The organism is Streptomyces spiralis (assembly GCF_014654675.1).
Taxonomy (GTDB): Bacteria; Actinomycetota; Actinomycetes; order Streptomycetales; family Streptomycetaceae; genus Streptomyces; species Streptomyces spiralis.
This window is the reverse complement of sequence record NZ_BNBC01000029.1, coordinates 54,547-112,217: the sequence shown is the minus strand read 5'-3', so window position 1 is coordinate 112,217 and position 57,671 is coordinate 54,547. Positions and strand designations below refer to the sequence as shown.

The window sequence follows — 57,671 nt, the reverse complement described above, 5'->3', positions numbered from 1 at the left end:
CGTTCCTCAGGAGCTGGCTGCCGCCCTGGCCGGCTCGCCCGGTCCCGTCCTGCTCGTGGACGACTACACCGACTCCGGCTGGACCCTCGCCGTCACCGCTCGTCTCCTTCGTCGGGCGGGCAGTGAAGGCGTTCTTCCGTTGGTGCTTGCCGCGACTGCCTGAGCTTGCCCCGTTGGATGGGTTTCCTGGCGTGATGGGCCGAGTCGTTTGATGTGTCCCTGATGGGAGTTATCCACAGGCTCAAGCGGAGATCGGAGTTCCGCGAGATCGTCGACGCATGACGAATCACAGCGAAACGACCGGACCCTTCGGCAACGGCGACGTCTCCTACGGTGGACCCGGCTCCTACGAAGGACCCGGCCCCGAACACCAGGTCACCCTGCGCACCCCGGCCGAACTCGCGGACGCCCTGCCGTATCTGCTCGGGTACCGACCCGAGGACAGCATCGTGCTGGTCGCGCTGCACGACCAGGGCGGACGCGGCCGGTTCGGCGGCCGTGCCAGGCTGGGCATCCCTCCCCACACCGACGACTGGCCGTCGGCGGCCCGCCAGCTGGCACAGGGCCTGATCACGGGAGGCGAGCGCCGGGGCGTCAAGCCCGAACAGATGGTCGTGTTTCTGTGCCAGGAGCCCTCGGCGGGGGAGTCGGGGCGAGAGGTCATGGAGCGGCTGCGGCCGCTGGCCCAGAAGCTGCGCACGGAGTGCGGCCGCCTCGACGTTCCGGTGATCGAGGCGCTGTGCATCTCCGGCGGCCGCTTCTGGTCCTACTGCTGCCCGAACGACAGGTGCTGTCCCGACGAGGGACTGCCCATGGGGCTGCCCGGCACCTCCGTGCTGGCCGCCGCGGCGGCCTACGCCGGAATCCAGGTGCGGGGCAGCCTGCGGGAGTTGCGTGCCAGGCTGCTCCCCTGGGAGACCTCCGCCGCCCGGAGCCAGGAGATCGCGCTGGACGCCGCCGGCATGGCCCTGGTGCCCAAGATCCTCGACGAGGCCAGCCGCACTGCCGTGGCCGAGAAGACCCTGGGGCTCGCCGAGCGCGTGATGCGGCGGTTCGCCGAGGCACCCGCCGCCTCCGGGGCCGATGCCGCCGACCTCCGTGACGACCGACTGCTCCAGGACGAGGAAGCCGCCACGCTGATCCTCGGCCTGCAGGACCGCACCACGCGCGACCGTGCGGCCGAGTGGATGGAAGGTGACGAGGCGGGCCCGGCACTGCGGCTGTGGCGAGCCCTGGCCCGCCGCTGCGTCGGCCCGTACGGCGAGCACGCCGCTGCGCCGCTGACCCTCGCGGGTTGGGTGGCCTGGTCCGTCGGTGACGGCATCGAGGCCAGGGAGGCCCTGGCCATGGCGCTGGGCGCGGACCCCGACTACCTCTTCGCCCGCCTTCTGCACCAGGCCTGCAACGAGGGCCTGGACCCGGAATCGGTCCGCCGCTGCCTGCGCGCGGAGCGCGAGGCGCGGGCGCGGTCCGCTTCCGGAGACGCTGGCACCGGGAGCCCGCGGCAGAACACGGGACAGACGGACGACGGGGGAGACCGCGACCTGGGAGACAGTACGGAAAGGGCCGTCGCGCGAGGTCTCGACGGCAGGAACGGTGCAGCGACGGAAGACCCGGCGGACGCCGGCAACGGTGCAGCGACGGAAGACCTGGCGGAGGTCGGCGCGGGGGAGCACGGGCGCAGTACCGAAGCCGTCGCCGAGCCCGTGGCCCGGCCTACCGCGACCGGCGCCGGAGGCAGTTGTCCCTCGATGCCGGACGCGTCGTCCTCCCGGCCGCCTCGGTCCCGCGCCGAGGGATCGGGCCCAGCCTGCGCGGGTTCTGATGCGACGCGCCCGGCGACGGCCCGGACCGGCAGCGCACACCCCGGCTCGTCCAGGGAGCCGGGCCGCGTCCGCCCGCGCGGCACGGCGAGGAGCGGCACCCGCCGCCGAGGCGTCTGCCGCACGGTTGCGGACCCACGGTGCGAGATCCGTCGGCACGACACATGAGCAGGGCCGGGCGAGCGGCCCACGGCATCCGACCAGCCGCCGTTCGGTCGTCTTCCCCGGCCATGGGCGTGACCCGGACGAGGCGTGGTCCGTTCACCTGAGTGGCGGAGCGCTTGATCAGCACACTCCGCCGTCTCGTCCCTCGCCCCTCCGGAGCCCAAGCCCGGCACGGAACACGTCCCACGCCCACAGAGCGCAACAGGAAGCCGCCCATGCACCAGCCGACTCCGCACCGCACCGCCGGCGACGCCGCGGTTCTCGGCGACCCCGTACCGACCGCCAGGGAGGGGGACGGCCCTCCGTGGCCCCGGACCGACAGCGGCGAACGGCGTCCGCCGCCGACGTACCGACGGACCGGGTCGGCGTCGCCGTCGGCTCGGCGCCGTTCCATGGACCTGCCCTCCACCCACGACGCCATGATCTGCGTAGCCCTGCCCGGGCTGGTGATCTCCACCGCGCGGGGGCAGCTGAGCGGCCGCGGCCTGGAGGGGTTCTACCGTGCGGGCCGACGCCTGCTCTCCCGCTGCCAGGTGCGGGTCGCCGGGCGCGAGCCGCTGATCGTCCAGGCCCAGATGACCGCGGCCGATCGTGCCCGCTTCGTCGGCACCCTGCGTGCGTCCCCCGGCACCGGCCCGGACCCGGACGTGGTCGTGGAACGCACGCGTGACGCGGAGGGCGCGGAACGGATCACGCTGCGCAGCGCCTCTCCCCGGCCGCTGCGTCTGCCCCTCGAGGTGGCCCTCGGCACGGACCTGGCGGAACTGGGCGAGATCGCCTCCGGCCACGCGGGCGGTGAACTCCCCGCGAGCGTCCGCGGCTCGGGCCTGCGCTGGTCCCGCGCCGGCGCGAGCGCCTCCGTCACCGCCGACCCGCCCCCCGCGGATGCGCTGGCGGCCGCGGGGCTGCTGCGCTGGGAGCTCGAACTGGCCCCCGGCGCCACGGTGAGCGTGGAACTGCGCGTACGTCAGGACGGTGCGGGACCCGTCCGTGCGGCCGGCCGCACGGCGACGAGCCCCCTCGCCACCGCACGGGCCACCGGCGACGCCCCGGGAGTGGCGGAACTGCTGCACACCAGCATCGACGACCTCCAGGCCCTGCTGCTGCGCGATACGATGCACCCCTCCGACCTGCACCTGGCGGCGGGGGCGCCCTGGCGGTGCGGCCTCGCGCCGGCCGAGGCGCTCGTGGCAGCCCGCATGGTGCTGCCCCTCGGCACCCGGCTGGCGGCCGGCACGCTCCGTACCCTCGCCCGTACCCAACGCACGGACGCCGGCCCGCAGTACGGCATGATTCCCGGGCCCCGGCGGGACGCCGGCCCACACCTTCCACCCGGCTGCACCGGGACGGAGGCCACCCTGCTCTTCCCGGCCCTCCTCGCCGAAGCCCGCCGCTGGGGACTCGCCGAGCGGGAGACGGAGGGCCTGCTGCCCGCGGCTGAGCGCTGCTTGACCTGGCTGAGCACGGCCGTGGGCGACGGCACGTACCTGTGCGACCCGCTGCCCGGCCGACCGGTCCGCTGCGAGACCCAGGCGCACGCTCACCGCGCGGCCGTGCTCGGGGCCGATCTGCTCGACGCCTTCGGCCGGCCCGGCGCCACGGAGCTGCGGCAGTGGGCGCAGCAGTTGCGGACCGCGTTCAGGGAGGACTTCTGGATCGAGGACCGCGGCGGTGGCAGACCGGCCGCCGGCCGCGCACCCGACGGCCGCCTGCTGCCGCACCTCGACGCGGCCGCCGTCCACCTCTTGGACACGGGCCTGGTGGGCGGGGGCGAGCCGGCGCCCGGGCTGCTCGACAAGGTGCAGACCGAACAGCTCGCCCGCCTGCTCGGCTCACCGGCCATGGATTCGGGCTGGGGCCTGCGCGGGCTCGCCGTGAAGGAGCCGGGATACAACCCCTTCGGTCACCGCTCCGGAGCGGTACGGGTGGCGGAGACGGCCGTCGCCGTCGCCGGACTGGCCGCCGCGGGCTACGAGAAGGAGGCCGGTTCGCTGCTGCGCGGCGTCCTGGCCGCGGCCGAGGCCTTCGGTCACCGGCTGCCCGAGATGTTCGCCGGGGAGCAGCGCATCGACGGCAGCGGCCCCGTGCTCCACCCCGCCGCCTGTCGCCCCTCGGCCACGGCAGCGGCCGCCGTCGTTCTGCTGCTGACCACGCTCGCGGGCATCCGCCCCGACGCCCCGGCCCGGACGGTCACGCTCCGCCCGGTGCGCACCGCACCCCTCGGCGAGATCGGATTCACGGGACTGCGGGTCGCCGGGGCCCCCTTCTCCGTACGGGTCAGCAGACTCGGACTCGCCCTGGTCGAGGAGGCGGCCGACGGGCTGCAACTGGGAGTGTGACCTCGTACGACGCGGCAGCGGACGGAGTCGGGAGGCGGACCGTGAGTCGTACGGCGGAGCACAGGGGACCAGTCATCGATGCGGCCGACGAAGGGAGTGTTTATCGTCAGGCAGACGACTATGATCGCCGCATGCCCTACGACCCGTCAGCCTTTCCGCCCTTCGCCGTCACCGTGGACCTGGTCGTGCTGACCGTGCGCCGCCATGCCCTGTGCGCGCTGGCGGTGCGCAGGGGAGAGCCCCCGTTCCAGGGAAGCTGGGCACTCCCCGGCGGCTTCGTGCGGGCGGACGAGGACCTGGCGCAGGCAGCGGCGCGTGAGCTGGCCGAGGAGGCCGGACTGCAGGTGCACGACCCGTCCGCTCCCGTCCAGGACCATGGCGCTCACCTGGAGCAGCTCGCGACCTACGGTGACCCGAAGCGCGATCCGCGCATGCGCGTCGTCAGCGTCGCCCATCTCGCCCTTGCCCCCGACCTGCCCGCGCCCCGGGCGGGGGGCGACGCCAGCAACGCCCGGTGGGCGCCCGTGGAAGAGCTGCTGCAGCCGAGTGCCTACGACCGCGACGGCGAGGCGTTGGCCCCGCTCGCGTTCGATCACGCCCAGATCCTCGCCGACGGAGTGGAGCGCGCCCGCTCCAAGATCGAGTACTCGTCGCTGGCGACCGCGTTCTGCCCACCCGAGTTCACCGTCGGGGAACTGCGCCGTGTCTACGAGGCGGTGTGGGGTGTGGCGCTCGACCCGCGGAACTTCCACCGCAAGGTCACCGGAACCCCGGGCTTCCTGGTGCCCACCGGGGGCACGACCACCCGCCAGGGCGGCCGGCCGGCCCAGCTCTTCCGGGCGGGCGGGGCCACCCTGCTCAACCCGCCGATGCTGCGCCCCGAGGTCTGACCTTCCGCGCACCCGTGTGCCGCTCCATCGACCGGTTCTTCTTGCGAAGGGCGAACACCAGGTCGGGTGAGGGTGGCGACGATGTCGAACGCGCCCCGCGATACCCGAAAAAACGGACATAACGCGCTATCTTGCTGCGGGTGATCCAGGCCTTCGGACTGACCAGCGACTCCCGTAAGGACCTTCCGCCCGCCGTCGACGACGTGACCTTCGAAGCGCACGCGGGGCGAGTCACCGCGCTCCTCGGAACGCCCGGCGCGGGCAAGACGACGACGCTCAGACTCATGCTCGAACTCCAACAGGGCCGAGGCATCACCTACTTCAGGGGCCGTCCCCTGCACCGCATCTCCCACCCGTCGCGCGAGGTCGGTGTCCTCCTGGGCGACGTCCCCGGACACCCGTCCCGCACGGTCCGCGGTCATCTGCGCATGCTGTGCGCGGCCTCGGGCCTTCCGGCCCGGCGCGCCGACGAAGTCCTCGAGGTCGTCGGGCTGGTCAGCTTCCGGGAGGAGCGCCTGGGCACTCTGTCCCGCGGTATGGACCGCCGCCTGGGCCTGGCCTGCGTCCTGCTGTCCGATCCGCACACGCTGGTCCTCGACAACCCGGCCGACGGACTCTCCCCCCGGGAAAGCCGCTGGCTGCACGGCATGCTGCGGGCTCACGCGACCCAGGGTGGCACCGTCCTCTTCACCACCGCAGACTCCAAGGAGGCGGCCCGGACGGCCGACCGCGTCGTCACGCTCGATCGCGGCACCGTCGTCGCCGACCAGGAGGTCGCGGACTTCGCCCGCAACCGGCTCCGCCCCCGTGTCGCGGTCCGCAGCCCGCACGCCACCCGCCTCGCGGCCCTTCTGGCGAAGGAGGCCCGCACCGCCCACCGCTCCGTCGAGGTCGTGCGCGAGGAGGGCAACCGTCTGTGCGTCTACGGCAGCACGTGTGCCGATGTCGGCGAGATCGCGTTCCGCCACGGCATCCCCGTTCACCAACTCGCCGACGAAGTGGGCGACATGGGCCCGGGGGCCGGAGCCGGAGCGGGAGCGGGAGCAGGGCCGGGTACCGGTGTCGGCATCAGTGGCGCGCAGTCCGTCGTGGTGCGGGCCGCCAAGGGGGTACGGGCGGCGGCCGCCGCCCCCGCCGCAGGCGTCTCATCCGGCCCCGACGCCGGATCCTCCACCACAGGTGATGAGGAGACGTTCGCCGCCGGGCTCTCGGAGGGTGGGACGGTGCCCGAGCGGCGGGAAGCGGGATCGGCCGACCGAGCGGCCGAGAAGGCGTTCGTCACCACCTCCGAGGCGGCCTCGGTCACCACGCGCAGCGGCGCAGCCTCCGGTACGGCACACACCGACCACGCAGCCCACGACCACGCACCCTCCGACCAGACGCCCTCCGCCCAGGCGCCCCCGGCGGCGCGGGCCGGCAGTACCCCCGGGCAGACCCCCCTCGACGACCGGGGCCGGGGTGTGGGCACTGACGCCCGGGCCCCGGCGGCCGGGACACACCCCGATGCCTTCGCCGCCGGCATTCACCCCGAGGCAGCCTCCGCCGCAGCCCGTCCAGAGGCGTCGGCCACCACGAGCACGGACATCCCGGCCACGACGAACAGCCACGACACCAACTCCGCCGCCACCCGCCGCGACCCTCCGCTCCAGGTCCCGCACTCTCCGGAGGTGCCCGTCCCCGCCGAGGCCGAGGACGCACTCGCTCCCGCGGCGGCCTCGGCCGCCCCCGCGCGCGCGGAGTCCCCCGAGGCGCTCCCCTCCGCCGCATCAGATTCCTCAGCCGCGTCACACTCCTCTTCGTCGAAGTCCTCGAAGTCCCCGAATCCACGGTCCTCACCCCCGCAGCGCTCCACCCCCGGCCGCACGGGTCCCCACCCTGCGGGCTCTCGGCGCGGCACCACGCGCGCCACCACCGCCGGCCGGTCCTCGAGTGCCCAGTCGACGGTCGGCCACCAGTCGGCCGCGCAGCCCTCGATCCCCACCCCACGTCCACGTCCGGCGGAGGCCGTCACGCTCGGTACCTCCTCCCCGCTCCCTCCGCCGATCTCCGTCCGACTCGGGCCCAGCCCTCTGCGCCCCCTGCGCTATGAGCTGCGCCGTGCCTCGGGCGTCGGCACGGGGTTCGTCACCGTCGGCGCCGTCCTCGTCGTCTCCGTCCTCACGGCCCTGATCATGGGACGGCTCGGCCACACCCCTCAGCCACGGCTGCTGGCGGCGTGGCCGCAGCAGTTCCCCCTGCCGCCCGCGGCGCTGGGCGCCGGGCTGCTCGGCGCGTTCTCCTTCGGTGACGAGTTCCGCCACCCGGCGCTGGCCGCGGACCGCGGCACCGTGCCCCGCCGTCTCGGGCTGCTCGCCGCCAAGCTCCTCGTGGCCGGCGCCACCGCGCTTCTGCTCGCCTTCCTCACGATCGGCTGCGACGCCGAGGTGCTCTACATCGTCTACGGACGGGAGCTCACCCAGGTTCCCGGCGACTGGCTCTGGCTCGGCGCGAGTTGGATCGGCCTCATGGTGGGCTGCGCCTGGGCCGGCGTACTGGCCGCGGGACTGTTCCGCTCCACCACCGCCGGGCTCGCGGCGGTCCTCGCCGTACCGGTCGTCGTCGTACCCGTCGTGCAGAAGGTCCTGGGCGGGGCGGCCGGGGACGCGGCGGGTCTGCCCACGAGGCTGCACCGGACGTTCCTGCTGGAGTGGCCCTTCGGGGGAGACCGCTATCTGGCCGCCGCGGCTCGCGTGATCGCGCAACCTGTGGGCAGTGCGCTCGCGTTGTCCCTGGCCGCGCTGCTGGGCGGGTATCTGGTGCTGACCCTGCGAAGCAGGGTCAGATGACAACCGTTCGCGCTCTTTCGGTCGCGCATTGTGTGCAACTCCCCACGGAAAGCACATTTCTTTCCGATAAGGCGTCAATTGCGACGGAGTGAGCGATCACCCTTTCGTGTGCTTTTCACCAAAGACCTCAAGGGAGTTGGAAGCGACGCCGACAAAGGATCCGTGAGTACCCTTGCGCACACCATGATGACCGCCGCCCGCAACTCAGACTCCGGTCTGGCCGGCCCGGGCGGACTCGACCGCTACCCGTACGCGGAGGCACCTGTCCCCGACCGCGTCGCAAGCCCCGCCTGGGAGGGGGCGGACCCGGAGCTGGGGCGCGTGGGCCGGCGCGCCGCGGGCAGCCGAGGCCGCGGACTGCACGGCCAACTCGTTCAGCAGCTGGGTCAGATGATCGTCTCCGGAGACCTCGGCGCCGACCGCCCGCTGGTGCCCGAGGAGATCGGCCAGCGCTTCGAGGTGTCCCGCACCGTCGTCCGCGAGTCGCTCCGTGTCCTGGAGGCAAAGGGCCTGGTCAGCGCCCGGCCGAACGTCGGCACACGCGTGCGCCCGGTCAGCGACTGGAATCTCCTCGACCCGGACATCATCGAGTGGCGGGCCTTCGGGCCACAGCGCGACGACCAGCGCCGTGAGCTGAGCGAGCTGCGGTGGACGATCGAACCGCTCGCCGCGCGGCTCGCCGCCGGGCACGGGCGCGAGGACGTCCAGCAGCGCCTCTCCGACATGGTCGAGATCATGGGGCACGCCCTGGGGCAGGGCGACGCGCTCACCTTCTCCCGCGCGGACGCCGAGTTCCACAACTTGCTGATCCAGATCGCAGGCAACCGGATGCTGGAGCACCTCTCCGGGATCGTCTCGGCCGCTCTTCAGGTCTCCGGCGGCCCCGTCACGGGCTGTGATCGGCCGAACGAGACATCCCTGGCACAGCACAGCCGGATCGTGGACGCGCTGGCGGCCGGCGACGGGGCGGCGGCCGAGGCCGCCATGCGCCAGTTGCTCACGGTGCATCCCGAGATCGAGCGGGTGGTACCCGCTCCGCGCGAGCACTGAGCGACCAGCGCTGCCCCGGGCGCGGACGGCATGGCAGGCTCTGCCGTCCTCCCGCGGTCTCACCCGGCCGGTGAGTGAGCGGCCTCTCGCAGGACCCCGCCGGATCCTCCGCGCACTCGGCGGGGTCCGCGCATGAGGAGCGGGCGAGGCCCTGAGAGGTCCGGCGGGCGGGGCCTGGGCCCGGAGGGGGCCTGAGAGGGCCCGCCGGAGCGGCCTGTCGGTGACGACTGGTGAACTTTTATGCCCGGTTATGACAACTTTTGAGCGCTTACGGGGTGTGACTCGGGCCACGCGGAATGGGCGTAACGCTCATGGGAACAACGCGATGACCTAAGAGGTGACAGCCGCGGAGGGAATACGGACGCCGTTCACGGCGCTGTGCATCTTCCCCGGCCCCCGCCCGCGCCGTCGGCCCAATCCCCAGGCCGGTGGTCGGCTCCTGTCCACTGTGGACGGGGCCGGAAGCCGTTTTCCAACGTTCCGAGAGGTTGTTCGTGTCGGCCAGCACATCCCGTACGCTCCCGCCGGAGATCGCCGAGTCCGTCTCTGTCATGGCGCTCATTGAGCGGGGAAAGGCTGAGGGGCAGATCGCCGGCGACGATGTGCGTCGGGCCTTCGAAGCTGACCAGATTCCGGCCACTCAGTGGAAGAACGTACTGCGCAGCCTCAACCAGATCCTCGAGGAAGAGGGTGTGACGCTGATGGTCAGTGCCGCGGAGCCCAACAAGCGCACCCGAAAGAGCGTCGCAGCGAAGAGTCCGGCCAAGCGCACCGCCACCAAGACGGTCGCGGCCAAGACGGTGACCGCCAGTAAGGCCACCGCCACCGCCACCCCGGCGGCGCCTGCCGTCGACTCGCCCGTCGAGGACGACGCTCCCAAGAAGGCCGCCGCCAAGAAGGCGACCGCCGCGAAGAAGACGGTGGCGAAGAAGACGACCGCCGCCGCGAAGAAGACGGCGGCCAAGAAGACCGCCGGCAAGAAGGACGACGTCGAGCTTCTCGAGGACGAGGTGCTCGAGGACCCCAAGGGCGCGGAGGAGCCGGAGGGCGCCGAGAGCGCCGGGTTCGTGCTCTCCGACGAGGACGAGGACGACGCCCCCGCCCAGCAGGTCGCCGCGGCCGGCGCCACCGCCGACCCGGTCAAGGACTACCTCAAGCAGATCGGCAAGGTCCCCCTGCTCAACGCCGAGCAGGAGGTCGAGCTGGCCAAGCGCATCGAGGCGGGTCTCTTCGCCGAGGACAAGCTGGCCAACTCCGACAAGCTCGCCCCCAAGCTCAAGCGTGAGCTGGAGATCATCGCCGAGGACGGCCGTCGCGCCAAGAACCACCTCCTGGAGGCCAACCTCCGTCTGGTGGTCTCGCTGGCCAAGCGGTACACCGGCCGCGGCATGCTCTTCCTGGACCTCATCCAGGAGGGCAACCTCGGTCTGATCCGCGCGGTCGAGAAGTTCGACTACACCAAGGGCTACAAGTTCTCCACGTACGCCACCTGGTGGATCCGGCAGGCGATCACCCGAGCGATGGCCGACCAGGCCCGCACCATCCGTATCCCGGTGCACATGGTCGAGGTCATCAACAAGCTCGCGCGCGTGCAGCGCCAGATGCTCCAGGACCTGGGCCGCGAGCCCACCCCGGAGGAGCTGGCCAAGGAGCTCGACATGACCCCGGAGAAGGTCATCGAGGTCCAGAAGTACGGCCGTGAGCCCATCTCGCTGCACACCCCGCTGGGTGAGGACGGCGACAGCGAGTTCGGTGACCTCATCGAGGACTCCGAGGCCGTCGTCCCCGCCGACGCCGTCAGCTTCACGCTCCTGCAGGAGCAGCTGCACTCCGTGCTGGACACCCTGTCCGAGCGCGAGGCCGGCGTCGTCTCCATGCGCTTCGGCCTCACCGACGGTCAGCCGAAGACCCTGGACGAGATCGGCAAGGTGTACGGCGTGACGCGTGAGCGGATCCGCCAGATCGAGTCCAAGACCATGTCGAAGCTGCGTCACCCGTCGCGTTCGCAGGTCCTGCGCGACTACCTCGACTAGGTCACGGCCCCAGGTCACCGAAGGCCCGGCCCCCCGTCGGGGGGCCGGGCCTTCGTGCTGCGGCTCGCGGCGGTCTGCCCGACTCTGGGTGTTCAACGACCACCCCAGAGTGAGGAGTGCGTATGCGACGCCGTATTGCCCGGGCGCTGGCCCGGCCGCTCGTCCTTGCGGCGGCGGGGGCCGCGATACCGCTGGTGAACGCGGTCCCGGCGGTCGCCGACAGCGTTGTCATCGGTGGCTTTCCCGTCGATGTGTCGCACAGCCCGTGGACCGTGGCGCTCTCCAGCCGTGACCGGTTCGGGGGTACGCGCGCGGGGCAGTTCTGCGGGGGTGTGGCCGTCAGTCGAACCGCCGTGCTCACCGCGGCCCACTGTCTCGGCGGGGACGTGGTGGGCGCGCCACCGACACGGGACCTGAAGATCATCACGGGCCGTACCGATCTGCTCTCCGGTGGGGGCAAGGAGATCCGGGTGCGGGCCATCTGGGTCAATCCGCGGTACGACAGGGCCACCAACGCGGGCGACTTCGCCGTGCTCACCCTCACCGAGCCGCTGCCGCGGAGCGCCGTCATTCCCATGGCGGGCCCGGGTGACCCGGCGTACACGCCGGGCACGAGCGCAGTGGTCTACGGCTGGGGTGACACCACCGGTGCCGCTGCCTACGCCCACAGCCTCCACGCGGCACGGGTGCACGTCCTGTCCGACGCCCAGTGCGAGCGGGCCTATCCGGGCAGTGCCGAGGGCACGTACAAGCCCGGGACGATGCTGTGCGCGGGCGAGGCCAGAGGGGGCCGGGACGCCTGTCAGGGCGACAGCGGGGGTCCGCTGGTCGCCAAGGGCCGGCTGATCGGGCTGGTGTCGTGGGGGAGTGGCTGTGGACGAGCGGGGAGCCCGGGTGTCTACACGCGGGTGTCCGACGTCGTACGGACGCTCGCACGGGCGGGCGGCTCCCGGGCGCCGCACCAGGGGGACGGTGAGGCCTGACCGGGATCACCGGGCATGACCATGGTGCGGGATCGACGGTCATGAGCTGTGGACCGGGAACCCCGGCCATGAGCCGTGGACCAGGAGCTCCGGTCATGAGGCCGTGAAAACGGGCGGCCGCTCCCCTGTGTCGGGAGCGGCCGCCCGTTCGCCGGCCTGGCCGGCGCTGGCTCGTCGTGCGAGGGATCAGCGCTCGTCTTCGGACGCGCTTGCCGGAACAGACGTCAGGCGCTCGGTCTCGTCCTGTATCTCGGCGGCGATCTTCTTGAGTTCCGGCTCGAACTTGCGACCGTGGTGGGCGCAAAAGAGCAGTTCTCCGCCGCTCAGCAGGACGACGCGCAGATATGCCTGGGCGCCGCAGCGGTCGCAGCGATCAGCGGCCGTCAGCGGGCTCGCGGGGGTCAGAACAGTAGTCACGTCGCCTCTTCTCTAGCTCGACGAGCTGTCGTACCAGGGTCAACATCCAACCAGCCCCAAACGTTCCCGCTCGTGGCATTTCCTCGAAAAAATCTTCCCGAGAGGCTGTCCGTTGCCGGTTTGGCGGCGAATGTGCCGTATTACGTCTGTATGTCTTACGGGTTCGCGCTGTCGGTCATGGTCGGTCCTCCCCGGCCGGGTTGCCGGTTGTTCAGGAGGACGTGCCCGGAGCCTAAATGGTTCATGCCTCGAAGGGAACGTGATATGTGCTTCACTCCATCGAGGTATCGAACGCGCATGCGACTCTCGACTAGTCTGTGTCGATGCAGAGGGTTGCGTTACAACGGCTCTACCAGGCCTCGGTACCCTCTGAGCGGCAACCGAAGCCGCGCCCTTACCCACGAGGGCCCAACCTGAAATTCAGCGAGGAGCGAACCGCGTGACCGCCGATACGTCCGTGCCGTCCACAGCGCTGCTGGCAGGAGCAGACCGGGACGGTTCCAACTACACCGCGCGGCACCTGCTCGTCCTCGAGGGCCTCGAAGCCGTGCGCAAGCGCCCCGGTATGTACATCGGGTCCACCGACAGCCGTGGCCTGATGCACTGCCTGTGGGAGATCATCGACAACTCCGTGGACGAGGCCCTGGCAGGCGTCTGCGACCACATCGAGGTGGTCCTGCACGACGACGGCTCGGTGGAGGTGCGGGACAACGGCCGCGGCATCCCGGTCGACGTCGAGCCCAGGACCGGCCTGTCCGGCGTCGAGGTCGTCATGACCAAGCTGCACGCCGGCGGCAAGTTCGGCGGCGGCTCGTACGCGGCCTCCGGCGGTCTCCACGGCGTCGGCGCCTCCGTGGTCAACGCCCTCTCCGCCCGGCTGGACGTCGAGGTGGACCGCGGCGGCCACACCCACGCCATCAGTTTCCGGCGCGGCGTGCCCGGAGCGTTCACGGGCAACGGACCCGACGCCAAGTTCGAGGCCAAGGGCGGCCTGCGCAAGGCCAAGAAGATCCCCAGGACCCGCACCGGCACGCGCGTGCGCTACTGGGCCGACCGCCAGATCTTCCTCAAGGACGCCAAGCTCTCCCTGGAGACCCTGCACCAGCGCGCCCGCCAGACCGCGTTCCTGGTGCCGGGCCTGACCATCGTCGTGCGCGACGAGTACGGCCTCGGGGAGGGCGGCAGCAAGGGCGAGGAGTCCTTCCGCTTCGACGGGGGCATCAGCGAGTTCTGCGAGTACCTGGCGAGCGACAAGCCGGTCTGCGACATCCTCCGCTTCAGCGGTCAGGGAACCTTCAAGGAGACCGTCCCGGTCCTCGACGAGCACGGCCAGATGACGCCCACCGAGGTCACCCGCGAACTCGGCGTGGACGTCGCGCTGCGCTGGGGGACCGGCTACGACACGACGGTGCGGTCCTTCGTCAACATCATCGCCACCCCCAAGGGCGGCACCCATGTCGCCGGCTTCGAGCAGGCCGTCACCAAGACGCTCAACGAGGTGCTGCGGACCAAGAAGCTGCTGCGCGTCGCGGAGGACGACATCGTCAAGGACGACGCGCTGGAGGGCCTCACCGCGGTGGTCACGGTCCGCCTCGCCGAGCCCCAGTTCGAGGGCCAGACCAAGGAGGTCCTCGGTACCTCGGCGGCCCGCCGCATTGTCAACAACGTGGTGACCAAGGAACTCAAGGCGTTCCTGACCTCCACCAAGCGCGACGCCGCACAGCAGGCGCGTGTGGTGCTGGAGAAGGCCGTCGCCGCCGCGCGTACGCGCATCGCCGCCCGCCAGCACAAGGACGCGCAGCGCCGCAAGACGGCTCTGGAGTCCTCCTCGCTGCCAGCCAAGCTGGCCGACTGCCGCAGCGACGACGTCGACCGGAGCGAACTGTTCATCGTCGAGGGCGACTCCGCCCTCGGTACGGCGAAGCTGGCCCGGAACTCCGAGTTCCAGGCGCTGCTGCCCATTCGCGGAAAGATCCTCAACGTCCAGAAGTCGTCCGTCACGGACATGCTGAAGAACGCCGAGTGCGGTGCGATCATCCAGGTCATAGGAGCGGGCTCGGGCCGCACCTTCGACATCGACGCGGCCCGCTACGGCAAGATCATCATGATGACCGACGCCGACGTGGACGGCTCCCACATCCGGACCTTGCTGCTGACGCTGTTCCACCGCTACATGCGGCCGATGGTCGAGTCCGGCCGGGTCTTCGCCGCGGTGCCGCCGCTGCACCGGATCGAGCTGATCCAGCCGAAGAAGGGGCAGGACAAGTACGTCTACACGTACTCGGACCGCGAGTTGCGCGACAAGCTGCTCGAGTTCCAGAGCAAGAACATCCGGTACAAGGACACGATCCAGCGCTACAAGGGCCTCGGTGAGATGGACGCCGACCAGCTGGCCGAGACCACCATGGACCCCCGCCACCGCACCCTGCGCCGGATCAACCTCTCCGACCTGGAGGCCGCGGAGGGCGTCTTCGACCTGCTGATGGGCAATGAGGTGGCGCCCCGCAAGGAGTTCATCGCGAGCTCGGCGGCCACGCTGGACCGCTCCCGCATCGACGCGTAGCCGCCCCGCCGGCCCCGGCCGGGTACGACCCGGCCCCGGGCCGGGTACGACGCAGGCAGGGCGCCCCGGCGCGACCGTCACCGGCGGTCCGCGCCCCGGCTGCCCTGCCTCGCTCTACCTTGTCCTGGTTTGCCCGGTCTCGGCTTTGCCGGGTCTCGGCACGGAACCGTCCGGTCGTGTCCGTTGTGCCCCGACCCTGTCGCGGCACGGCGCCTGCCCGGCCTTGTCCCGGCCCGGGCGCGCCTGTTCCTGCCCCGTCCCGGCCTGGAGGGCGCCCATTCCCGCCTAGTCCCGGCCTGGAGGGCGCCCATTCCCGCCTCGTCCAGGCCGGCGCCTGGCTCGCTCCCTTCCGGCCTGTCCGGGCTTGCCCCCCGTTCCGGCCCGAGTCCGTTCGGCGCGGGTGTGCGCCTGTCTCGGCCCTGCCTCGTCCCGGCGCGGGCTCGTACGGTCGGGTGCCCTGTTCTGGCCTTGTCCTGACCTGACCTGACCTGCCTGGCTCTGCCTCATCCAGCCGTGAGTCCGGGTCCGCTCCCGCCCTGTACCGAGCCCGGCACCGGCCTCGTTCTGGCCGTCGCCCTGTCCCGTCCCGCCCCGGCTCGGCCCGGGCCCGCACGGCACGGGCAGGCCAGGACCCCTCCGGTCTCGGAACAGGGCGGGTTCTCCACCTGGGGGTGGAGATCGGCGAGGTGCGGTTTCCACCCGCGATCCACCCCGGCTCCGATCAGCCGGACCGCGGATTTCCGTAGCGTCGAAGGCGTCGGCGGCACCGTGCCGCCGGCTTCTCCTTTCCGCTCACGGAGGCTGAAGATGTCCGGGCTCGTCAACGCGCTGGTGATCGTCGCCGTCGCCGCCCTGGTGATCGTGCGGCAGTTCGCGGCACGCCGGCTCGACGCCGATCGGCGCTGGTGGGTCCTGCCCGCGATACTGGCGGTCGTCGCCCTTCGCGAACCCGGCATCATCGATGCCCACCACCGCACCGAGTCCGTCGTACTGCTCGCCGCCGAACTGCTCATCGGCCTGGGCACGGGAGCCGGCTGGGCCTGGACCACCCGCATATGGGCGGAGCCGGACGGCACGGTGTGGACCAAGAGCACCAAGGCCAGCGCGGCTGTCTGGATCGGCGGCATCGCCCTGCGCGTCGCTCTCTTCGCGCTCGGTGCCGCGCTCGGTGTGCACCAGGACAGCGGGGCCGTGATGGTCGCCCTGGCCGGCACCCTGCTGGTCCGCTCCGGGCTTCTCGCCTGGCGGACGCGTGCGCTGACCTCGGCATCCGCCCCGGTCACGGCGTACCGTGGCGGCAAGCCCCGACCCGCGTGGAAGGAGCGTGTGTGACGGAGAACGCCTGGACGCGCTGGCCCTCACCGGAGGCGCTGGGGCGCGTGGGCCTCTCCCAGCCCCGACGCCTGCTCAGCTGGGTCGTGCGGGTGCTGGTGGCAGGCGGGCTGCTGTGGGGCGCCGTCAGCAGCAGACGGATTCCCCTCTGGGGGCAGGTCGTCGCGGCGGTGGGCGTCCTCGTGGTGGCGGCCGCCGCCTGGGCCTTCTTCCGGACGACGCTCGCGCACCGGCTCCTGCCCTCCCTGGCCTTCATCGCGGTGCTGATGGGCATGGCGGTCGCCGCCGAGGCCACCGGCTTCAAGGTGCCCGCCCTCGTCATCTGGTGCGGCTGCGCGGTAGGTGCGCTCGAGAGAATGCCCCTCACCGCCGCCGCGCCTGTGACAGCGGTCTCCCTGACCGCGTACAGCCTGGTCAACGACGACAAGTTGTTGACGACGATCGTCACGAGCATCGGCTTGGCCCTCGCCGGCTACGTCCTGCGGCTCGACGCCGAGGCCCGCGGAAACGCCCAGCGGCTGCTCGCCCAGGAGCGGGCCGCGCACGCGGCGGAGGCGGAGTCGGCGGCACTGGCCGAGCGGGCCAGGATCGCCCGGGAGATCCACGACGTGCTGGCCCACAGCCTCTCGGCGCAGCTCGTGCATCTGGAGGCCGCCCGGCTGCTCATCGAGCGCGGTGCGGACCGGGAGCAGATCCTCGAGCGGGTGGTGGCGGCGCGGGGGATGGCCCGTGACGGTCTTGCCGAGACCCGGCAGGCGCTGTCCGCCCTGCGCGGTGACCTGACCCCGCTGGAGGACTTCCTCAGCGAGCTCGTCGGGGTGAGCGGTGGTGCCGAGGTCACCATCTCGGGTGAACGCAGACCGCTGCCCGCCGAGGCCTCGCAGGCCGTGCGCAGGGTCGCCCAGGAAGCTCTCACCAACGTCCGCAAGCACGCGCCGGGCGCCAAGGTGCGGGTCCGGCTGGACTACGGCGAGCACCAGGTGATGCTCGACGTACGGGACTCGGGGGGCAAGCCGGGCGAGCTCGCCGCGGCCGGGGGCGGGTACGGTCTGCTGGGCATGCGGGAGCGTGCGGAGCTGCTGGGCGGTTCGCTGGAGGCGGGACCGCACGAGGAGGGGTTCGCGGTGACGTTGAAGGTGCCGGTGTGAGCGAGGAGGCCGGCAGGAAGCCCGCGCGGGTGGTGGTGGCGGACGACCAGACGGTTGTCCGGGAGGGCATCGTGATGCTGCTGGGGCTGCTGCCCGGGATCGAGGTCGTGGGCTCCGCGGGGGACGGGCACGAGGCGGTGGAACTCGTCGCGGAACTCGCCCCCGACGTGGTGCTGATGGACCTGCGGATGCCCCGGTGCGACGGTGTGGAGGCCACCCGGCGCATCCGGTCGGAGCACCCGGGGACACAGGTGGTGGTCCTGACGACCTACGCCGACGACGAGTCGCTGTTTCCGGCCCTCCGGGCGGGCGCCCGCGGATATCTCACCAAGGACGCGGGCGGTGACGAGATCGTCCGCGCGGTGGAGAGCGTGCTGTCCGGTGACGCCGGACTGTCGCCCAGCATCCAGCGGCGGCTGCTGGAGCGATTGTCCGAGCCCGAGCCCTCATCCGCGCCCGAGTCGTCGCCCGCCGCCGATGCGCCGGACGGACTCACGGCACGGGAGTGCGAGGTGCTGGTGCTGATCGCAGAAGGCCTGACCAACCAGGAGATCGCCCGCCGGCTGCATGTCTCCACGGCGACGGTGAAGACCCACATCAACAATCTCTTCGCCAAGGCCGGCCTCAAGGACCGGGCGCAGGCGGTGCGTTACGCCTACGCGAACGGGCTGGTGCGGCCGCCGACCAGGTGAGTCACCTGATGGGGTGAAGAGCGAGGAGAAGAGAAGTCGGGGAACTTCCCGTTCTGTCCATCCTTGGGCATGCAGTCGAGCAACGGCCGTCCCCACGGGGACGGGGGCGGTTCCGAGAACGCGTCGGGGCACCACGACGGGCAGGGCCCGGCATCCGAGGACATGAGGTACCGCGACCCCTGGTACGACGCGCTGGCTTCAGGGTGGGGTGAGGGAGAAGCCACCGGCGCTCCCGTCGCACCCGTACCGGCGCCACGCCGGGAGGGGCAAGCCGCGCCGCGCGTCGGCGCGGCGGCCGAGGTCTACCTGGAGGTGCAGCGCAGCGCGGCGTTCCAGGAGGTGCGCAGCCGCTACCGGAGGTTCGTGGTGCCGGCGGTGGCGGTGTTCTTCGTCTGGTACGTGGCGTACATCGTGGCCGCGACGACCGCGCCGGGGTTCATGGCGCGGCCGGTGGCGGGCGCGGTGAACGTGGCGCTGCTCGCGGGGCTGGGACAGTTCCTCACGACCTTCCTGTTCGCCTGGGCCTACGCACGGCACGCACGGCTGCGCCGGGACCGGGCCGCGCTGGAACTGCGCTGGGACACCCAGGAACTCACGCGGGGCGCAGCCCAGGGCGGTGCGTCGTGACCGGAGACCATCAGACCCTGGCACTGCTGCTGTTCAGCGTGTTCGTCGCGATCACGCTGGCCATCACCACCTGGGTGAGCCGCCACCGGCAGGGTTCGGCGGAGGAGTTCTACGCGGGCGGGCGGCTGTTCTCTCCCCTAGAGAATGGTTTTGCCATCGCGGGTGACTACGCCTCGGCCGCCTCCTTCCTCGGGGTCCCCGGACTGATCGTGTTGTTCGGCTACGACGGGGTGCTCTATGTGGTGGGCTTCCTCGTCGGCTGGCTGGTGGTGCTGTTCCTCGTGGCGGAACTCGTCCGCAACTGCGGCCGGTTCACGCTCGCCGACGTGGTCGCGGCACGGATGAGCGAGCGGCCGGTGCGGATCGCGGCGGGAACCTCCTCGGTCACCGTGTCCGTTCTGTACCTGGTGGCGCAGATGGTGGGCGCGGGCAGCCTGGTGGCCCTGCTCCTCGGGCGCACGGGCGGGGCGGCGCAGGCATGGACCGTCATCGGTGTGGGCGCGCTGATGGTCATCTATGTGTCGTTGGGTGGGATGCGCGCCACCACATGGATCCAGATCGTCAAGGCGGTCGTGCTGCTGGGCGGCACGGTCGTGCTGACCGTGCTCGTCATGGTCCGGTTCCACGGCGACATCGACCGGCTGCTGCTCACCGCGGCCCAGCACAGCGGCCACGGGGACGCCTTCCTGGCACCGGGGCTCAAATACGGCGGGGACTGGACGGCCCGCCTGGACTTCATCAGTCTCGGCCTCGCGCTCGTGCTCGGCACGGGTGGGCTGCCGCACATCCTGTCCCGCTTCTACACCGTGCCGACCGCGCGGGCCGCCCGTCGTTCGGCGATCTGGTCCATCGGGCTCATCGGCGCTTTCTACCTGATGACGATCGTCCTCGGCTTCGGCGCCGCGGCGATCGTCGGGCCGGAGGCGGTCCGGGGGTCGAACGCGGCCGGAAACACGGCGGTTCCGCTGCTCGCCCTGAATCTGGGCGGCGGCGCGGACTCCACGGGCGGCACTGTGCTGTTCGCGGTCGTGGCCGCAGTGGCCTTCGCCACCATCCTCGCGGTGGTCGCCGGGATCACGCTCGCCTCCTCGGCGTCGGTGGCCCACGACCTGTACGCGTCGCTGCGGCGCCGAAGCGGACGGCAGCGCGGTGAGGTCGCAGTGGCGCGGGTCGCTGCCGTCGGCATCGGTGTGGTCGCCATCGGCCTCGGCCTGCTCGCCCGCGATCTCAACGTCGCGTTCCTGGTCGGTCTCGCCTTCGCCGTCGCCGCCTCCGCGAACCTGCCCGTACTGCTCTACTCGCTGTTCTGGCGCGGTTTCACGACCCGCGGCGCGGTGTGGGCCGTCTACGGCGGTCTGATCCCCGCCCTGGTGCTGGTCGTGCTCTCCCCGGTGGTCTCCGGCAGCCCCGACTCACTGTTCCCGGGCGTCGACTTCCAGTTCTTCCCGTTGCAGAACCCGGGGATCGTCTCCGTCCCGCTCGGGTTCCTCGCCGGCTGGCTCGGCACCGTCACCTCCGCCGAGCCGCCGGACGAGGCCAAGCACGCGGAGACGGAGGTGCGGTCGCTGACGGGAGCGGGGGCCGTTTAGTGCCTCTCGTCCGGACCAGGACTCTCGTCCGGACCAGGACTCTCGTCCGGGCCAGGACTCTCGTCCGGGCCAGGACTCTCGTCCGGGCCAGGACCGACCGGCACCGGAAACGGCCGGCCCGCAGCCGTCGTGGCATCCCGGACCACACGACCCGCCCTACGGTGCCACCCATGCGTAACGGTGCTCCGGGCGTCCGGTGTCGCCGTACCTCAGGGACAGGCGCAGACGGCCGGCCTGTTCCAGGTGGCGGAGGTAGCGCTGGGCGGTGGAACGGCTCAGGCCGGTGCGGGCGGCCACCTCGTGCGCCGACAGCGGCTCGTCGGCGCCGTGCAGGACACCGCAGATGAGGTCCGTCGTCGGCTCCGAGTGGCCGCTGGGCAGCCCGGGGGAGGAGGGCGCGGGTGTGGTGCGCAGCGCACCGAAGATCCGGTCCACCTGCTCCTGCCCGGCGACCCCCCGCCCGCCGACACGGTCGACGGTGCGGCGCAGCGCGGCGTAGGACTCCAGGCGGGTGCGCAGCGCCGCGAACGTGAAGGGCTTGACCAGGTAGTGCAGCGCGCCCAGGCGCATCGCCTGCTGCACGGTCGCCACGTCACCGGCCGCCGTGATCATGATGACGTCGGTGCCCAGTCCCTGTTCCCGCATGCGGTGGACGAGCTCGAGGCCCGTCCGGTCGGGCAGGTAGTGGTCGAGCAGGACCAGGTCGATGCCGCCGCGTTGCACGCAGGTCAGTGCCTGGGCGGCACTGTGCGCGCGGGCGGTCACCCGGAAGCCGGGAACCTTTCCCACGTACTTGGCGTTGATCTCGGCGACACGGAAGTCGTCGTCGACCACCAGGACGTCAATCATCGGGCCTCTTTCTCCCAAGGCCAGGCGAGCGTTAAGCCCGTGTTTCGGCTCCGTTGTTGTAACGCGAGCAAAACGAGCACAACAGATGCTTGCGAGCAAAAGAACGGCTTGTGCCCACAAGACTGCTGCTGTGGCCGGGGCCACACCTACCGTCCCGGGCCATGAGCACAGACACCAGCCCCGCCATCGAGCTACGGGGCGCGAGCAAAACCTTCAGGACCCCGTCCGGGGGCCTGCACACCGCAGTCAGAGACCTCGACCTCACCGTTCGGCGGGGTGAGTTCGTGGCGGTGGTCGGCCCCACCGGCTGCGGCAAGTCCACCACGCTGACCCTGGTCAGTGGCCTCGAGGAGCCCACTCAGGGCGATGTGCTGGTGGCCGGCGAACCGGTGCACGGCGTCGGCGGCAAGGTCGGCTTCGTCTTCCAGCAGGACGCCACGTTCCCCTGGCGCACGGTGCTGTCCAACGTGATGTCCGGACCGCGCTTCCGCGGCGTACCCAAAGCGGAGGCGAAGGAGAAGGCGCGCGCATGGCTGGCGCGGGTCGGGCTCGCCGCCTTCGAGGACCGCTACCCGCACCAGCTCTCCGGCGGTCAGCGCAAGCGCGTCGCCCTCGCCGCCACCTTCGTCAACGACCCCGAGATCCTGCTGATGGACGAGCCGTTCTCCGCGCTCGACGTGCAGACCCGGGCGCTGATGTCGGACGAGCTCCTGGAGCTGTGGGAGGGCACGGGCGCCTCGGTCGTCTTCGTCACCCACGACCTGGAGGAGGCCATCGCGCTGGCCGACAAGGTCGTCGTGATGACGGCCGGTCCCGCGACCGTCAAGCAGATCTTCGACATCGACCTGCCCCGCCCGCGCAAGGTCGAGCAGGTGCGCCTGCAGACGCAGTTCATCGAGATCTACCGCGAGATCTGGGAGTCCCTCGGCGAAGAGGTCCGGATCACCCGCGAAAGAGGTGCCGCCCATGTCGCCTGAGGTCCTCAGTACACCGGTCGCCGACACGGCGAAGACCCCCGACCGGGCGCACTCCCGGGCCCGGGCAGCCCGCAGGCGCAAGGCCGTCATCGCCTCCGCGCGCGTGCTGCTGCTGGTGGCCGTGCTCGGCCTGTGGGAGGTGCTCTCCCGCGCGAAGGTCATCGATCCGTTCAACTTCTCGATGCCCTCGCAGATCTGGGACCAGATCTGGACGTGGGTCACGCACGGCACGGCGCTCGGATCGCTCGGCGAGCAGATCTGGTACACGCTCTACGAGGCACTGCTCGGCTGGGTGTTCGGTGTCGTGGCGGGTGTGGTCCTCGGTATCGCGCTCGGACGCATCAGGTTCCTCGCCGATGTGCTCGGCCCCTACATCAAGGTGCTCAACTCCATACCGAGGATCGTCCTCGCCCCGATCTTCGTGATCTGGTTCGGGCTCGGACCGGCCTCCAAGGTCGCCTCCGCGGTGGTCCTCGTCTTCTTCCCGGTGTTCTTCAACGCCTTCCAGGGCGCTCGTGAGGTCGACCGCAACCTGGTGGCCAACGCCCGGATCCTGGGCGCGAGCGACCGCAGGGTGACCTTCCAGGTGGTCATTCCGTCCGCGACCTCGTGGATCTTCACCAGCCTCCATGTCAGCTTCGGCTTCGCCCTCATCGGCGCCATCGTCGGCGAGTACATCGGCGCCACCCGGGGCATCGGCCTGCTCGTCGCGCAGTCCCAGGGCACGTTCAACGCCGCCGGTGTGTACGCCGCGATGGTCATCCTCGCCGCGGTCGCGCTCGTCGCCGAGGGCCTGCTCACCTTCGCCGAGCGGCGCATCTTCCGCTGGAAGCCCTCGGACTCCGGGCACTGACCCCGGCCGCCGCCGCGACCACCGCCCCTCGAAGTCCGTCTTTCGAAGTTTTTTCTCCCGCACCGCCCTCTCACAAGGACGTGAAACCGCCATGCGCAAGTCCGCCAGATTCGCCGCTTCGGCCGCCGCCGGCCTGCTCGCCCTCTCCTCCCTCACCGCCTGCGCCAACGACGCGGCCAGTTCGACCGCCGACAGCGGCGGCGGCGACGGCAAGGGCGAGCACGTCAAGATCATGGTCGGTGGCCTGGACAAGGTCATCTACATGCCCGCGATGCTCACCCAGCGCCTCGGCTACTTCTCCGCCGAGGGCCTCAATGTCGAGCTGCTGAGCGAGCCCGCCGGTGTCCAGGCCGAGACCGCGCTCGTCTCCGGCCAGGTGCAGGGCGCCGTCGGCTTCTACGACCACACCCTCGACCTGCAGGTCAAGGGCAAGAGCGTCGAGTCCGTGGTCCAGTTCTCGCACGCCCCCGGTGAGGTGGAGGTCGTCTCCAGCAAGGCGGCCGGCAAGATCGGTTCACCGAAGGACTTCAAGGGCAAGAAGCTCGGCGTCACCGGCCTCGGCTCCTCGACCGACTTCCTCACGAAGTACCTCGCGGTCAAGAACGGCGTGAACGTCAACGAGTTCTCACCGGTCGCCGTCGGGGCCGGACCGACCTTCATCTCCGCCCTCCAGAAGGGCTCGATCGACGCCGGTATGACGACCGACCCGACCGTCGCCACGATCCTGGACAAGAAGGCGGGCAAGGTCCTCCTGGACATGCGGACCCCGGAGGGTTCGCAGGCGGCGCTCGGTGGCCCGTACCCGTCGTCAAGCCTGTACATGCAGACCGACTGGGTCAACGGTCACAAGGAGACCGTCCAGAAGCTGGTCAATGCGTTCGTCAAGACGCTCAAGTGGATGTCCACCCACAGCGCCTCCGAGATCGCCGCCAAGATGCCCGCCGACTACTCCCAGGGCAACAAGACGCTGTACGCCGAGGCGATCAAGAGCACCCTGCCGATGTTCACCAAGGACGGCGTCATGCCGGCGAACGGCCCGGAGACCGTCGAGAAGGTCCTCAAGGCGTTCAACCCCAACATCAAGAACGCCAAGGTGGACCTGAGCAAGACATTCACCACCGAGTTCGTCGAGAAGGCCACCGGCTGACATCCGTATGCACAGGGGGACACGGGCTCTTCCCCCGCCCCACGAGCCCTGTCCTCAGACGCGGGTCGCCCACACGTAACGGTGTTCCGGGCGGCCCGCGTCGCCGTACTTCAGGGTCAGCCTGGCCCGTCCCGTGCGCTCCAGGAGCTTCAGATAGCGCTGGGCGGTCTGCCGGCTCACCCCGGTCCGGTCGGCGATCTCCTGGGCCGACAAGGGGCCCTCGGCCGCCATCAGCGACTGGCGGACGAGTGCGGCGGTGGTGGGGGAGTGCCCCTTGGGCAGCCCCGGATCGGCGGGGGCGGACAGCGCCCCGAAGATCCGGTCCACCTCGGCCTGTTCCGCCTCGCCGCCGCCGTCCAGCGTGCGGCGCAGCCGCGCGTACGCCTCGAGCTTGGCCCGCAGGCCCGCGAAGGCGAACGGCTTGACCAGGTACTGCAGCGCCCCGTGCCGCATCGCGGCCTGGACGGTCGCCACGTCCCGGGCCGCCGTCACCATGATCACGTCGGTCTGGTGCCCGCGGCGGCGCATCTCCCGCACGACCGCCAGACCCGTCTCATCGGGCAGGTAGTGGTCCATGAGGACCAGGTCCATTCGCGGCAGCGTCTCCAGCAGACGCAGCGCCTCGGCCGCGCTGTGCGCCTCCCCCGCGACGTGGAAGCCGGGCACCTTCTCGACGTAGGCCGCGTTGACCCGCGCCACCCGGGCGTCGTCGTCCACGACCAGCACCTCGATCATCGCGACTCCTCCCCGGCGGTCTCGACGGCGGCGGCCAGGGAGGGTTCCGGGCCCGCGGGCGCGGCGTCCGTGGTCGACGGATCCATGGACGGCTGGTTCACTGGCGCCAGGTCCGGCTCCGCGAGCGCTTCCGGGAGCACGACCGTGAACTCCGCGCCGCCGCCGGGCGCCTCGCCCACCGCCGCACGCCCTCCCTGCCGCTCGGCGAGCCGGCGCACCAGGGAGAGCCCTATGCCGCGCTTGCCGTGCGCCGGCGGCTGCTTGGTGGACCACCCTTCCGTGAAGATCAGGTCCCGCTGGTCCGCCGGGATCCCCGGCCCGGTGTCGCGCACCCTGAGCACAGCGGTACGTCCCTCGGCGCGCAGTTCGACCTCCACGCGCGCGTGCGGGGTCGCCGCGACGGCGTCGAGCGCGTTGTCGACCAGGTTGCCGACGACCGTCACCAGGCCCCGGGGATCGACCAGCCGGTCCGGCAGCCGGGTCCGGTCCGAGACCCACAGGGCGACTCCGCGCTCGGCCGCGACGGTCGCCTTGCCGACCAGGAGGGCGGCGATCAGCGGGTCCTGGATCTTCTCGGTGACCTGTTCCGCCGTGGCCCGGTGGTCGCCGACGACCTCCCCGACGAACTCCACCGCGTCGTCGTACATCTCCAGCTCCAGCAGCCCCAGCAGCGTGTGCATGCGGTTGGCGTGCTCGTGGTCCTGCGCGCGCAGGGCGTCGATCAGACCGCGGGTGGAGTCCAGTTCCCGGCCCAGCTGCTCCAGCTCGGTGCGGTCGCGCAGCGTGGCGACGGCGCCCCCGTCGTCGGTGGGCATGCGGTTGGCGACCAGGACGCGCTGCCCGCGCACGGTGAGCAGATCGGTGCCCGTGACCCGCCCGGCCAGGACGTCGGTCGTACGGCCCTCGCCGAGCGCCTCGTCCAGTGACAGGCCGACCGCCTCGTCACCGATGCCGAGCAGGCGCCGGGCCTCGTCGTTGAGCAGCCGGACACGGCCGTCGCGGTCGAGGGCGACGACGCCCTCCCGGATGCCGTGCAGCATCGCCTCGCGCTCGGCGAGCAGGGCCGCGATGTCCGAGAAGGCCAGGTCCCTGGTCTGCCGCTGGACCCTCCGGGAGATCAGCCAGGCGGCCAGCGCGCCGACCGCCAGCGCACCGCCCGCGTACGCGAGCAGCCCCGGTATGGCGTCGATCAGCCTGGCGCGGACGCTGTCGTAGGCGATGCCCACCGACACCGCCCCGATGATGCGGTGGTGGTCGTCGTACAGCGGCACCTTGCCGCGGGCGGAGCGGCCCAGGGTGCCGGTGTCGATCTGCATGACCTCGTGGCCCGCCAGCGCCTGTTGGGGGTCCGTCGAGACATGATTGCCGATCTGCTTCGGATCGGTGTGGGACCAGCGCGTGCCGTGCCTGTCCATCACCACGATGTACTCGGCGTTCGTGGCCAGCCGGATCCGCTCCGCCTCCCTCTGCACCGGCCCCTCGACGGTCGGCGGGGTGTTCCGCAGGTCGTGTGCGATCTGCGGGTTCTGTGCGGTGGTCTCGGCGATGGCGAGCGCGCGGCGCATCGCCTGGTCGTCCAGCTGATGGCTGAGCGGCGCGAGGAACAGCCCGGTGGCCAGCACCGCCACTCCCGCGGCGATCGCCAACTGCATCACCAGCACCTGCGAGAACACCCGTCGTGGCAGGCCCAGGCGCAGGCGGCGGGCGGGGGGAGTGGGGCTCATGCCCATGACGGTACGTCGGCGGGCGGGCGCTGCCCCAGGGGGTTGTGGCGTGGATCTCGTGACCGGTTCCCGATCCCGGCGCGGCCGGTGACCACGACGGCCCGGCCCCGTGCACCGGGACCCCGCGCGGTCACATGGTCCGGTCTCAGCGGGCGGGCGCCGACCGGGCGACCGTCAGTTCGCGCACGGCCGTCACGTCCATGTGAGCCGGCGCGCCCAGTACCGCCGCGCCGCAGCTCTCCGGGCGGGGCGGCACGGCGGCGCCCTGCTCCACGGTCACGTGCCACCGGCGTCCGTCGGTGTGGGCGACGGTCACCTCCCAGCGGGGCGCCGCGCCGTCGGCGTCCAGGTTCTCGGTGCCCACGACGGTCAGCACGTCCGCCCGGTCCTCTCCGGACGCCGTCCGCACGGCCAGCTCCGCCGCCTGTCCGGGCCGTTCCCAGGCGGTACGGCCCCGGCAGCCCTCCAGGACCACCCGGCCCTCACGCACGCCGTGCAGGGCGTCCATGACGGTGTGCGCCTCGGCCCTGCCGTAGGCGTATCCGTACGGCAGGACGAGCAGGGTCGGGGAGAAGCGGTGGCCGCCGAGGTGGGTGACCTCCCAGGCCTCCCGCACCCCGGTGGCGGCGAGCGCGGCCGCCAGCGGCCGGCCGAGCAGGGCGCAGCACCGGTCGCGCCTGCCGTTGGTGCAGACGAGGGCGAGCGGATCGCCCGTGTGCGGCCTGCCGCCCAGCACCGTGCCGAAGCTGCGGTGATCGCCCCTGCCCAGGGCGGCGAAGTCGAGATCCAGCAGCCGCTCCGGGTCGACGGTCGTGGCGCTGTGCAGCCATACGTTGCCGGGAACCGTGTGGGCCGCGTACACATGCCGCACGGACGGCGTGCGGCAGTCGGCGTGCCGCCCGGGGCGGCGGATCAGCGCGACGCGGACGCCGGTGCCCTGCGCCGCCCGCTCCAGCAAGCGTCCCAGGCCCGGGTCGAGATGGCTGGAGGTGAGCGCCTTCGGGCCCCAGGGGCCGGGCTGCTCGAGCAGCAGCCACGTCGTCGCCGTGGGTGCGGTGGCGGACAGCGGCTCGTGGAGCTGCCGGGAGACGGTCGCGCACGTACTCACACAGGCGAGCCTAACCTGACTTGTCGCACCGGCTGCATCCGGCGCTCGGAATGATCTACTCCGGCAGCGGCCGCGGGGGCCGCGGACCGACGTACCGGCCGCTCGGGCGCATGCGCAGCGGGCGCTCCCCGTACTCCTCCAGAGCGTGGGCGATCCAGCCCGCCGTCCTGGCCACGGCGAAGATCGTCTCACTGGCGCTGGAGGGCATGCCGGACGAGGCGGTGAACACGGCGAGGGCCAGGTCGACGTTGGCGTGCAGCGGGGCGTGGCGGGCGGTCGTGGCGACGATGTCGCGGGCGGCGGCGAGGGCCGGCGCGGCCCGCGGGATGTCCTCCAGGAGGCCGAAGAGGGCACGCGCGCGTGGATCCTCGCCGGGGTAGAGGCGGTGGCCGAGCCCGGGGATGCGGCGGCCCTCGCGCAGTTCGTCGGCGATGACGGGCCCCGCGGCGCCCCGGTCCAGGACCTCGAGGACGAGCCGGTGGGCCAGTCCGCCGGCCGCGCCGTGCAGCGGGCCTTCGAGCACGCCGAGCCCCGCGGAGACGGCGGCGTAGGCGTGTGCGCGGGCGGAGGCGGCCACGCGCACCGCGAGCGTCGAGGCGGCCAGGTCGTGGTCGACGAGCAGGCCCAGCGCGGTGTCCAGGACGCGCAGTGAGGCGTCGTCGGCGGGGTGACCGGTCAGCCGTCCCCACAGCCGGTGCGCGAGCGGACCCTGGTCGCGGTGTGCGGACCGGACCGGTGGCAGCGCGGCGACGAGGGTCGGGATGAGCACGCGCGCGGTGCCGAGCACGGCGTCCTCCGAGAGGTCGAACCGCAGGGGGTCCGCGGCGGCGGCGGCGATCGCGGCGACCCGGAGCCGGTCGGTGGGCCCCGCGTGTTCGGGCAGGGCGTCCACGGCCCGGCGGGCCACGGCGACGGAGGCCTCGGGCGCGGTGAAGGTGACTCCGGGGCGCAGCCGCCCGGTCCAGAGCCACTCGGCGATCTCCTCGTAGGTGTGCCGGGCGGCCAGCTCCGTCGCGTCGACACCGCGGAAGTAGTAGCGGTCGGTGTCGATGAGGGTGATGCGGGTCCGCACGGACAGCTCCCCGCCGAAGTCCGCGCCGCTGCCGCCGTCCCGGCGGTTGCGGCGGGCGAGCGCCTCGACCTCCTTGGCGTCGAAGGAGCTGCCCCGGCCGCTCGGATCACGACGGCTGCTGAGCTGACCACGGCTCACGTACGCGTACACGGTCTCGGGCTTCACGCCGAGCAGTTCGGCGGTCTCCTTGGTGCTCAGCCGCCGCTCCGCGGCGCCGACGGCAGGTTCCTGATCGCGCATGGAGCTCACCGTATCCGGCCCAGCCATCAAGTAGAGCATTGATTCAATCAATATTGACAGCGATAGAGTCAAGCATGGACAGTCGGCTCAAGTCCATGGGAGGAAACATGTCCAGCAACAGGGCCGCAACCACTCTTGTCGACGCACCGCGGGGCCTCGCGGGAGTCGTGGTCACCGACACCCGAATCGGTGACGTCCGTGGGCTCGAGGGCTTCTACCACTACCGCCAGTACTCGGCCGTCGAGCTCGCCCGCACCCGCCGCTTCGAGGACGTCTGGTACCTGCTCGCGCACGGGGAGCTCCCCGACGCGCGGCAGAGCGAGGCCTTCGCCGCCCGGACCGCCGCGCTGCGCCGGCTGCCCGAGGAGGTCCGGGCGGCACTGCCGGCCGTCGCGGCGGCGAGCACCCGTTCCGGCCCGCTCTCCGGCCTGCGCACGGCGCTGTCCGTGCTCGGGGCGGCCCAGGGATTCCAGCCGGTGTACGACATCGACGCGGCCCGCAGGCGCCAGGACACGCTGGTGGCCTGTGCCGCCGTGCCGACGCTGCTCACCGCGCTGTACCGGCTGGTGCAGGGGCTCGAACCGGTGGAGCCGCGAGAGGACCTCTCCTACGCGGCGAACTACCTCTACATGCTGACCGGTTCGGCACCGGACGTACGGCACGCCCGGGCCGTCGAGCAGTACTTGATCTCAACCATTGATCACGGCTTCAACGCGTCGACCTTCACGGCGCGGGTGATCGCGTCGACCGGGGCGGACGTGGCGGCCTGCCTGGTGGGCGCCGTGGGCGCCCTGTCGGGGCCGCTCCACGGAGGCGCGCCCAGCAGGGCCCTGGACACCCTGGACGCGATCGGTACCCCGGACCGGATCGACTCCTGGATCCGTGACCGTGTCCTGGCCGGTGAGCGCATCATGGGCTTCGGCCACGCCGTCTACCGCACCGAGGACCCCCGCTCCCGCATGCTGCGCGAGATCGCCCAGGGGTTCGGCGGGCCGCGGGTCGAGTTCGCCGTCGAGGTCGAGCGCCGCGTGGAGGCGATACTCGCCGAGCTCAAGCCCGGCCGAGAACTCCATACGAACGTCGAGTTCTACGCGGGCGTCGTCATGGAACTCTGCGGCCTGCCCCGCGAGATGTTCACCCCGACCTTCGCGGCGGCCCGAGTGGTGGGCTGGAGCGCGAACATCCTCGAACAGGCGGAGGACTCGAAGATCATCAGGCCGGTGGCGCGGTATGTCGGTCCGGTCCCGCCGGTGGAGGTGCCCGAGGCGGCCTGAAAGACGCGTGCGGCCTGGTGCCGTTCGGGCGCCAGGCCTCATCGGTGGGCGTCGAGCAGGGACGGGGTGCCGGACTGCTCGACGGAGGGACGGTCCGGCTCGGTGGGCGGTTGCGCGTGCGGCCGGTGCGGGGACGGGACGCCTGTGGGGTGGACGCGGTCTCCCGTGATGGTTCAGGCGTCGGGAATGTCCGCCTTGGCGCGGATCAGCGTCTCCCGGCTGACGACCACGATGCGTTCGTAGTCCGCGCGGGAGGCGTCGGCGGGCAGTTCCCGCTCCAGCGCCTCGGTGGCTTCGGTGCCGATGACGGCGAAGTTTCCGTCGCTCAGCTCGAACAGGTCCGGGCATGTGGAACCTGAGTTACTGCCTCGGGCACTTGGGGGCACACCGATGCGGCGCACGATCTTCAAAGGTACTGGATCCTCACGGGCAAAAAGCTGGGGGATTCTATGGGGAGCACGTTACTGGTGTCGGAGACACACTTGTGGCTGAAGTGGCCAGAAGTTCACTCAGTTGTGTCATCCGGCAGTGTGCCCACCACCCACCACTCGTCCGTGGCGGCCTCGTCGAGTTCCTCGACCAGACCGTCGGCGATACGGCCCAGCCGAGCCTCGTCCGACGACTGGTTCAGCGCGGCCCGCATGTGTCGCGACGCCTCCCAGTACTCCCGGAAGACCGGACTTTGGAAGAACTCCCGCAGTTGGGAGTACCACTCCTTCAGATCGAGATCTCCCGCCCAGTGCAGGTGGAGGAGATGCGTGTACCAGGCGTTGGCGTAGAAGAACTGGCGGCGTTTCTCGGCGGGGATGCTCTTGTCGTACGTGTCGATCACCGTGGCCAGGTACGGGTCGTCGATCGCCCGGGACAGCAGTTCCCAGTGCATGCGTTGCTGATGCGTCCGCGCCTGGCGCTGGGACGTCAGCTCCTCCAGTTCGAGCCGCCGAATCTGCAGACGTTCCGCCTCCAGGCGGTGCCGGCGTGCGGCCACCGTCAGCATGGCGGTGGCGCACAGCAGACCGGCCGCGGCGGAGCTGAACCTCCCCGCGGCATTTTTCTGAATGACCATGTCAACCCCCGTATCAGGCGGCCGTCCGCCGGTCGTCGGGGCTGGGGCGGGTGACGGGGACCGGCGAGCGGTGGGCGGCGCTTGCCGTCTCCCAGGGTGCCGAGCGGCTCTGATCGGCGGGGAGGCGGAGAGGAGGCGCACGGAGGGAAGCGAGGGTCGCACACTCCGGCGCCATGTCCAACGTCTGCCCCGCAAGTGCGGCTAACAATCGTTCACTTCGGCGTGATTCGCGCGGCTCGTATCCTGGGTCGGCATTCAGTTGTCCCAGGTGCACCGCGGCCGTGAGCCGGTGCACGCGTCGGTGTGAGAGAGGTCGCGCGGTGAGCCAGCCGAGCCGGAACCCGGATCCGAACCCGAGTCCGAGCCCGGGCGGGACCGGTGGTCAGATCCCGGTCCTCGTGCTCGCCGGATTCCTCGGTTCCGGGAAGACCACCCTGCTCAACCACCTCCTCCACCACAGTGGCGGCAGCCGTATCGGCGCGATCGTCAACGACTTCGGCGCCATCGAGATCGACGCCATGGCGGTCGCGGGCGCGCTCGGCGACTCCACCGTCTCCCTCGGCAACGGGTGCCTGTGCTGCGCCGTCGACGCAGGAGAGCTCGATCTCTATCTCGACCGGCTCACCCGCCCCGGGGTCGGCATCGACGTGATCGTCATCGAGGCCAGCGGGCTCGCCGAACCCCAGGAACTCGTCCGCATGGTCCTGGCCAGCGAGAACCCCAGGGTCGTCTACGGCGGCCTCGTCGAGGTCGTGGACGCCGCCGAGTTCGACGACACGCGCGCGAGGCATCCCGAGATCGACCGGCATCTGGCGCTCGCGGACCTCGTCGTCGTCAACAAGGCCGACCGGGCCGACGACGCGGAGCGGGTGCTCGCGACCGTACGGTCCCTCGTCGACGGGGCGGCCGTCGTGCCGGCGACCTACGGCCGTGTCGACCCCGAGTTCCTCTTCGAGCGCAGGCCGCACGAGGAGCGCATCGGGCAGCTGTCCTTCGACGATCTGTCGACGGCCGACGAGGACGATCCCCACGGCCGTCACGCCGGGCATCTGCACGCCGACTACGACAGCCTCTCCTTCGTCTCCGACGTGCCGCTCGACCCCCGTCGGCTGATGCGGTTCCTCGACAGCAGGCCCGAGGGGCTCTACCGGATCAAGGGATACGTCGACTTCGGCCCCCACGACCGGCGCAACCGCTACGCCGTGCACGCCGTGGGGCGCTTCCTGCGCTTCTACCCGGAGCGCTGGCCGGCCGGTGAACAGCCCCGCCTCACCCAGCTGGTGCTCATCGGCTCCGGCATCGACGCACCGCTCCTCGGCAAGGAACTGCAGGCGTGCAAGAACGACGCCCCACACGCCGACGAGCACGGCATGTGGGGCGTCCTGCGCTACGTCCGGGAACCCGAGGACGAGCAGGGGAGCGAGGAACCGCCGGTCTAGACCGGTCCGGCCACCGCCGCCACCGTCTTCTTCAGCGACACGCCCGAGCCGTCGCGGCGCGGGTCGATGTCCGGGAGCTCGGCCGGGGTGCCGTTCTTCTGGGCGGCACGGGCCGGGACGGGGCCCGCCCAGGCGAACGACAGGCAGTCCTCGCCCTTCAGGAACCGCTGGCAGCGCACGCCGCCGGTGGCCCGGCCCTTGCGCGGGAACTGGTCGAACGGCGTCACCTTCGCCGTCGTCTGCACGGAGTCGTCCAGCGTTCCGCGGGACCCGGCGACCGTGAAGACCACCGCGTCCGCGGCCGGGTCGACGGCCGTGAACGAGATGACCTTGGCGCCCTCGGTGAGCTTGATGCCCGCCATGCCGCCGGCCGGGCGGCCCTGCGGCCGGACCTGGGCGGCCTGGTAGCGCAGGAGCTGGGCGTCGTCCGTGATGAAGACCAGGTCCTCGTCACCGGTGCGCAGCTCGACGGCGCCGACGATCCGGTCGCCCTCCTTGAGGGTGATCACCTCCAACTCTTCCTTGTTGGAGGGGTAGTCGGGCACCACCCGCTTGACGACACCCTGTTCGGTGCCGAGCGCCAGGCCCGGCGAGGACTCGTCGAGCGTGGTCAGGCAGACCACCGTCTCGTCGTCCTCCAGGGAGACGAACTCCGCGAGCGGCGCGCCGCCGGAGAGGTTCGGCGCCGACTCCGTCTCCGGCAGCTGGGGCAGGTCGATCACGTTCAGGCGGAGCAGACGGCCGTCCGAGGTCACCACGCCCACCTCGCCGCGGGTGGTGGCGGGGACCGCGGAGACGATCACATCGTGCTTGAGCCGCCTGCCTCCCGCCTCGTGCGGGAACGGCTCAGCGCCCGCGGTACGGGCCAGCAGGCCCGTCGAGGACAGCAGCACGCGGCACGGGTCGTCCGCCACCTGCAGCGGCACCGTCGCGGCCGGGACGGCGCCCGCCTCCAGGAGCAGCGTGCGCCGCGGGTTGCCGAACTTCTTGGCGACCGCGGCCAGTTCGGCCGAGACCAGCTTGCGCAGCTCCGCGTCCGACTCCAGGATCCGGGTCAGCTCCTCGATCTCCGCCGTGAGCCTGTTCTTCTCCGCCTCCAGCTCGATGCGGTCGTACTTGGTCAGGCGGCGCAGCGGCGTGTCGAGGATGTACTGGGTCTGCACGTCGCTCAGCGAGAAGCGCTCCATCAGGCGCTGCTTGGCCTGCGCGGAGTTCTCGCTGGAGCGGATCAGGCTGATGACCTCGTCGATGTCCACCAGCGCCGTCAGCAGGCCCTCGACCAGGTGCAGCCGGTCGCGCTTCTTGCCGCGTCGGTACTCGCTGCGGCGCCGTACGACGTCGAAACGGTGGTCGAGGTAGACCTCCAGGAGCTCCTTCAGGCCCAGCGTCAGGGGCTGGCCGTCGACCAGCGCGACGTTGTTGATGCCGAAGGACTCCTCCATCGGCGTCAGCTTGTACAGCTGCTCCAGGACCGCCTCCGGCACGAAGCCGTTCTTGATCTCGATGACCAGGCGCAGTCCGTGCTCGCGGTCGGTGAGGTCCTTGACGTCGGCGATCCCCTGGATCTTCTTGGAGCCGACCAGGTCCTTGATCTTGGCGATCACCTTCTCCGGGCCGACCGTGAACGGCAGCTCGGTGACGACCAGGCCCTTGCGGCGGGCCGTGACGGTCTCCACCGAGACCGTGGCACGGATCCTGAACGTGCCGCGCCCGGTCTCGTAGGCGTCGCGGATCCCGGACAGGCCGACGATCCGGCCGCCGGTGGGCAGGTCGGGGCCCGGGACGTGCTTCATCAGGGCGTCAAGGTCCGCGTTCGGATGCCTGATCAGGTGGCGGGCGGCCGCGATCACCTCGCCGAGGTTGTGCGGCGGCATGTTCGTGGCCATGCCGACGGCGATGCCTGAGGAGCCGTTCACCAGCAGGTTCGGGAACGCGGCGGGCAGGGCCACCGGCTCCTGCTCCTGGCCGTCGTAGTTGGGGGCGAAGTCGACCGTGTCCTCGTCGATCGACTCGGTCATCAGGCTCGTCGCCTCGGCCATACGGCACTCGGTGTACCGCATGGCGGCGGGCGGGTCGTCGTTGCCCAGCGAGCCGAAGTTTCCGTGGCCGTCGACGAGCGGGACACGCATCGAGAAGGGCTGGGCCAGGCGCACCAGGGCGTCGTAGATCGAGGCGTCGCCGTGCGGGTGGAGCTTGCCCATGACCTCGCCGACGACGCGGGCGCACTTCACGTACCCGCGCTCGGGGCGCAGGCCCATCTCGTTCATCTGGTAGACGATGCGGCGGTGCACCGGCTTGAGTCCGTCCCGGGCGTCCGGCAGGGCGCGGGAGTAGATGACCGAGTACGCGTACTCGAGGAAGGAGCCCTGCATCTCGTCGACGACGTCGATGTCGAGGATCCTCTCCTCGTACGGTTCGTCGGGCGGCGGGGTCTTCGTGCTGCGGCGGGCCATCGCTGCCGGCTCCTCCTGAACTCTGATCGCTCGCCTACGGGGCGCTCATGCCGGTCTCGGCGGGGCGACCGCGCTGGGCCCTCCCGGGCCCGTGCGCGCCCGCCCCGTCGACACCGACGCGCCACTTCGGCTCACTCTTGCTGAAGCGTGTGACGGGATCTGACGCGGACCATTGTGGCGCGCCGCACTGACAACCCGGACACGACCCCGCCCCAGCCCACCGACCGGGCACCTCAGCACCCCACCGCCACGCCCGGCGCAAGGGGACCGTGACGATCGAGACGGGGACGCCGCGCGGACCGTAGGCGAGTTCCCCACCACCCGCTTCGACCCGCACCGAGCCGACCACCCGGGCACACCCGATGACCACTCCGGCCCGGCCCGAGCCGCGCCGACCGACCGTGCCGCCGCGCCGACCGACCGTGCCGCCGTGCCGACCGACCGTGCCGCCGTGCCGACCGGCCGCGCCGCCGTGCCGACCGGCGCGCTCGCCCGGCTGCCCGCTCCGGCCCGAGCCTTGCCGACCGTCTGTTCGGCCCGTCTCGGCTGTCGGCCTCGGCCTACGCTCCGCCGTCCGCCCGCGCTCCGCGTCCGGCCGTCCGGTCCGCCAAGCCTCGGCGTCCAGCCGTCCGCAAGGCCTCTCCGCCGTCCGCCACGGCTCGCCCCGCCGACCGTGCCCGGCCCGGCCCGAGCCGCGCCGACCAGCTGTGCCCGGCCCGGCCCGAGCCGCGCCGACCGGCGTGCCTGCCCCGCCGACCCAGGCTCCGGCGGTCCCGGCCGCGCTCGGGGCGGGTCCACGCCTCGGCCCCTGGTGGCACCCGCCCGACGCCTCGGTGGGCCGCCGCCCCGCGTCCCGTGCGGCCCACGCCCTCACCCCGGCGGTCCGCGCTCAAGGCCCCGGCGTGCCGCGATCAATGCTCCCGGCGGCCACCCGCCCGACGCCCCCGCATCTCCTCCCGACCCGCCCCCGACACATCACCCGAGGCCCCGGCCCGCACCTCCACCCGAGGCCCCTCGCACCTCCTCGACGGACGCCGTCGCCGTCCCCGCCCGGAGGCCGTTTCGGCCAGGCATTCGCTTTCTTTCGTTCTCGCTCTCGGCGTACGGGGTTCGGGAACTTCGCCAGGGGTCCGTGCGCTTGCATACAGTGGCAGGACCGGCAGGAGAAGGGCGGTTTGCGGACCGCCACCGCGATCGAAGGGACGTACATGCCCATGGGTCACACGGCCACAGCCGAGGCAGGCTCCGGCGGCCTGACAGCGACCGAGCACCGCCTGGCCAACGGTCTGCGCGTGGTGCTCTCCGAGGACCACCTGACCCCGGTCGCGGCGGTGTGCCTCTGGTACGACGTCGGCTCCCGCCACGAGGTCAAGGGACGCACCGGACTGGCTCACCTTTTCGAGCACCTGATGTTCCAGGGCTCCGGCCAGGTGAAGGGGAACGGTCACTTCGAGCTGGTGCAGGGCGCCGGCGGCTCGCTCAACGGCACCACCAGCTTCGAGCGCACCAACTACTTCGAGACCATGCCCGCCCACCAGCTGGAGCTCGCCCTCTGGCTGGAGGCCGACCGCATGGGCTCCCTGCTCGCCGCCCTCGACGACGAGTCGATGGAGAACCAGCGGGACGTCGTGAAGAACGAGCGCCGGCAGAGGTACGACAACGTCCCCTACGGCACCGCCTTCGAGAAGCTGACCGCCCTCGCCTACCCGGAGGGCCACCCGTACCACCACACGCCCATCGGTTCCATGGCGGACCTGGACGCGGCCACCCTGGAGGACGCCCGCGCGTTCTTCCGCACGTACTACGCCCCCAACAACGCCGTCCTCTCGGTCGTCGGCGACATCGACCCGCAGCAGACGCTGGCCTGGATCGAGAAGTACTTCGGCTCCATCCCGTCCCACGACGGCAAGCCCGCACCCCGCGACGGCTCGCTGCCCGAGACCATCGGCGACCAGCTGCGCGAGGTGATCGAGGAGGAGGTCCCGGCGCGCGCCCTGATGGCCGCCTACCGGCTCCCGCACGACGGCACGCGCGCGTGCGACGCGGCCGACCTCGCCCTGACCATCCTGGGCGGCGGCGAGTCCTCCCGCCTCTACAACCGCCTGGTGCGCCGCGACCGTACCGCCGTCGCGGCCGGGTTCGGCCTGCTGCGGCTGGCCGGGGCGCCCTCCCTGGGCTGGCTGGACGTGAAGACCTCCGGCGACGTCGAGGTCCCGGTCATCGAGACCGCCATCGACGAGGAGCTCGCCCGGTTCGCCGAGGAGGGGCCCACGGCCGAGGAGATGGAGCGTGCCCAGGCCCAGCTGGAGCGCGAGTGGCTGGACCGGCTCGGCACTGTCGCCGGCCGCGCGGACGAGCTGTGCCGGTACGCGGTCCTCTTCGGCGACCCGCAGCTCGCCCTGACCGCCGTCAAGCGCGTCCTGGAGGTTACGCCCGAGGAGGTCCAGGAGGTCGCCAAGGCGCGCCTGCGTCCCGACAACCGCGCGGTGCTCGTCTACGAGCCGACCACCGCCGACACTTCCGAAGCAGGCGACGCCAAGGACGCGGACGCCGCGGCCACCGACGACACCGAGGAGGCGGCGAAGTGACCGAGCTCGCCACGATGGACTTCCACCCCCAGCCCAAGGCGGGCGAGGCCAAGCCGTGGGCGTTCCCGGCGCCCGAGCGCGACACGCTGGACAACGGCATGACCGTCCTGCGCTGCCACCGCCCCGGCCAGCAGGTCGTCGCCGTCGAGGTGCTGCTGGACGCCCCGCTGGACGCCGAGCCGGCCGGCCTGGACGGTGTCGCCACGATCATGGCTCGGGCCTTCTCCGAGGGCACCGACAAGCACTCCGCGGAGGAGTTCGCCGCCGAGCTGGAGCGTGCCGGCGCCACCCTCGACACGCACGCCGACCACCCCGGCGTACGGCTGAGCCTGGAGGTCCCGGCCTCCCGCCTGGCCAAGGGACTCGGCCTGCTCGCCGACGCCCTCAGGGCGCCCGCGTTCGCCGACTCCGAGGTCGAGCGGCTGGTGCGCAACCGGCTCGACGAGATCCCGCACGAGCTGGCGAACCCCTCCCGTCGCGCCGCCATGGAGCTCTCCAAGGAGCTGTTCCCGGCCACCGCGCGCATGTCGCGCCCGCGCCAGGGCACCGAGGACACCGTCCGCGGCATCGACGCGGCGGCCGTACGTGCCTTCTACGACCGGCACGTCCGCCCCTCCACGGCCACCGCCGTGGTCGTCGGCGACCTCACCGGCATCGACCTCGACGAGCTGCTCGGCGAGACCCTGGGCGCCTGGACCGGCTCGTCGGCCAAGCCGCGGCCCGTGCCGGCGGTGCGCGCCGACGACACCGGCCGCGTGGTCATCGTGGACCGCCCCGGCGCCGTCCAGACCCAGCTGCTCATCGGCCGCATCGGCGCCGACCGGCACGACCGCGTGTGGCCCTCCCAGGTGCTCGGCACCTACTGCCTCGGCGGCACCCTCACCTCCCGCCTGGACCGTGTCCTGCGCGAGGAGAAGGGCTACACCTACGGTGTGCGGGCGTTCGGCCAGGTGCTGCGCTCGGCCCCCGACGGCTCGGGCGCCGCGATGCTCGCGATCAGCGGCTCGGTCGACACGCCGAACACCGGCCCGGCGCTCGACGACCTCTTCACGGTGCTGCGCAAGCTCGCCGCCGAGGGTCTCACCGACGCCGAGCGGGACGTCGCCGTGCAGAACCTCGTCGGTGTGGCGCCGCTCAAGTACGAGACGGCCGCCGCCGTGGCGAGCACGCTGGCCGACCAGGTCGAGCAGCACCTGCCCGACGACTACCAGGCGACGCTCTATCAGCAGCTCGCCGCCACCGGCACGGTGGAGGCCACCGCGGCGGTCGTCAGCGCCTTCCCGGTGGACCGGCTGGTGACGATCCTCGTCGGTGACGCCGCGCAGATCAAGGAGCCCGTGGAGGCCCTGGGCATCGGCCAGGTGAGCGTCGTCGCGGCCGAGTAGCGGCCCTCGGGGACACCGTCCGGCAGCGGACGCGGGCACGCGCGCGTGGGGCCCTGGTGACCGAAGCGTCACCAGGGCCCCACGATGTCCGAATTGGGAGAGAGGTTGCCTGTCTGCCCTGTGGCATGCGCTACAAAAGTCCGGATCCGTTTGGGAATTGACAGCGCCCCCCTCTAGCGTCGGTCCGGCTGTTCGTCGGGCAGTGCGCCGCACCCGCGGCACCGGACAGCCATCGCCGAGTCCCCGTACGGCGCGAGCCAGGGGAGCCGGGGACCCACCAGTCCCTGGGGTGAATCGGACACCCGCGCGCGCAGCGAGGGGTCCGTAGGAGACCTTCCTGCTCCGAACCCGTCAGCTAACCCGGTAGGCGAGAAGGAAGGAAAGGACCAGCCTCTACATGGCGTTCACGCGCGCCACCGGGAAGCATCGCCGCCCCAGCCGGATGCACCGCACCACCGCCCGCGCGGTGGGTGCCGCGGCGCTCACCACCACCGGAGTCCTCGGCACTCTCGCCGCCGCACCGGCCCTGGCCGCCGAGGCTCCCGCTCCCGAGGAGACCGGCCTGACCCCGGTCATCACCATCGGCGACAGCGTCGCCCAGAAGATCGACGCCCAGGCCGCCGCCCAGCGGCAGGCCGCCGAGCAGAAGAAGGCCGAGGAGGCCGCGCGCCAGAAGGCCGCCGAGCTGGCGAAGAAGGAGCGCGAGGCCAAGGAGCGCGCCGCCCGCGAGGCCGAGCGCAAGCGCCTCAACGCCTTCGTGCCCCCGATCTCCGGCTCGTACGTCTCCACCGGCTACCGGACCGGCGGCTCCCTGTGGTCCTCCGGCTCCCACACCGGAATCGACTTCCACGCCGCGAGCGGCACCGCCGTGCACGCCGTCGGCGTCGGCACCGTCGTGCAGACCGGCTGGGGCGGGGCGTACGGCAACCAGATCGTGATCAGGATGGCCGACGGCATGTACACCCAGTACGGCCACCTGTCGTCCATCGGCGTCTCGGTGGGCCAGAAGGTCGTCCCGGGCCAGCAGATAGGCCTGTCCGGCGCGACCGGCAACGTCACCGGACCGCACCTCCACTTCGAGGCCCGCACCAGCCCGGACTACGGCTCCGACATCGACCCGGTCGCCTACCTCCGCAAGCACGGTGTGAACGTCTGAGCGACTCGCGCAGCCCTGACCGAAAGCCCCGGCCGCTGAAGCCGGGGCTTTCGGCGTTCCGGGCGCGGCGCTGGCCAAAAAATATCCATGGATTCCGGCCCGCCGTCGGAAATTCCCGTTCACTGGAATAGAGTCACGGAACGGGCGTCCGGCGTGGCGCACAACGGGGATTCCGGCGGGATTCAGGCGGAGGTCGGTCATGCGTATTCCGGCGCACTCGGTATGCACGGCGATCCGGGACGACATCGTCGCCGGAATCCATGAGCGCGGCAGCCGGCTCACCGAGGAGGTCCTCGCCCGCCGCTACGGCGTCTCGCGGGTCCCCGTGCGCGAGGCCCTGCGCACCCTGGAGGCCGAGGGCTTCGTGGTGACCCGGCGGCACGCCGGGGCGTGCGTGGCGGAGCCCACCGAGCAGGAGGCCGCCGACCTGCTGGAGATGCGGCTGCTGCTGGAACCGCTGGCCGCCTCCCGGGCCGCCCAGCGTCGCACGGAGGCTCATCTGAAGGTGCTGCGCGGCCTGGTCCGGCTGGGGCAGGAGCGGGCCGTGAGCGGCGGCAGCGAGGAGTTGCGGTCCCTGGGGAGCTGGTTCCACGAGACGCTCACCCAGGCCTGCGGCAGCCCGGCGCTCACCGCCATGCTGACCCAGCTGCGGCACAAGATCGCCTGGATGTACTCGGTGCCGGTCCCGGCCGACCCCGTGGAGTCCTGGGCCGAGCACGGTGCCATCGCCGACGCGGTGGCGCGCGGCGACGGCGAGCGCGCGCGGGCGCTGACCGCCCTGCACGCCGAGCGTGCGACCGCCGCCCACCGTGTGAGGACTTCGCAACGTCCCGTAAACACATCGGGTGCACGGAATTAACGCGGCGGCCGTATACAAAGAGGGGAATTCTGCGTGGGGTGTATTCGTGCTGCCCTTTTTGGCGGACGGCTTTCCAGCCCGTCGGAATTTCGTTCGGTGCGTTGTGCGGTCGATCCTCTGAGCCGATCCCTGAGTCGATCCCTGAATCGGTCCGCTGAGCCGATCTCCTGAGCCGATCCCCGGAGTCGATTCTCTGGGCAGGCCCGCTGGGAGAGGACCCGGAAAGAGCGAAGCCGCGCCGCCCGGCCCGGGCGACGCGGCTTCGGTGCTCGAGACGCGACGTTAGCGCTCGATCGGACCGTCAGACCGTCTCGGGAAGCTCCTCGAGTCCCTCGGAGACCAGCTTGGCCAGCCGGTCCAGGGCGGCGTCCGCGCCCTCGGCGTCGGAGGCCAGGACGACCTCCTCGCCGCCCTGGGCGCCGAGGCCGAGGACGGCCAGCATGGAGGCGGCGTTGACGGGGGTGCCGTCGGCCTTGGCGATCGTCACGGGGACACCTGCGGCCGTGGCGGCCCGGACGAAGATGGAAGCGGGGCGGGCGTGGAGGCCCTCGGCCCAGCCGACGTTGACGCGGCGCTCAGCCATGTGATGCTGCCCTTCGGTGTATCAGGGTTGTCTAGACCAGTTTCCCACACGTGGAGCACGCCCGGAGCGGCACGGTGTGCCGTCCCCGAATGCGTCGGACCGCGGCCTCGATCCGATGGGTGTCCTCGCGCGGTTCCTCCACAGACTGCCTCGCGCCGTTGTCGGACGCTAGCCGTACTCTGGGCCCCATGCAGACCTCGTCGGACCGGCATGAGTATCCCGCCCACTGGGAGGCCGACGTGGTGCTGCGCGACGGCGGCACCGCACGGATCCGCCCCATCACCGCCCAGGACGCCGACCGCTTGGTCAGCTTCTACGAGCAGGTCTCGGACGAGTCCAAGTACTACCGCTTCTTCGCGCCCTATCCGCGTCTGTCCGCGAAGGACGTCCACCGCTTCACGCACCACGACTTTGTGGACAGGGTGGGACTCGCGGCCACGATCGGCGGCGAGTTCATCGCCACCGTACGCTATGACCGCGTCGGCGCCGGTGGAATGCCCGCCTCCGCACCCGCGGACGAGGCAGAGGTCGCCTTCCTGGTGCAGGACGCCCACCAGGGCCGAGGTGTCGCCTCCGCCCTCCTGGAACACATCGCGGCCGTCGCCCGCGAGCGCGGCATCCGCCGCTTCACCGCCGAGGTGCTGCCCGCCAACACCAAGATGATCAAGGTGTTCACCGACGCCGGGTACACCCAGAAGCGCAGCTTCGAGGACGGCGTCGTACACCTGGAGTTCGGCATCGAGCCCACGGACCGCTCGCTCGCCGTACAGCGCGCGCGGGAACAGCGCGCCGAGGGACGGTCGGTACGCCGCCTGCTGGTGCCCGGCTCGGTGGCCGTCGTCGGGGTGGGCCGCACCCGCGGGGGCGTGGGCCGCAGCGTCCTCGACCACATCCGCGAGGCGGGGTTCACCGGCCGGCTGCACGCCGTGAACCGTGCCTTCGGCGAGGACCGGCAGGAGATCGACGGGGTGCCCGCCCACCGCTCGGTGCGTGAGATCGAAGGCCCCGTGGACCTCGCGGTCGTGGCCGTACCGGCCGAGCAGGTCCCCGAAGTCGTCACCGAGTGCGGCGAGCACGGTGTGCAGGGGCTCGTCGTGATCTCCGCGGGATACGCCGAGAGTGGCCCCGAGGGGCGCGAGCGCCAGCGCGCACTCGTGCGGCACGCGCGCGCGTACGGCATGCGGATCATCGGGCCCAACGCCTTCGGGGTCATCAACACCTCGCCGGACGTCCGGCTGAACGCCTCCCTCGCCCCCGAGATGCCACGCCCCGGCCGCATCGGGATGTTCGCGCAGTCCGGGGCGATCGGCATCGCGCTGCTGTCCCGGCTCCACCGGCGCGGCGGCGGCGTGACCGGCGTCACGGGAGTGTCGACCTTCGTCTCGTCCGGCAACCGGGCGGACGTCTCCGGCAACGATGTCCTGCAGTACTGGTACGACGACCCGCACACCGACGTCGCCCTGATGTACCTGGAGTCCATCGGCAACCCGCGCAAGTTCACCCGGCTCGCCCGGCGCACGGCGGCGGCGAAGCCACTGGTCGTGGTGCAGGGCCCGGGATCGGCACCCCAGGGGCACACCGTACGGGCGACGCGGCTGCCGCACGCGACGGTCTCGGCCCTGCTGCGGCAGGCGGGCGTGATCCGCGTGGACACCATCACGGAACTGGTGGACACGGGGCTGCTGCTCGCCCGCCAGCCGCTCCCTCCCGGCCCACGGGTGGCGATCCTGGGCAACTCCGAGTCGCTGGGCGTACTGACGTACGACCGCTGTCTCGCCGAGGGGCTGCGCCCGCAGCCGCCGCAGGACCTGACGACGGCGGCGTCCGCGGAGGACTTCCGGTCGGCGCTGTCGCGTGCGCTCGAGGACGAGACGACCGACGCGGTGGTCGTGACCGCGATACCGGCGGTGGGGGAGGGTGCCGCCGAGGACGCGGCCCTCGCCGAGGCCCTTCGCTCGGCCGCGGAGGCGGCGCCCGGCAAGCCGGTCCTGGTCGTCCACGTCGAACTCGGCGGCCTCGCGGAAGCCCTCTCGGCGGCGGCCAGCACGGGCCCGCAGGCCGGCGCGCCCGGCACGACCCCGCAGCCCGGCACGAGCGCGGAGCCCGGGACCGCGCCCCGGCCCAGCACAACCACCCAGCCCGGGAGCGCGTTCCAGCCCGACCCGGGTCGGCGGCCCGGCACGGAACCGTGGTTCGGTTCGGCCCCCCTGGACCACCTGGACCCCGAGACCTGCACGGGACCGAAAGCAGGCACGCACCCGCAGCCGAGTCCGGGACCCCGGAGCATGCCCCCGGCGACGGCAGCCGGACCCACGCCCGCCGCCACATCGGCGACCCCGCCCTCCGGCGGCCGCTCCGCCACGACCTCGGCGGCGGAGCCCGGCCCCGCGCGCCCTGGAGCGCGCTCCCTCCTCATCCCCGCCTACCCCGCCGCCGAGCGCGCCGTCCGGGCCCTCGCCGAGGCCGTCAGGTACGGCCAGTGGCGCCGGGAGGCCGTCGACCCGGGCAAGGTGCCCGAGTACGAGGACATCGACGAGAAGGGCGCCGCCGCCCTCATCGACGGCCTGCTCGCGCGCGGGCAGGGCCTCACGCTCGGCACCGAGGAGACCTGCGAGCTGCTCGGCCGCTACGGCATCCACGTCCGCCGGGCCTTCCCCGCGCCCACCCCAGACAGCGCCGCCGAGGCCGCCCGCGCCCTCGGCTACCCCGTCGCCCTGAAGGCCACCGCCCCGCACCTGCGCCACCGCGCTGACCTCGGCGGCGTCCGGCTGGACCTGGCCGACGAGGAGCAACTGCGCAGGGCCTACGCCGAGTTGACCGAGCTGTTCGGGAAGCCGGAGGAGCTGCGTCCGGTGGTGCAGACGATGGCGCCCCGGGGCGTCGACACCGTCGTACGAGCGGTCATCGATCCGGCGGCCGGCGCGGTGCTCTCCTTCGGGCTCGCCGGAGCCGCCTCCCAGCTGCTCGACGACATGGCGCACCGGCTGGTCCCGGTCACCGACCGCGAGGCCACCTCCATGATCCGGTCCATCCGGACGGCCCCCCTGCTGTTCGGCTGGCGCGGTTCCGCGCCGGTGGACACACCGGCCCTGGCAGAGCTGCTGCTGCGCGTGTCGCGGCTGGTCGACGACCACCCGGAGGTCGTCGCGGTCACCCTGGAGCCGGTCGTCGTCGCCCCGCGCGGGGCGAGCGTCCTCGGCGCGAGCGTGCGCCTCGCGCCGCCGCCCGCCCGCGGCGACCTGGGCCCGCGCACGCTCCCGGCGTACTGAGCGGGATTCGCGGTACGGAGCCGGTTTCGCGGTACTGAGCGGTGCCTCGCAGTCAGTGCGCCCCCGTAGGATGGACGGCATGGCCAAGACCAGTACGACGACCCAGGGGCTGCGGGCGGCGATCGAGCGCAGCGGTTACTACCCGGCTCTCGTGGCCGAGGCGGTGGAGGCCGCCGTGGGCGGCGAGCCCATCCGGTCGTACCTGGTCCACCAGGAGACCACCTTCGACCAGAACGAGGTGCGCCGGCACGTGACGGTGCTGGTCCTCACCGACAACCGCTTCATCGTCAGCCACACCGACGAGCAGGCCGCCGACAGCACCTCCCCGACGCCGTACGCCACGACGTCCACGGAGTCGGTCAAGCTCGGCCGGATCTCGTCGGTCGTCGTCAGCCGGGTGGTGGCCAACCCGGAGCAGTACACGCCGGGCACCCTGCCCCGCGAGGTCGTGCTCACCATCGGCTGGGGAGCGGTCTCGCGCATCGACCTGGAACCCGCCGCCTGCGGCGACCCCAACTGTGAGGCGGACCACGGCTACACGGGCAACTCGACCGCGGACGACCTGAGCCTGCGCGTCAGCGAGGCCGGGGACGGCCCCGAGACGGTGCGCCAGGCCCTGGCCTTCGCCCAGGCCATCTCCGAGGCCACCGCGGACCTGAGCCGCTGATGACACAGTCCACCGCCTGGGACCACCCGGAACCTCTGGCCGTAGAGTCCGCGCCCGTCCCCGAGTACGGCTCCGGTTCCCTCGCCGACCTGCTGCCCACCCTGGCCGCGGGCATGGGCGTGCCGGACATGACGGCCGCGATCCCCGAGCTGGCCCCCGTCGACCGCGCCTGCGTCTTCCTGATCGACGGCCTGGGCTGGCAGCAGCTGCGGGCGCACCCCGAGGACGCGCCGTTCCTCACCTCGCTGCTGGGCAGCTCGCGCGGTGGCACCGGACGTCCGCTCACCGCCGGCTACCCCGCCACCACCGCGACCTCCCTCGCCTCCGTGGGCACCGGCCTGCCTCCGGGCGTCCACGGCCTGCCCGGCTACACGGTGCGCAACCCCGCCACCGGCGAGCTGATGAACCAGCTGCGCTGGCAGCCGTACAGCGAACCGCGCGCCTGGCAGCCGTACCCCACGGTCTTCCAGCTGGCCCACCAGGCGGGTGTGCACGCGGCCCAGGTGTCCTCCCCCACCTTCGAGAACACCCCGCTGACGAGGGTCGCGCTCAGCGGCGGAACGTTCCTGGGGCGGCTGACCGGCGAGGACCGCATGGATCTCGCGGCCGAGCAGCTCGCGGCAGGCGACCGCGCGCTCGTCTACACGTACTACTCCGAGCTCGACGGCGCCGGCCACCGCTACGGCGTCGACTCCGACACCTGGCGCGGCCAGCTCATGGCCGTCGACCGGCTGGCCCAGCGCCTGGCCGAGCAGCTGCCGCCGCGCAGCGCGCTGTACGTCACCGCCGACCACGGCATGGTCGACATCCCGTTCGACGAGCAGCACCGCATCGACTTCGACGAGGACTGGGAGCTGCGCGCCGGCGTCGCCCTGCTCGGCGGAGAGGGGCGCGCGCGGCACGTCTACGCCGTGCCGGGCGCCGAGGGCGACGTACTGACCTGCTGGCGCGAGGTGCTGGGCGAGCAGTTCTGGGTGGCCTCCCGCGACGAGGCGGTGGCGGCGGGCTGGTTCGGACCGCGGATCGACGACCGCGTGTACGCGCGGATCGGCGACGTGGTGGCGGCCGCCCGCGACGACGTGCTGCTCATCGCCTCGGAACGGGAACCGAAGGAGTCGTCGATGGTGGGCAACCACGGTTCGATGACGCCTGCCGAACAGCTGGTCCCCCTGCTCGAAGTACGCTCCTGAACCCTCTTCCCGCGCATCTCCTCCCGCACCGCAGTATCCGCCGACCTCACCGAAAGGTGCCCGACCTCCCATGCCCGAGCTGGTGTTCTTCTCCGGAACGATGGACTGCGGGAAGTCGACACTGGCTCTCCAGATCGAGCACAACCGTTCGGCGCGTGGCCTGCAGGGCCTGATATTCACGCGGGACGACCGGGCGGGCGAGGGCAAGCTGTCCTCACGCCTGGGTCTGGTCACGGACGCGGTGGAGGTCGAGGACGGCATGGATCTGTACGCCTACATCGTCGACCACCTCTCCCAGGGTGGGCGCGCCGACTACGTGATCGCGGACGAGGCGCAGTTCCTGGGGCCGGAGCAGATCGACCAACTCGCGCGCGTGGTCGACGACCTGGACGTCGACGTGTACGCCTTCGGTATCACGACCGACTTCCGAACCAAGCTGTTCCCCGGCTCCCAGCGCCTGGTCGAACTCGCCGACCGCGTCGAGGTGCTCCAGGTCGAGGCCCTGTGCTGGTGCGGCTCCCGCGCCACCCACAACGCCCGTACGGTCGGCGGGGTCATGGTCGTCGAGGGCGCACAGGTGGTCGTCGGTGACGTCAACCGCTCCGCGGACGAGATCGGCTACGAGGTTCTGTGCCGTCGGCACCATCGCCGCCGAATGACGTCCGCCTCGGCCCACGCCGCGGCACTGTCACCGGACGTCCTGCCGGTGTCACCCTCCTGAGGGACGGACCCGGTCAGGGCGAGTGACGCGCCCGGTCGACGCGACGGCGTTCGACGCGGGTGACGGGCCCGGTCACCGTGCGCCCGAGACCAGGGCGAAGCGGGCGCCCTCGGGGTCCGCGACCATGGCCACGCGGCCGTGGGCGGTGTCCCGGGCGGGGGACAGGACCTGTCCGCCGAGTCCGGTGAGGCGTTCGGCCGCCTCGTCGGTGTCGGCGACCTGGAAGTACGTCACCCAGTGCGGGCCGCGGTCACGGGGCAGGGTGTGACCCACGCCGTGGATCCCGGCGACGGCACGGCCGTCGAGGCACAGTGTCGCGTGGTCGAAGCCGGACTCGGACCCGGACTCGGATCCGGATCCGGAGTCCGCCTCGGTGGTGGACGCCGACCGCTGGACCTCGTAACCGAACACCGTCTCGTAGAACTTGGCGACGGTGGCGGTCTCGAAGGTGCGCAGCTCGTTCCAGACAGGTGTCCCGGGCACACCGTCGAGGCCCGTGCCGAGGTGCGCCGCGGCCTGCCACACGCCGAAGACCGCGCCCGAGGGATCGGAGCCGATCGCCAGGCGTCCGGCGTCGCCCGCGTCCAGCGGCCCCACCCCGATCGTGCCGCCGCACAGCCGTACCGTTTCGGCCGTCAGATCCACGTCGTCCGAGGCGAGATACGGCGTCCAGGTGATGGGCAGATAGCGGTCCGGCGGCAGCTGGCCGATGCCCGCCACCTCCCGGCCGTCCAGCAGGGCCCGCACATAGGGGCCGAGCTGGTGGGGGCCGGGCCGGAACTCCCAGCCGAAGAGCTCCCCGTAGAAGGTCTGGGTCGCGGCCATGCCGTGGACCATCAGGCTCACCCAGCAGGGCGTGCCGGGCGCGTACCGCGCGTGTGCCCGGCGGCTGTCGCCTGCCGACTCCGGTGCCTCGGTCATCGTCACTCTCTTCTCGGCCTCGCGATGGCCGCGTCGATTCCGCTCCCCGGACCAGAGCGGATGCTCGCCCCCACCCAACAGCGGTTCCTTGCCCGGAGGATGCCCGTTCCGCGGTTTCCCGCCCGTTTCGGTGCGCTTGCCGGCAGATGTCGGTCGGCTGTACAGCATGTGTCCGATCCCATACGGGTCGTGACCGGACCTGTCCGGCCGAGCACATTAGTCGGACCTGGACGCGGCGGCCACCCCGTGCGCGAGGATGGTGACCATGAACGCCATCATCTCCGCATCCGACCTGGCGAGCGCCCTGGCCGGGCCGAACCCGCCGGTGCTGCTCGACGTCCGCTGGCAGCTCAGCCTGGCCAAGGCGGGCGGCGAGCCGCCCTTCGACGGGCGCGCCGCCCACGAGTCCGGGCACATCCCCGGAGCCGTCTACGTCGACCTGGACCGCGAACTGGCCTCTGCACCCGGCTCGAACGGCCGTCATCCGCTGCCCGGCATCGAGGAGTTCGGCGCCGCGATGCGCCGTGCGGGGGTCAGCGCCGGCCGGCCGGTCGTCGTGTACGACGGCGGGCAGGGCTGGGCGGCGGCACGCGCATGGTGGCTGCTGCGCTGGACGGGGCACCCCGACGTCCGGGTCCTGGACGGCGGGCTGGCCGCCTGGGAGGGGCCGCTGGAGACGGGGGTGCCCGAGCCGGCCCAGGGCGACTTCTCACCGGCGCCGGGCGCCGTGGCGCTCCTCGACGCCGACGGGGCCGCGGCGCTGGCCCGGTCCGGGGTGCTCTTCGATGCGCGCGCGGGGGAGCGGTACCGCGGCGAGGTGGAGCCGATCGACCCGGTGGGCGGCCACATTCCGGGAGCGGTCTCGGCGCCGACGACCGAGAACGTCGGCCCGGACGGGCGCTTCCTGCCCGCGGCGGAACTCCAGGCGCGGTTCAAGGCGCTGGGCGCGGCCGACGGCAAGGACGTGGGCGTCTACTGCGGTTCGGGCGTCTCCGCGGCGCACGAGGCGCTGGCGCTGGCCGTGGCGGGGATTCCGGCGGCCCTGTACGTCGGGTCGTGGTCGGAGTGGTCCGCGGACCCGTCCCGCCCGGTGGCGGTCGGACCGGACCCGCAGTAGGGGCCGTACGTACGGACGGACCTGCGGGAGACAGACCTGCGGGCACCGGCAAGAGGGCCGCCCGGCCGATGCGGCCGGGCGGCCCTCTTCCTGGTTCTACCTCGCGCCGTACGGCGCCGCCGACTTCTACTCCTGCTTCTTGCGGCGGGTGCCGAACACGATTTCGTCCCAGCTCGGGACGGCGGCGCGGCGGCCGGGGCGGACGCCGTCCGCTTCGGCCTGGCGGTCGGTGGCGCCGATGAGCCGGTCGCGGTGGCTGCCGACGGAGCGCGGCATGAGCACGTCCGCGTAGGCGGATCCGGCGCCGGCGGAGGCCGCGGGGGCGGGGGGTTCCTCCACCGCCGCTTCCTGGGCGGGTTCCTCCGTGGGTTCCGGTGCGCGCTCGGGCACCACGAGGTCGCCGCGGAAGCTCGGCACCGCCTCCAGCAGACTGGTCAGCGAGTCGCGGTCGCTCGTGCTCTCCTCGGGCGGCTCCTGCGCCTGCGCCGGCAGCGCGGGACGTTCCCGGTCCCGGTCGAAGGAACGTTCGCGCGGCAGCCGGGCGATGCGCGGCACGAACGGGAAGCTCGGCTCGGGGGCCCCGAGGTCGTCGGACTCCCCGATCAGGGCGCGCGCCTCGTCGTCGACGGCCTGCACCAGGCGCCGCGGCGGGTCGTACGTCCAGCTCGCCGAGTGCGGTTCGCCCGCGACCCGGTAGACCAGCAGGACCTCCCAGGTGCCGTCGTCGCGGCGCCAGGAGTCCCACTGGACGGTGTCCTTCTCGGCGCCGCGCAGCAACAGCCGCTCCTGGACGGCCTCGCCGAGCAGCGGGCCGGAGTTCTCGCCGGGGCGGCGGACCGGGGTCTTGCGGGCCCGCTCGGCCATGAAGGCGCGCTCGGCGAGCACGGGGCCCTCGAAGCGCCGTACCCGGTCCACGGGGATGCCGGCGAGCTGGGCGACCTCTTCCGCGGTCGCACCGGCTCGTATCCGCGCCTGGATGTCACGGGGGCGGAGATGGCTCTCCACCTCGATCTCGATCTGGCCGAGGCGGGGACGGTCGCCGCGCACGGCGGCGCGGAGCCGTTCGTCGATCGGAAGCGTGTACTCCGTGCTGTCCGCAGCCTTCAGCACCAGCCGTGTGCCGTCATTGGAGACGGCCACGACACGCAGTTCGGGCATGGGGACCTCCCGGGTGGTGCCTGCCGACGTCACGTGCGTCGCTGCTTCCGCTAGTCGAGTGTGGCCTGCCCGGGTGCAGCCTGCCACAACCTTGCCGAGTTGCCCGGCGTGTCGGGCGCGGGCCCTGGATCGCCGTTATGGCACGGTTACCTGTTCACAACGCTCAGTGACCAACTCCGTCACCCTGTGCGACCAGCCCCCTCCCGGCGGTCCAGCAAGGCCCCGGACGCCCTGGCGGGAGACCGGACCCAGGGCTCGCAACAGTACTCCATTTGGACCACGTGCGTGGATTGGCGCGCCGTCCAACTTCAGGCAAGGGGCGGGACTTGGCCCTCCGTGACCGGATTCCTCGATCATGAACGTGGCGTACTTCACGTATTCACCGGAAACGGAACTAACGGTTTCGTCCGTACGTCCCTTTCTCGTGCAGTCGGCCGATCGCGTCCCGAAGGTTCGGCTGTGCTCGATCGTGTACGGGAGAGGCAGGCAAGGTCCGGGTATGCGTGAAAGGCCCGACAACGGTGGTGTGCGGAGCGCGAGTGAGGGGGTGACGAAGAAGAAGCGGATCGACCTGAACGTGCCTCAGGTCGCGGGCAGCGCCGTCGCCGCGGTGGTGGCCGCGAAGCTGGCCTCCTACTTCGGCGTCTACGGCACGATCCTCGGGGCCGGTGTCGTCAGCGTCATCGCCACCTGTGGCGGCTCGTTCTTCCAGCACTTCTTCCGGCGCACCGGTGAACACCTCCGTGACGCGACGGCCGTCTCGTCCAGGCCGCTCCCGGCGGCCGTCCCCGGCGGCCGGACACCGCCGCCCCCGGGGGAGTTCACATCCGGCACCGTCTACCGGGCCCGGGTCAAGAACTGGAAGCGGCCCGTGGTCGCGGCCGCCCTCGTCTTCGGGGTCACCATGGCCGGCATCACCGCGTACGAACTGGTGTCGGGCGACAGCTTCAGCGGCGGGAAGGGCACGACCGTCGGCGACGCCGTGACCGGACGGCGCGCGCCGTCCGGCCCGGCCGGCGACCGGACGCCGGTTCCGTCCGACTCGCGGACCGCGCCGGCCGGGAGCGGTGACGGCACGTCCCCGCGCGGAGACGGCTCCGGCCGCGGGGACGGCGATACGGCGGTGAGCCCGACGCCGACCGCGGACGCCACCGGAGGCACCGGCAGCGGCGGCGAGAGCGTCGGCACCCCGGGGACGGGGAGCACGGCAGGAACCGATGCCCCGGCCCCGGCGCCCAGCGCGTCCGCTACGACCCCAGCACCCTCCGCAAGTAGTCGTTCTGGAACAGACGTTCAGGATCCAGCCGGTCCCGCAGCGCAGTGAACTCGCCGAAGCGCGGATACACCCCGGCGAAGTACTCCGCGTCCCTGGTGTGGATCTTGCCCCAGTGCGGCCGGCCCTCGTGCGCGGTGAAGATCCGCTCCGCGGCGGTGAAGTACCGCTGGTAGGGCGTCCCCCGGAACATGTGGACCGCGACGTACGCGCTCTCCCGGCCCGAGGCGGTGGACAGGGTGATGTCGTCGGCGGGCGCCGTGCGCACCTCCACCGGGAAGCTCACCCGCAGACCTGAGTGGTCCACCATCGCCTTCAGCTCGCGCAGCGTGTCGGGCAGGGCCGCGCGCGGGACGGCGTACTCCATCTCCACGAACCGCACCCGGCGCGGGGAGGTGAAGACCTTGTAGGGGATGTCGGTGTACGTCCGTGCGGACAGCGCCCGGCTGGAGACCCGGGCGATCGCGGGGACGGTGGCGGGCGCCGCGCGGCCCACCCAGTTGGCGACCTGGAAGACGCCGTTGGAGAGGAACTCGTCCTCGAACCAGCCCGCCAACTGCCCCACCGGTGCCTCCGGGCCGGCACTGCGGTTGTTGCGCTTGGTGTTGGTGCTGCCGGTGTGCGGGAACCAGTAGAACTCGAAGTGCTCGTTCTCCGCCCAGAGCTGGTCGAACTCGGCGAGGACCTTCTCCAGGGGCATCGGCTCCTCGCGGGCGGTGAGCAGGAAGATCGGCTCGACGGCGAAGGTGATCGCCGTGACGATGCCCAGCGCGCCCAGGCCGATCCGCGCGGCCGCGAAGACCTCGGGGTTCTCCTTGTCGGAGCAGGTGAGCGTCGAGCCGTCCGCCGTGACCAGCTCCAGGCCCTTGATCTGGGCCGCGATCGACGCGGACTCCCGGCCGGTGCCGTGGGTGCCGGTGCTGGTGGCCCCGGACACCGTCTGCTCCATGATGTCGCCCATGTTGGTGAGGGACAGGCCCTCCCGCGCGAGCGCCATGTTGAGCCTCTTGAGCGGTGTGCCGGCCTCCACCGTGACCGTCATGGCGTCGCGGTCGATGGTGCGGATGCCCGTCAAGAGTTGAGGGCGGATCAAGACGCCGTCGGTGGCGGCGATGGACGTGAAGGAGTGCCCTGTACCGACGGCCTTCACCTTCAGGCCGTCCTCGGCGGCCCGCCGGACCGCGGCCGCCAGTTCCTCGACCGAGGCGGGCGCGACCTCCCGCGCGGGACGGGCGCCGACGTTGCCGCCCCAGTTACGCCACGTGCCGTTCTTCGCGCTCGCTGTGCTGCTCAACGAAGCCTCCCCGTCCCGGAGCCGGCCTGCTGAGCCGGCGGTACCCGAGGAAACCCACCGCGACCGCGACGGCCCCGGACACCGCCGGGACCCCGTACCCGGCCCGCGCACCGGCCGCGTCGATCACCCAGCCGGCCACCGACGAACCGAACGCCACGCCGACCGCGAGTCCGGTGCTCACCCAGGTCATGCCCTCGGTCAGGTGCGCGCGTGGTACGTGCTCCTCGACGAGGGCCATCGTCGTGATCATGGTGGGAGCGACGGACAGGCCCGCGACGAACAGCGCCACGGCCAGAAACAGCAGGTTTCCGACCAGTAGGAGGGGGATCATACTCACGGCCATCGCACATATGCCCAGCGCCCAGCGGCGGGCGGGCGCTCCGGACGGCCGCAGCAGGCCGAAGAGCACGCCCGCAGAGCAGGAGCCCGCCGCGTACAGCGCGAGCACGACGCTCGCCGCACTCTTGTGCCCCCGCTCGTCGGCGAACGCCACGGTGACCACGTCGACCGCGCCGAAGATCGACCCCGTCGCCACGAACGTGGCCACCAGGACCTGCAGCCCGCGCGAGCGCAGCGCCGAGCCGCCGCCGTGGTGCTCGCGCGGGTGCGGCTCGGGCTCCGTGGCCCGCTGCGCGGTCAGCCAGAAGACCCCCACGGCCAGGAAGCCCGCGGCGAGCAGCGGCCCCGCCTCCGGGAACCAGGCCGTGGACAGGCCGATGGAGACGATCGGTCCGAAGATGAAGCAGACCTCGTCGACCACCGACTCGAACGAATAGGCGGTGTGCAGCTGCGGGGTTCCCCGGTACACCGCCGCCCAGCGCGCACGGACCATCGCGCCCAGGGACGGCACCGAACCGATCCCGGCGGCGCACAGGAACAGCACCCAGTCCGGCCACCGGAAGTACGCGGCGAGCAGCAGCCCAGCCGCCGCGGTCAGCGCGACCAGCGTGGCCGGCCGCAGCACCCGGCGCTGCCCGTACTGGTCGACCAATCGCGAGATCTGCGGCCCGAGCGCGGCGGCGGCCAGCGCGATGGTGGCCGACAGCGCGCCCGCGAGCCCGTAGCGCCCGGTGAGCTGGGAGATCATCGTGACCACGCCGATGCCCATCATCGACAGCGGCATACGGCCGATGAACCCCGCGGCGGAGAAGCCCTTGGAGCCTGGGGCGGCGAAGAGGGCGCGATAGGGGCTGGGCAAGGGAGGTCTCCGGGGTGCGGTGAGGCCGGGCTGCGGTAAGGCGCGTAGGTAGCCGATACAGCTTACGGATTCGATGGCACCGCTGCACACGCTTATGAAGCTGCACACGCAGACGAAGCGGCCCCGACGCACACGCCCGTGCGGGTCGGGATCCGGGCTGTCGGCGCCGGGTGGCAGGATCGAGACATGCCAGACGCGCTCGATGCCACCCCGTACGACGCCCTGCTCCTGCTCTCGTTCGGCGGCCCGGAGGGGCCGGACGACGTGGTCCCGTTCCTGGAGAACGTGACACGCGGGCGCGGCATCCCGAAGGAACGCCTGAAGGAAGTCGGGCAGCACTACTTCCTGTTCGGCGGGGTCAGCCCCATCAACGACCAGAACCGCGCCCTGCTGGACGCCCTCCGCAAGGACTTCGCCGACCACGGCCTGGACCTGCCGGTCTACTGGGGCAACCGCAACTGGGCGCCCTACCTCACCGACACCCTGCGGGACATGGTCCGTGACGGCCGTCGCCGCATCCTGGTCCTGGCCACCAGCGCCTACGCCTCCTACTCGGGCTGCCGCCAGTACCGCGAGAACCTCGCCGACTCGCTGGCCGCCCTGGAGGCCGAGGGCCTGGAGCTGCCCAGGATCGACAAGCTGCGGCACTACTTCAACCATCCCGGCTTCGTCGAACCCATGATCGACGGCGTACAGGAATCCCTCGCCGACCTCCCCGAGGGCGTCCGCGACGGCGCCCACATCGCCTTCACGACCCACTCGATCCCGACCTCGGCCGCCGACGCCTCCGGCCCCGTCGGCGACCACGGTGACGGCGGGGCCTACGTCCGCCAGCACCTGGACGTGGCCCGGCTGATCGCCGACGCGCTCCGCGAGCGCACCGGCGTCGACCACCCCTGGCAGCTCGTCTACCAGTCCCGCTCCGGCGCCCCGCACATCCCGTGGCTGGAACCCGACATCTGCGACCACCTGGAGGACCGCCGCACCGCAGGTGCCCCGGCGGTCGTCATGGCGCCCATCGGCTTCGTCTCCGACCACATGGAGGTCCTCTACGACCTCGACACGGAGGCCAAGGCCAAGGCCGAGGAGCTGGGCCTGCCGGTGCGCCGCTCGGCCACGGTCGGCGCCGACCCGAGGTTCGCCGCCGCGGTCCGCGACCTGATCCTGGAGCGTGCCCGCGCGGAACGCGGCCAGGAGGTCACGCCGTGCGCCCTGGGCGCCCTGGGCGCGAGCCACGACGTCTGCCCGGTGGGCTGCTGCCCGGCCCGCGCCCCCCGCCCCGCCGCCGCGGGCGCCGACAGCCCGTACGCGTGAGGACCACAGTGACCGACTCCCTGCACACCGAACTGCTCCAGCTCGCCCTCCAGGCCGCCGCGCGCGCGGGCGCGCTGCTGAGGGACGGCCGCCCGGCCGACCTCGCGGTCGCCGCCACCAAGTCCAGCCCGATCGACGTCGTCACCGAGATGGACATCGCGGCCGAGAAACTGATCACCGGCCTGATCTCCGACCGGCGTCCCGACGACGGCTTCCTCGGCGAGGAGGGGGCCTCCGTCGAGGGCACCAGCGGCATCCGCTGGGTGATCGACCCGCTCGACGGCACGGTGAACTACCTCTACGGCCTGCCCACCTGGGCCGTCTCCATCGCGGCCGAGCAGGACGGCGAGCCCGTCGTCGGAGTCGTGACCGCTCCCATGCGTGGCGAGACGTTCCACGCGGTGCGCGGCCGGGGCGCCTGGGCCACCGGCGCCTGGGCCGGCGAGCGCAAGCTGGCGTGCCGCCCCGCACCGCCCCTGGACCAGGCCCTGGTCTCCACCGGCTTCAACTACGTCGCCGAGGTCCGCGCCCACCAGGCCGACGTCGTCCGCCGCGTGATCCCGCTGGTGCGCGACATCCGGCGCGGCGGCTCGGCCGCGATCGACCTGTGCGACGTGGCCGTGGGCCGCCTCGACGGCTACTACGAGCGCGGCCTGAACCCCTGGGACTACGCCGCGGGCGACCTGATCGCCCGCGAGGCGGGCGCCCGCACCGGGGGCCGCCCCGGAGAACGCCTGTCCCGCGACCTGACGGTCGCGGCGAGCCCGGGGGTCTTCGAGCCCCTCCAGAACCTCCTGGAGGACTTCGGCGCCTGGCACGACGGGCACGACGGCGTTTAGGCGACCCGTCCTCCTGCGGGGCGCCCGAGCCCCTTCGGCTCGCCCGCAGTGTGAGCACAACGGGACCCCCGGCGCCGAACGCCGGGGGTCCCGTTCGTGTGCGGTCGCTCGACCACACGCGGATCAGACGCCGGACACGCCGACTTCCACACCGTGTTCGGCGGCGAGGCGGCGCAGGTCGTCGAGTTCGCCCAGCTCCACCTCGACGAGGAAGTCGTCGCCCTCGTCACGAGCCCGCGTCAGGTCGGACTCGGTCGCCTTTATGCGCTGCAGAAGTCCTGCGGTGAATGCGTCCATGCTGCGCCCCCTCGTCCTGGGTCGTGGGTCGGTGGCACGGGGGTGTGCCGTTCGGAAGGGGCGATCACGTCTCCAGTAGGTGCCCAGCGCTGCCCGTGCTGGGCGGCGACGGTGCCGGACACCCACGCCCACTCTGCGGAGCTGATCGCGGGGTACCGCATGGTCGTGCGGCACATGCAGAGCGTGATCGCGGGGTGTAAAGCCGTCCTCCCCCGGCTCCCTCCCGCGGAAACCTGAACCGCGGAAGAAAGTTCGGCATTCCCGGCCCCTTCGTCCCTCTCGCGCCCGGCCCGCAGGCCCCGCACGCCCCGTCCGCGGGACCGCCGCCTCCCCGGCTTACAGCCGACTTATGGCCGAAAAGGGCAGGATGGAGGCACACACCCATGAAGGCCCCTGCCCGCGTGCGCCCCCGTGGCGCGCGACGGGTGG

The 57,671-nt window shown here is 72.1% G+C and carries 46 protein-coding genes and 1 riboswitch (1 of these 47 running past the window's edge); of the genes, 31 read left to right on the top strand and 15 right to left on the bottom strand.

The genetic code is table 11. The features are described 5' to 3' along the window. From IE318_RS27140 to IE318_RS27105, 8 genes are all read left to right on the top strand, one after another. On the top strand, positions 1-163 hold the final stretch of the coding sequence (locus IE318_RS27140; RefSeq protein ID WP_189904489.1) for a RecQ family ATP-dependent DNA helicase. 1,997 nt of this gene lie to the left of the window's left edge; only the last 163 of its 2,160 coding nucleotides appear in the window; its start codon lies beyond the left edge, outside the window; it ends in the stop codon at positions 161-163. 115 nt (positions 164-278) lie between these two features. After that, a complete protein-coding gene (locus tag IE318_RS27135) occupies positions 279-1,991 on the top strand; it encodes a DUF4192 family protein (RefSeq protein WP_189904487.1) in 1,713 nt (570 codons plus the stop codon). Between the two features lie 389 nt (positions 1,992-2,380). Then, positions 2,381-4,327, top strand: coding sequence for a glycogen debranching N-terminal domain-containing protein (locus tag IE318_RS27130; protein WP_189904511.1), 1,947 nt, complete (start codon positions 2,381-2,383; stop codon positions 4,325-4,327). A 131-nt stretch (positions 4,328-4,458) separates the two neighbouring features. Continuing rightward, positions 4,459-5,217, top strand: a complete 759-nt coding sequence (locus tag IE318_RS27125; RefSeq protein ID WP_189904485.1) for an NUDIX hydrolase — start codon at positions 4,459-4,461, stop codon at positions 5,215-5,217. Between the two features lie 140 nt (positions 5,218-5,357). Then, the gene (locus IE318_RS27120) at positions 5,358-8,042 is read left to right on the top strand and encodes an ATP-binding cassette domain-containing protein (protein WP_373311284.1); all 2,685 of its coding nucleotides are present in this window, start codon (positions 5,358-5,360) and stop codon (positions 8,040-8,042) included. Between the two features lie 162 nt (positions 8,043-8,204). Further along, the gene (locus tag IE318_RS27115) at positions 8,205-9,092 is read left to right on the top strand and encodes a FadR/GntR family transcriptional regulator (RefSeq protein ID WP_189904481.1); all 888 of its coding nucleotides are present in this window, start codon (positions 8,205-8,207) and stop codon (positions 9,090-9,092) included. Positions 9,093-9,586: 494 nt separating this feature from the next. Next, the gene (locus IE318_RS27110) at positions 9,587-11,125 is read left to right on the top strand and encodes an RNA polymerase sigma factor (RefSeq protein ID WP_189904479.1); all 1,539 of its coding nucleotides are present in this window, start codon (positions 9,587-9,589) and stop codon (positions 11,123-11,125) included. Between the two features lie 122 nt (positions 11,126-11,247). Further along, positions 11,248-12,108, top strand: coding sequence for a S1 family serine peptidase (locus tag IE318_RS27105; protein WP_189904477.1), 861 nt, complete (start codon positions 11,248-11,250; stop codon positions 12,106-12,108). Positions 12,109-12,294: 186 nt separating this feature from the next. On the opposite strand, the gene IE318_RS27100 is transcribed toward IE318_RS27105, so the two are convergent. Continuing rightward, on the bottom strand, positions 12,295-12,525 hold the full coding sequence (locus tag IE318_RS27100) for a DUF7455 domain-containing protein (protein ID WP_030171920.1): 231 nt from the start codon (positions 12,523-12,525) through the stop codon (positions 12,295-12,297). 439 nt (positions 12,526-12,964) lie between these two features. On the opposite strand from IE318_RS27100, the gene IE318_RS27095 reads away from it, so the two are divergent. The 6 genes from IE318_RS27095 (at position 12,965) to IE318_RS27070 (ending at position 20,476) form a co-directional block, all read left to right on the top strand. Next, positions 12,965-15,088: a DNA gyrase/topoisomerase IV subunit B gene (locus tag IE318_RS27095; protein WP_189904475.1), complete on the top strand. Its 2,124-nt coding sequence runs from the start codon at positions 12,965-12,967 to the stop codon at positions 15,086-15,088. 807 nt (positions 15,089-15,895) lie between these two features. After that, entirely contained in the window at positions 15,896-16,420 is a 525-nt protein-coding gene (locus tag IE318_RS27090; RefSeq protein WP_189904473.1) for a CcdC protein domain-containing protein, read from the top strand. After that, positions 16,417-17,568, top strand: coding sequence for a sensor histidine kinase (locus IE318_RS27085; RefSeq protein WP_189904471.1), 1,152 nt, complete (start codon positions 16,417-16,419; stop codon positions 17,566-17,568). The genes IE318_RS27090 and IE318_RS27085 overlap by 4 nt, the downstream gene beginning before the upstream one ends. After that, a complete protein-coding gene (locus tag IE318_RS27080) occupies positions 17,565-18,260 on the top strand; it encodes a response regulator transcription factor (protein WP_189904469.1) in 696 nt (231 codons plus the stop codon). The genes IE318_RS27085 and IE318_RS27080 overlap by 4 nt, the downstream gene beginning before the upstream one ends. A gap of 69 nt (positions 18,261-18,329) precedes the next feature. Next, positions 18,330-18,887: a DUF485 domain-containing protein gene (locus IE318_RS27075; protein WP_189904468.1), complete on the top strand. Its 558-nt coding sequence runs from the start codon at positions 18,330-18,332 to the stop codon at positions 18,885-18,887. Beyond that, complete coding sequence (locus tag IE318_RS27070) at positions 18,884-20,476, top strand: monocarboxylic acid transporter (protein ID WP_189904466.1); 1,593 nt, start codon at positions 18,884-18,886, stop codon at positions 20,474-20,476. The genes IE318_RS27075 and IE318_RS27070 overlap by 4 nt, the downstream gene beginning before the upstream one ends. 156 nt (positions 20,477-20,632) lie before the next feature. On the opposite strand, the gene IE318_RS27065 is transcribed toward IE318_RS27070, so the two are convergent. Further along, complete coding sequence (locus IE318_RS27065) at positions 20,633-21,325, bottom strand: response regulator (RefSeq protein ID WP_030171893.1); 693 nt, start codon at positions 21,323-21,325, stop codon at positions 20,633-20,635. 161 nt (positions 21,326-21,486) lie between these two features. Here IE318_RS27065 and IE318_RS27060 point away from each other — a divergent pair, with 161 nt between their 5' ends. The 3 genes from IE318_RS27060 (at position 21,487) to IE318_RS27050 (ending at position 24,302) form a co-directional block, all read left to right on the top strand. Then, entirely contained in the window at positions 21,487-22,302 is an 816-nt protein-coding gene (locus IE318_RS27060; protein WP_030171891.1) for an ABC transporter ATP-binding protein, read from the top strand. After that, on the top strand, positions 22,292-23,155 hold the full coding sequence (locus IE318_RS27055) for an ABC transporter permease (protein WP_189904464.1): 864 nt from the start codon (positions 22,292-22,294) through the stop codon (positions 23,153-23,155). The genes IE318_RS27060 and IE318_RS27055 overlap by 11 nt, the downstream gene beginning before the upstream one ends. Positions 23,156-23,246: 91 nt before the next feature. After that, positions 23,247-24,302, top strand: coding sequence for an ABC transporter substrate-binding protein (locus tag IE318_RS27050; RefSeq protein ID WP_030171886.1), 1,056 nt, complete (start codon positions 23,247-23,249; stop codon positions 24,300-24,302). A 54-nt stretch (positions 24,303-24,356) separates the two neighbouring features. Here IE318_RS27050 and IE318_RS27045 read toward each other — a convergent pair whose 3' ends face one another. From IE318_RS27045 to IE318_RS27030, 4 genes are all read right to left on the bottom strand, one after another. After that, positions 24,357-25,037, bottom strand: coding sequence for a response regulator (locus IE318_RS27045; RefSeq protein ID WP_030171885.1), 681 nt, complete (start codon positions 25,035-25,037; stop codon positions 24,357-24,359). After that, positions 25,034-26,761, bottom strand: a complete 1,728-nt coding sequence (locus tag IE318_RS27040) for an ATP-binding protein (protein ID WP_189904462.1) — start codon at positions 26,759-26,761, stop codon at positions 25,034-25,036. Before IE318_RS27040 ends, IE318_RS27045 begins: the two co-directional genes overlap by 4 nt. A gap of 145 nt (positions 26,762-26,906) precedes the next feature. After that, on the bottom strand, positions 26,907-27,869 hold the full coding sequence (locus IE318_RS27035) for a ferredoxin family protein (protein ID WP_189904460.1): 963 nt from the start codon (positions 27,867-27,869) through the stop codon (positions 26,907-26,909). Positions 27,870-27,924: 55 nt separating this feature from the next. Beyond that, positions 27,925-29,181: a citrate synthase gene (locus IE318_RS27030; RefSeq protein WP_189904458.1), complete on the bottom strand. Its 1,257-nt coding sequence runs from the start codon at positions 29,179-29,181 to the stop codon at positions 27,925-27,927. 107 nt (positions 29,182-29,288) lie between these two features. Here IE318_RS27030 and IE318_RS27025 point away from each other — a divergent pair, with 107 nt between their 5' ends. Next, on the top strand, positions 29,289-30,455 hold the full coding sequence (locus IE318_RS27025) for a citrate synthase/methylcitrate synthase (RefSeq protein WP_189904455.1): 1,167 nt from the start codon (positions 29,289-29,291) through the stop codon (positions 30,453-30,455). A gap of 173 nt (positions 30,456-30,628) precedes the next feature. Here the strand turns inward: IE318_RS27025 and IE318_RS27020 are convergent, their stop codons facing one another. Further along, positions 30,629-30,865, bottom strand: a complete 237-nt coding sequence (locus tag IE318_RS27020) for a hypothetical protein (RefSeq protein ID WP_030171879.1) — start codon at positions 30,863-30,865, stop codon at positions 30,629-30,631. A 95-nt stretch (positions 30,866-30,960) separates the two neighbouring features. Continuing rightward, the gene (locus tag IE318_RS27015) at positions 30,961-31,521 is read right to left on the bottom strand and encodes a DUF6082 family protein (protein ID WP_189904454.1); all 561 of its coding nucleotides are present in this window, start codon (positions 31,519-31,521) and stop codon (positions 30,961-30,963) included. 320 nt (positions 31,522-31,841) lie between these two features. On the opposite strand from IE318_RS27015, the gene IE318_RS27010 reads away from it, so the two are divergent. Next, positions 31,842-32,960: a CobW family GTP-binding protein gene (locus IE318_RS27010; RefSeq protein ID WP_189904452.1), complete on the top strand. Its 1,119-nt coding sequence runs from the start codon at positions 31,842-31,844 to the stop codon at positions 32,958-32,960. On the opposite strand, the gene IE318_RS27005 is transcribed toward IE318_RS27010, so the two are convergent. Further along, positions 32,957-35,413 carry a DNA gyrase/topoisomerase IV subunit A gene (locus IE318_RS27005; RefSeq protein WP_189904450.1) on the bottom strand — a complete coding sequence of 819 codons (2,457 nt, stop codon included), beginning with the start codon at positions 35,411-35,413 and terminating at the stop codon, positions 32,957-32,959. The two genes, IE318_RS27010 and IE318_RS27005, sit on opposite strands and share 4 nt — an antisense overlap. Positions 35,414-36,627: 1,214 nt before the next feature. Between IE318_RS27005 and IE318_RS27000 the strand changes: the two genes are divergently transcribed. From IE318_RS27000 to IE318_RS26985, 4 genes are all read left to right on the top strand, one after another. After that, positions 36,628-38,001, top strand: a complete 1,374-nt coding sequence (locus IE318_RS27000; RefSeq protein WP_189904509.1) for a M16 family metallopeptidase — start codon at positions 36,628-36,630, stop codon at positions 37,999-38,001. Further along, the gene (locus IE318_RS26995; protein ID WP_189904448.1) at positions 37,998-39,386 is read left to right on the top strand and encodes a M16 family metallopeptidase; all 1,389 of its coding nucleotides are present in this window, start codon (positions 37,998-38,000) and stop codon (positions 39,384-39,386) included. The genes IE318_RS27000 and IE318_RS26995 overlap by 4 nt, the downstream gene beginning before the upstream one ends. A gap of 223 nt (positions 39,387-39,609) precedes the next feature. Then, positions 39,610-39,770: riboswitch (cyclic di-AMP (ydaO/yuaA leader) on the top strand. Between the two features lie 13 nt (positions 39,771-39,783). Beyond that, on the top strand, positions 39,784-40,542 hold the full coding sequence (locus IE318_RS26990) for a M23 family metallopeptidase (RefSeq protein WP_030171863.1): 759 nt from the start codon (positions 39,784-39,786) through the stop codon (positions 40,540-40,542). 199 nt (positions 40,543-40,741) lie between these two features. After that, complete coding sequence (locus tag IE318_RS26985; RefSeq protein ID WP_189904446.1) at positions 40,742-41,401, top strand: GntR family transcriptional regulator; 660 nt, start codon at positions 40,742-40,744, stop codon at positions 41,399-41,401. Between the two features lie 301 nt (positions 41,402-41,702). On the opposite strand, the gene IE318_RS26980 is transcribed toward IE318_RS26985, so the two are convergent. Next, positions 41,703-41,984 (bottom strand): HPr family phosphocarrier protein, encoded by a 282-nt coding sequence (locus IE318_RS26980; protein ID WP_030171859.1) that lies wholly within the window; start codon positions 41,982-41,984, stop codon positions 41,703-41,705. Between the two features lie 188 nt (positions 41,985-42,172). On the opposite strand from IE318_RS26980, the gene IE318_RS26975 reads away from it, so the two are divergent. The 4 genes from IE318_RS26975 to IE318_RS26960 all read left to right on the top strand — a co-directional run bounded on the left by IE318_RS26975 (position 42,173) and on the right by IE318_RS26960 (position 47,831). Further along, positions 42,173-45,253 carry a bifunctional acetate--CoA ligase family protein/GNAT family N-acetyltransferase gene (locus tag IE318_RS26975; protein ID WP_189904444.1) on the top strand — a complete coding sequence of 1,027 codons (3,081 nt, stop codon included), beginning with the start codon at positions 42,173-42,175 and terminating at the stop codon, positions 45,251-45,253. 70 nt (positions 45,254-45,323) lie between these two features. Next, positions 45,324-45,920, top strand: coding sequence for a DUF5998 family protein (locus tag IE318_RS26970; protein WP_189904507.1), 597 nt, complete (start codon positions 45,324-45,326; stop codon positions 45,918-45,920). After that, positions 45,920-47,110 (top strand): alkaline phosphatase family protein, encoded by a 1,191-nt coding sequence (locus IE318_RS26965; protein WP_189904442.1) that lies wholly within the window; start codon positions 45,920-45,922, stop codon positions 47,108-47,110. Before IE318_RS26970 ends, IE318_RS26965 begins: the two co-directional genes overlap by 1 nt. 70 nt (positions 47,111-47,180) lie before the next feature. Then, on the top strand, positions 47,181-47,831 hold the full coding sequence (locus IE318_RS26960) for a thymidine kinase (RefSeq protein WP_030171846.1): 651 nt from the start codon (positions 47,181-47,183) through the stop codon (positions 47,829-47,831). A 72-nt stretch (positions 47,832-47,903) separates the two neighbouring features. Here IE318_RS26960 and IE318_RS26955 read toward each other — a convergent pair whose 3' ends face one another. Next, the gene (locus tag IE318_RS26955; RefSeq protein WP_189904440.1) at positions 47,904-48,752 is read right to left on the bottom strand and encodes a VOC family protein; all 849 of its coding nucleotides are present in this window, start codon (positions 48,750-48,752) and stop codon (positions 47,904-47,906) included. Positions 48,753-49,017: 265 nt separating this feature from the next. Between IE318_RS26955 and IE318_RS26950 the strand changes: the two genes are divergently transcribed. Next, complete coding sequence (locus IE318_RS26950) at positions 49,018-49,869, top strand: sulfurtransferase (RefSeq protein ID WP_189904438.1); 852 nt, start codon at positions 49,018-49,020, stop codon at positions 49,867-49,869. A 126-nt stretch (positions 49,870-49,995) separates the two neighbouring features. Here the strand turns inward: IE318_RS26950 and sepH are convergent, their stop codons facing one another. Continuing rightward, entirely contained in the window at positions 49,996-51,027 is a 1,032-nt protein-coding gene (gene sepH, locus IE318_RS26945; RefSeq protein WP_189904436.1) for a septation protein SepH, read from the bottom strand. 499 nt (positions 51,028-51,526) lie between these two features. Here sepH and IE318_RS26940 point away from each other — a divergent pair, with 499 nt between their 5' ends. Continuing rightward, positions 51,527-52,351 carry a hypothetical protein gene (locus tag IE318_RS26940; protein WP_189904434.1) on the top strand — a complete coding sequence of 275 codons (825 nt, stop codon included), beginning with the start codon at positions 51,527-51,529 and terminating at the stop codon, positions 52,349-52,351. Here IE318_RS26940 and IE318_RS26935 read toward each other — a convergent pair. After that, on the bottom strand, positions 52,275-53,594 hold the full coding sequence (locus IE318_RS26935; RefSeq protein ID WP_189904431.1) for a D-arabinono-1,4-lactone oxidase: 1,320 nt from the start codon (positions 53,592-53,594) through the stop codon (positions 52,275-52,277). The two genes, IE318_RS26940 and IE318_RS26935, sit on opposite strands and share 77 nt — an antisense overlap. Further along, positions 53,554-54,792: an MFS transporter gene (locus IE318_RS26930; RefSeq protein ID WP_030171831.1), complete on the bottom strand. Its 1,239-nt coding sequence runs from the start codon at positions 54,790-54,792 to the stop codon at positions 53,554-53,556. Before IE318_RS26930 ends, IE318_RS26935 begins: the two co-directional genes overlap by 41 nt. Positions 54,793-54,978: 186 nt before the next feature. Between IE318_RS26930 and IE318_RS26925 the strand changes: the two genes are divergently transcribed. Further along, positions 54,979-56,106 (top strand): ferrochelatase, encoded by a 1,128-nt coding sequence (locus IE318_RS26925; RefSeq protein ID WP_189904430.1) that lies wholly within the window; start codon positions 54,979-54,981, stop codon positions 56,104-56,106. Between the two features lie 8 nt (positions 56,107-56,114). Further along, the gene (locus IE318_RS26920) at positions 56,115-56,945 is read left to right on the top strand and encodes an inositol monophosphatase family protein (protein ID WP_189904505.1); all 831 of its coding nucleotides are present in this window, start codon (positions 56,115-56,117) and stop codon (positions 56,943-56,945) included. A 123-nt stretch (positions 56,946-57,068) separates the two neighbouring features. Here the strand turns inward: IE318_RS26920 and IE318_RS26915 are convergent, their stop codons facing one another. Continuing rightward, positions 57,069-57,242 (bottom strand): hypothetical protein, encoded by a 174-nt coding sequence (locus IE318_RS26915; RefSeq protein ID WP_181446635.1) that lies wholly within the window; start codon positions 57,240-57,242, stop codon positions 57,069-57,071. Positions 57,243-57,671 lie beyond the last annotated feature (429 nt).

What these genes read in the sequence shown, in the direction of transcription:
- IE318_RS26985 (WP_189904446.1), top strand. Translation starts at nt 40,742, where the DNA reads ATGCGTATTCCGGCGCACTCGGTATGCACGGCGATCCGGGACGACATC.
- sepH (WP_189904436.1), bottom strand. Translation starts at nt 51,027, where the DNA reads ATGCCCGAACTGCGTGTCGTGGCCGTCTCCAATGACGGCACACGGCTG.
- IE318_RS27030 (WP_189904458.1), bottom strand. Translation starts at nt 29,181, where the DNA reads ATGCGCGATCAGGAACCTGCCGTCGGCGCCGCGGAGCGGCGGCTGAGC.
- IE318_RS26955 (WP_189904440.1), bottom strand. Translation starts at nt 48,752, where the DNA reads ATGACCGAGGCACCGGAGTCGGCAGGCGACAGCCGCCGGGCACACGCG.
- IE318_RS27040 (WP_189904462.1), bottom strand. Translation starts at nt 26,761, where the DNA reads ATGAGCCCCACTCCCCCCGCCCGCCGCCTGCGCCTGGGCCTGCCACGA.
- IE318_RS27005 (WP_189904450.1), bottom strand. Translation starts at nt 35,413, where the DNA reads ATGGCCCGCCGCAGCACGAAGACCCCGCCGCCCGACGAACCGTACGAG.
- IE318_RS26960 (WP_030171846.1), top strand. Translation starts at nt 47,181, where the DNA reads ATGCCCGAGCTGGTGTTCTTCTCCGGAACGATGGACTGCGGGAAGTCG.
- IE318_RS26980 (WP_030171859.1), bottom strand. Translation starts at nt 41,984, where the DNA reads ATGGCTGAGCGCCGCGTCAACGTCGGCTGGGCCGAGGGCCTCCACGCC.
- IE318_RS27105 (WP_189904477.1), top strand. Translation starts at nt 11,248, where the DNA reads ATGCGACGCCGTATTGCCCGGGCGCTGGCCCGGCCGCTCGTCCTTGCG.
- IE318_RS26965 (WP_189904442.1), top strand. Translation starts at nt 45,920, where the DNA reads ATGACACAGTCCACCGCCTGGGACCACCCGGAACCTCTGGCCGTAGAG.
- IE318_RS27055 (WP_189904464.1), top strand. Translation starts at nt 22,292, where the DNA reads ATGTCGCCTGAGGTCCTCAGTACACCGGTCGCCGACACGGCGAAGACC.
- IE318_RS27060 (WP_030171891.1), top strand. Translation starts at nt 21,487, where the DNA reads ATGAGCACAGACACCAGCCCCGCCATCGAGCTACGGGGCGCGAGCAAA.
- IE318_RS26990 (WP_030171863.1), top strand. Translation starts at nt 39,784, where the DNA reads ATGGCGTTCACGCGCGCCACCGGGAAGCATCGCCGCCCCAGCCGGATG.
- IE318_RS27065 (WP_030171893.1), bottom strand. Translation starts at nt 21,325, where the DNA reads ATGATTGACGTCCTGGTGGTCGACGACGACTTCCGTGTCGCCGAGATC.
- IE318_RS27075 (WP_189904468.1), top strand. Translation starts at nt 18,330, where the DNA reads ATGCAGTCGAGCAACGGCCGTCCCCACGGGGACGGGGGCGGTTCCGAG.
- IE318_RS27050 (WP_030171886.1), top strand. Translation starts at nt 23,247, where the DNA reads ATGCGCAAGTCCGCCAGATTCGCCGCTTCGGCCGCCGCCGGCCTGCTC.
- IE318_RS27130 (WP_189904511.1), top strand. Translation starts at nt 2,381, where the DNA reads ATGGACCTGCCCTCCACCCACGACGCCATGATCTGCGTAGCCCTGCCC.
- IE318_RS26925 (WP_189904430.1), top strand. Translation starts at nt 54,979, where the DNA reads ATGCCAGACGCGCTCGATGCCACCCCGTACGACGCCCTGCTCCTGCTC.
- IE318_RS27125 (WP_189904485.1), top strand. Translation starts at nt 4,459, where the DNA reads ATGCCCTACGACCCGTCAGCCTTTCCGCCCTTCGCCGTCACCGTGGAC.
- IE318_RS27015 (WP_189904454.1), bottom strand. Translation starts at nt 31,521, where the DNA reads ATGGTCATTCAGAAAAATGCCGCGGGGAGGTTCAGCTCCGCCGCGGCC.
- IE318_RS26950 (WP_189904438.1), top strand. Translation starts at nt 49,018, where the DNA reads ATGAACGCCATCATCTCCGCATCCGACCTGGCGAGCGCCCTGGCCGGG.
- IE318_RS26970 (WP_189904507.1), top strand. Translation starts at nt 45,324, where the DNA reads ATGGACGGCATGGCCAAGACCAGTACGACGACCCAGGGGCTGCGGGCG.
- IE318_RS27025 (WP_189904455.1), top strand. Translation starts at nt 29,289, where the DNA reads ATGTCCAGCAACAGGGCCGCAACCACTCTTGTCGACGCACCGCGGGGC.
- IE318_RS26915 (WP_181446635.1), bottom strand. Translation starts at nt 57,242, where the DNA reads ATGGACGCATTCACCGCAGGACTTCTGCAGCGCATAAAGGCGACCGAG.
- IE318_RS26940 (WP_189904434.1), top strand. Translation starts at nt 51,527, where the DNA reads ATGCGTGAAAGGCCCGACAACGGTGGTGTGCGGAGCGCGAGTGAGGGG.
- IE318_RS27000 (WP_189904509.1), top strand. Translation starts at nt 36,628, where the DNA reads ATGGGTCACACGGCCACAGCCGAGGCAGGCTCCGGCGGCCTGACAGCG.
- IE318_RS27045 (WP_030171885.1), bottom strand. Translation starts at nt 25,037, where the DNA reads ATGATCGAGGTGCTGGTCGTGGACGACGACGCCCGGGTGGCGCGGGTC.
- IE318_RS26975 (WP_189904444.1), top strand. Translation starts at nt 42,173, where the DNA reads ATGCAGACCTCGTCGGACCGGCATGAGTATCCCGCCCACTGGGAGGCC.
- IE318_RS27090 (WP_189904473.1), top strand. Translation starts at nt 15,896, where the DNA reads ATGTCCGGGCTCGTCAACGCGCTGGTGATCGTCGCCGTCGCCGCCCTG.
- IE318_RS27135 (WP_189904487.1), top strand. Translation starts at nt 279, where the DNA reads ATGACGAATCACAGCGAAACGACCGGACCCTTCGGCAACGGCGACGTC.